This is a genomic window from Bradyrhizobium sp. AZCC 1693 (genome assembly GCF_036924745.1).
In the GTDB taxonomy this organism is placed as follows: Bacteria; Pseudomonadota; Alphaproteobacteria; order Rhizobiales; family Xanthobacteraceae; genus Bradyrhizobium.
Genome location: NZ_JAZHSD010000001.1, coordinates 3,522,439 through 3,579,514 on the forward strand (window position 1 = coordinate 3,522,439; position 57,076 = coordinate 3,579,514).

54 protein-coding genes (1 of these 54 cut by a window edge) are annotated in these 57,076 nt (G+C 62.0%); 31 read left to right on the forward strand and 23 right to left on the reverse strand.

Annotated elements, in window-relative coordinates:
• Positions 1-294: 294 nt before the first annotated feature.
• Positions 295-606 carry a type II toxin-antitoxin system PemK/MazF family toxin gene (locus tag V1293_RS16770; RefSeq protein WP_442894249.1) on the reverse strand — a complete coding sequence of 104 codons (312 nt, stop codon included), beginning with the start codon at positions 604-606 and terminating at the stop codon, positions 295-297.
• A gap of 4 nt (positions 607-610) precedes the next feature.
• On the reverse strand, positions 611-823 hold the full coding sequence (locus tag V1293_RS16775; protein ID WP_334511002.1) for an antitoxin MazE-like protein: 213 nt from the start codon (positions 821-823) through the stop codon (positions 611-613).
• A gap of 688 nt (positions 824-1,511) precedes the next feature.
• Here V1293_RS16775 and V1293_RS16780 point away from each other — a divergent pair.
• Positions 1,512-2,789, forward strand: coding sequence for an adenylate/guanylate cyclase domain-containing protein (locus V1293_RS16780; protein ID WP_334511003.1), 1,278 nt, complete (start codon positions 1,512-1,514; stop codon positions 2,787-2,789).
• A 144-nt stretch (positions 2,790-2,933) separates the two neighbouring features.
• Here V1293_RS16780 and V1293_RS16785 read toward each other — a convergent pair whose 3' ends face one another.
• Both V1293_RS16785 and V1293_RS16790 read right to left on the reverse strand, forming a co-directional pair.
• A complete protein-coding gene (locus V1293_RS16785) occupies positions 2,934-3,848 on the reverse strand; it encodes an NrsF family protein (RefSeq protein ID WP_334511004.1) in 915 nt (304 codons plus the stop codon).
• Positions 3,849-3,888: 40 nt separating this feature from the next.
• Positions 3,889-4,737 (reverse strand): trypsin-like serine peptidase, encoded by an 849-nt coding sequence (locus tag V1293_RS16790; RefSeq protein ID WP_334511005.1) that lies wholly within the window; start codon positions 4,735-4,737, stop codon positions 3,889-3,891.
• A 1,567-nt stretch (positions 4,738-6,304) separates the two neighbouring features.
• On the opposite strand from V1293_RS16790, the gene V1293_RS16795 reads away from it, so the two are divergent.
• The 14 genes from V1293_RS16795 (at position 6,305) to V1293_RS16860 (ending at position 16,654) form a co-directional block, all read left to right on the forward strand.
• A complete protein-coding gene (locus V1293_RS16795; RefSeq protein WP_334511006.1) occupies positions 6,305-7,723 on the forward strand; it encodes a multicopper oxidase family protein in 1,419 nt (472 codons plus the stop codon).
• 38 nt (positions 7,724-7,761) lie between these two features.
• Entirely contained in the window at positions 7,762-8,277 is a 516-nt protein-coding gene (locus tag V1293_RS16800) for a DUF411 domain-containing protein (protein WP_334511007.1), read from the forward strand.
• A 174-nt stretch (positions 8,278-8,451) separates the two neighbouring features.
• Entirely contained in the window at positions 8,452-9,045 is a 594-nt protein-coding gene (locus V1293_RS16805; protein ID WP_334511008.1) for a DsbE family thiol:disulfide interchange protein, read from the forward strand.
• Between the two features lie 44 nt (positions 9,046-9,089).
• Positions 9,090-9,653 (forward strand): TlpA family protein disulfide reductase, encoded by a 564-nt coding sequence (locus tag V1293_RS16810; protein WP_334511009.1) that lies wholly within the window; start codon positions 9,090-9,092, stop codon positions 9,651-9,653.
• 465 nt (positions 9,654-10,118) lie between these two features.
• Positions 10,119-10,391 (forward strand): hypothetical protein, encoded by a 273-nt coding sequence (locus V1293_RS16815; RefSeq protein WP_334511010.1) that lies wholly within the window; start codon positions 10,119-10,121, stop codon positions 10,389-10,391.
• A complete protein-coding gene (locus V1293_RS16820; RefSeq protein WP_334511011.1) occupies positions 10,388-11,353 on the forward strand; it encodes a WD40/YVTN/BNR-like repeat-containing protein in 966 nt (321 codons plus the stop codon). The genes V1293_RS16815 and V1293_RS16820 overlap by 4 nt, the downstream gene beginning before the upstream one ends.
• The gene (locus V1293_RS16825; RefSeq protein ID WP_334516751.1) at positions 11,337-11,768 is read left to right on the forward strand and encodes a c-type cytochrome; all 432 of its coding nucleotides are present in this window, start codon (positions 11,337-11,339) and stop codon (positions 11,766-11,768) included. Before V1293_RS16820 ends, V1293_RS16825 begins: the two co-directional genes overlap by 17 nt.
• Positions 11,769-11,800: 32 nt before the next feature.
• Positions 11,801-12,460 (forward strand): SCO family protein, encoded by a 660-nt coding sequence (locus tag V1293_RS16830; RefSeq protein WP_334511012.1) that lies wholly within the window; start codon positions 11,801-11,803, stop codon positions 12,458-12,460.
• Positions 12,457-12,966: a copper chaperone PCu(A)C gene (locus tag V1293_RS16835; RefSeq protein WP_334511013.1), complete on the forward strand. Its 510-nt coding sequence runs from the start codon at positions 12,457-12,459 to the stop codon at positions 12,964-12,966. Before V1293_RS16830 ends, V1293_RS16835 begins: the two co-directional genes overlap by 4 nt.
• 3 nt (positions 12,967-12,969) lie before the next feature.
• Positions 12,970-13,752, forward strand: a complete 783-nt coding sequence (locus V1293_RS16840) for a DsbA family protein (RefSeq protein ID WP_334511014.1) — start codon at positions 12,970-12,972, stop codon at positions 13,750-13,752.
• 33 nt (positions 13,753-13,785) lie between these two features.
• Complete coding sequence (locus tag V1293_RS16845) at positions 13,786-14,523, forward strand: cytochrome c biogenesis CcdA family protein (protein ID WP_334516753.1); 738 nt, start codon at positions 13,786-13,788, stop codon at positions 14,521-14,523.
• Positions 14,520-14,945 carry a hypothetical protein gene (locus V1293_RS16850; protein WP_334511015.1) on the forward strand — a complete coding sequence of 142 codons (426 nt, stop codon included), beginning with the start codon at positions 14,520-14,522 and terminating at the stop codon, positions 14,943-14,945. Before V1293_RS16845 ends, V1293_RS16850 begins: the two co-directional genes overlap by 4 nt.
• Before the next feature lie 273 nt (positions 14,946-15,218).
• On the forward strand, positions 15,219-15,881 hold the full coding sequence (locus V1293_RS16855; RefSeq protein WP_334511016.1) for a DoxX family protein: 663 nt from the start codon (positions 15,219-15,221) through the stop codon (positions 15,879-15,881).
• Between the two features lie 29 nt (positions 15,882-15,910).
• Positions 15,911-16,654 (forward strand): methyltransferase domain-containing protein, encoded by a 744-nt coding sequence (locus V1293_RS16860; RefSeq protein ID WP_334511017.1) that lies wholly within the window; start codon positions 15,911-15,913, stop codon positions 16,652-16,654.
• 6 nt (positions 16,655-16,660) lie between these two features.
• On the opposite strand, the gene V1293_RS16865 is transcribed toward V1293_RS16860, so the two are convergent.
• The 4 genes from V1293_RS16865 to V1293_RS16880 are packed head-to-tail and all read right to left on the reverse strand — an operon-like array spanning position 16,661 to position 20,533.
• Complete coding sequence (locus V1293_RS16865) at positions 16,661-17,389, reverse strand: glycosyltransferase family 2 protein (RefSeq protein WP_334511018.1); 729 nt, start codon at positions 17,387-17,389, stop codon at positions 16,661-16,663.
• Positions 17,386-18,465: a radical SAM/SPASM domain-containing protein gene (locus V1293_RS16870; protein WP_334511019.1), complete on the reverse strand. Its 1,080-nt coding sequence runs from the start codon at positions 18,463-18,465 to the stop codon at positions 17,386-17,388. The genes V1293_RS16865 and V1293_RS16870 overlap by 4 nt, the downstream gene beginning before the upstream one ends.
• Positions 18,462-19,787: a glycosyltransferase 87 family protein gene (locus tag V1293_RS16875; protein WP_334511020.1), complete on the reverse strand. Its 1,326-nt coding sequence runs from the start codon at positions 19,785-19,787 to the stop codon at positions 18,462-18,464. The genes V1293_RS16870 and V1293_RS16875 overlap by 4 nt, the downstream gene beginning before the upstream one ends.
• Positions 19,788-19,828: 41 nt before the next feature.
• Entirely contained in the window at positions 19,829-20,533 is a 705-nt protein-coding gene (locus tag V1293_RS16880) for a TIGR04282 family arsenosugar biosynthesis glycosyltransferase (RefSeq protein ID WP_334511021.1), read from the reverse strand.
• Between the two features lie 413 nt (positions 20,534-20,946).
• Here V1293_RS16880 and V1293_RS16885 point away from each other — a divergent pair, with 413 nt between their 5' ends.
• Positions 20,947-22,092 (forward strand): acyl-CoA dehydrogenase family protein, encoded by a 1,146-nt coding sequence (locus V1293_RS16885; RefSeq protein WP_334511022.1) that lies wholly within the window; start codon positions 20,947-20,949, stop codon positions 22,090-22,092.
• 77 nt (positions 22,093-22,169) lie between these two features.
• Positions 22,170-23,015 carry a phosphate/phosphite/phosphonate ABC transporter substrate-binding protein gene (locus tag V1293_RS16890; protein ID WP_334511023.1) on the forward strand — a complete coding sequence of 282 codons (846 nt, stop codon included), beginning with the start codon at positions 22,170-22,172 and terminating at the stop codon, positions 23,013-23,015.
• Between the two features lie 53 nt (positions 23,016-23,068).
• On the opposite strand, the gene V1293_RS16895 is transcribed toward V1293_RS16890, so the two are convergent.
• Positions 23,069-24,196 (reverse strand): Rv1681 family radical SAM protein, encoded by a 1,128-nt coding sequence (locus V1293_RS16895; protein ID WP_334511024.1) that lies wholly within the window; start codon positions 24,194-24,196, stop codon positions 23,069-23,071.
• 837 nt (positions 24,197-25,033) lie between these two features.
• On the opposite strand from V1293_RS16895, the gene V1293_RS16900 reads away from it, so the two are divergent.
• The gene (locus V1293_RS16900; protein WP_334511025.1) at positions 25,034-26,035 is read left to right on the forward strand and encodes an SGNH/GDSL hydrolase family protein; all 1,002 of its coding nucleotides are present in this window, start codon (positions 25,034-25,036) and stop codon (positions 26,033-26,035) included.
• A gap of 222 nt (positions 26,036-26,257) precedes the next feature.
• On the opposite strand, the gene V1293_RS16905 is transcribed toward V1293_RS16900, so the two are convergent.
• From V1293_RS16905 to V1293_RS16925, 5 genes are all read right to left on the reverse strand, one after another.
• Positions 26,258-26,398 (reverse strand): hypothetical protein, encoded by a 141-nt coding sequence (locus tag V1293_RS16905; protein ID WP_334517075.1) that lies wholly within the window; start codon positions 26,396-26,398, stop codon positions 26,258-26,260.
• Between the two features lie 116 nt (positions 26,399-26,514).
• On the reverse strand, positions 26,515-26,694 hold the full coding sequence (locus V1293_RS16910; protein WP_141686714.1) for a hypothetical protein: 180 nt from the start codon (positions 26,692-26,694) through the stop codon (positions 26,515-26,517).
• Between the two features lie 133 nt (positions 26,695-26,827).
• Positions 26,828-28,150, reverse strand: a complete 1,323-nt coding sequence (locus V1293_RS16915; protein ID WP_334511026.1) for a M20/M25/M40 family metallo-hydrolase — start codon at positions 28,148-28,150, stop codon at positions 26,828-26,830.
• A 23-nt stretch (positions 28,151-28,173) separates the two neighbouring features.
• Entirely contained in the window at positions 28,174-28,689 is a 516-nt protein-coding gene (locus V1293_RS16920) for a hypothetical protein (RefSeq protein WP_334511027.1), read from the reverse strand.
• A 35-nt stretch (positions 28,690-28,724) separates the two neighbouring features.
• Positions 28,725-30,266, reverse strand: a complete 1,542-nt coding sequence (locus V1293_RS16925) for an acetolactate synthase large subunit (protein ID WP_334511028.1) — start codon at positions 30,264-30,266, stop codon at positions 28,725-28,727.
• 227 nt (positions 30,267-30,493) lie between these two features.
• Between V1293_RS16925 and V1293_RS16930 the strand changes: the two genes are divergently transcribed.
• From V1293_RS16930 to V1293_RS16945, 4 genes are all read left to right on the forward strand, one after another.
• Positions 30,494-31,090 carry a L,D-transpeptidase gene (locus tag V1293_RS16930; RefSeq protein ID WP_334511029.1) on the forward strand — a complete coding sequence of 199 codons (597 nt, stop codon included), beginning with the start codon at positions 30,494-30,496 and terminating at the stop codon, positions 31,088-31,090.
• A gap of 52 nt (positions 31,091-31,142) precedes the next feature.
• Positions 31,143-31,763 carry an HD domain-containing protein gene (locus tag V1293_RS16935; protein WP_334511030.1) on the forward strand — a complete coding sequence of 207 codons (621 nt, stop codon included), beginning with the start codon at positions 31,143-31,145 and terminating at the stop codon, positions 31,761-31,763.
• A gap of 210 nt (positions 31,764-31,973) precedes the next feature.
• The gene (locus V1293_RS16940) at positions 31,974-32,705 is read left to right on the forward strand and encodes a DUF2927 domain-containing protein (RefSeq protein WP_334516755.1); all 732 of its coding nucleotides are present in this window, start codon (positions 31,974-31,976) and stop codon (positions 32,703-32,705) included.
• 188 nt (positions 32,706-32,893) lie between these two features.
• The gene (locus tag V1293_RS16945) at positions 32,894-33,889 is read left to right on the forward strand and encodes a LysR family transcriptional regulator (protein WP_334511031.1); all 996 of its coding nucleotides are present in this window, start codon (positions 32,894-32,896) and stop codon (positions 33,887-33,889) included.
• Between the two features lie 10 nt (positions 33,890-33,899).
• On the opposite strand, the gene V1293_RS16950 is transcribed toward V1293_RS16945, so the two are convergent.
• From V1293_RS16950 to V1293_RS16960, 3 genes are all read right to left on the reverse strand, one after another.
• The gene (locus V1293_RS16950; protein WP_334516757.1) at positions 33,900-35,063 is read right to left on the reverse strand and encodes a M48 family metallopeptidase; all 1,164 of its coding nucleotides are present in this window, start codon (positions 35,061-35,063) and stop codon (positions 33,900-33,902) included.
• A 17-nt stretch (positions 35,064-35,080) separates the two neighbouring features.
• Positions 35,081-36,313 carry a DUF898 family protein gene (locus tag V1293_RS16955; RefSeq protein WP_442894356.1) on the reverse strand — a complete coding sequence of 411 codons (1,233 nt, stop codon included), beginning with the start codon at positions 36,311-36,313 and terminating at the stop codon, positions 35,081-35,083.
• Between the two features lie 155 nt (positions 36,314-36,468).
• Positions 36,469-37,641 (reverse strand): isovaleryl-CoA dehydrogenase, encoded by a 1,173-nt coding sequence (locus tag V1293_RS16960; RefSeq protein WP_334511033.1) that lies wholly within the window; start codon positions 37,639-37,641, stop codon positions 36,469-36,471.
• A gap of 224 nt (positions 37,642-37,865) precedes the next feature.
• On the opposite strand from V1293_RS16960, the gene V1293_RS16965 reads away from it, so the two are divergent.
• A complete protein-coding gene (locus V1293_RS16965) occupies positions 37,866-39,137 on the forward strand; it encodes a cytochrome P450 (RefSeq protein WP_334511034.1) in 1,272 nt (423 codons plus the stop codon).
• Between the two features lie 27 nt (positions 39,138-39,164).
• Positions 39,165-40,439, forward strand: coding sequence for a cytochrome P450 (locus tag V1293_RS16970; protein ID WP_334511035.1), 1,275 nt, complete (start codon positions 39,165-39,167; stop codon positions 40,437-40,439).
• 386 nt (positions 40,440-40,825) lie between these two features.
• Here the strand turns inward: V1293_RS16970 and V1293_RS16975 are convergent, their stop codons facing one another.
• The gene (locus tag V1293_RS16975) at positions 40,826-40,999 is read right to left on the reverse strand and encodes a hypothetical protein (protein WP_334511036.1); all 174 of its coding nucleotides are present in this window, start codon (positions 40,997-40,999) and stop codon (positions 40,826-40,828) included.
• A 577-nt stretch (positions 41,000-41,576) separates the two neighbouring features.
• Here V1293_RS16975 and V1293_RS16980 point away from each other — a divergent pair.
• Together V1293_RS16980 and V1293_RS16985 are read left to right on the forward strand one after the other, a co-directional pair.
• Positions 41,577-43,088 carry an FAD-dependent monooxygenase gene (locus tag V1293_RS16980; RefSeq protein WP_334511037.1) on the forward strand — a complete coding sequence of 504 codons (1,512 nt, stop codon included), beginning with the start codon at positions 41,577-41,579 and terminating at the stop codon, positions 43,086-43,088.
• 162 nt (positions 43,089-43,250) lie between these two features.
• On the forward strand, positions 43,251-44,450 hold the full coding sequence (locus tag V1293_RS16985) for an adenylate/guanylate cyclase domain-containing protein (protein WP_334511038.1): 1,200 nt from the start codon (positions 43,251-43,253) through the stop codon (positions 44,448-44,450).
• 80 nt (positions 44,451-44,530) lie between these two features.
• On the opposite strand, the gene V1293_RS16990 is transcribed toward V1293_RS16985, so the two are convergent.
• The 3 genes from V1293_RS16990 to V1293_RS17000 form a co-directional block, all read right to left on the reverse strand.
• Positions 44,531-45,559 (reverse strand): hypothetical protein, encoded by a 1,029-nt coding sequence (locus tag V1293_RS16990; protein ID WP_334511039.1) that lies wholly within the window; start codon positions 45,557-45,559, stop codon positions 44,531-44,533.
• 44 nt (positions 45,560-45,603) lie between these two features.
• Positions 45,604-47,826, reverse strand: coding sequence for an adenylate/guanylate cyclase domain-containing protein (locus V1293_RS16995; RefSeq protein WP_334516759.1), 2,223 nt, complete (start codon positions 47,824-47,826; stop codon positions 45,604-45,606).
• Between the two features lie 1,300 nt (positions 47,827-49,126).
• Positions 49,127-50,050: a LysR family transcriptional regulator gene (locus V1293_RS17000; protein ID WP_334511040.1), complete on the reverse strand. Its 924-nt coding sequence runs from the start codon at positions 50,048-50,050 to the stop codon at positions 49,127-49,129.
• Positions 50,051-50,178: 128 nt separating this feature from the next.
• Here V1293_RS17000 and V1293_RS17005 point away from each other — a divergent pair, with 128 nt between their 5' ends.
• From V1293_RS17005 to mdlC, 4 genes are all read left to right on the forward strand, one after another.
• A complete protein-coding gene (locus V1293_RS17005) occupies positions 50,179-51,345 on the forward strand; it encodes an acyl-CoA dehydrogenase family protein (RefSeq protein WP_334511041.1) in 1,167 nt (388 codons plus the stop codon).
• A gap of 9 nt (positions 51,346-51,354) precedes the next feature.
• Positions 51,355-52,485: a CaiB/BaiF CoA transferase family protein gene (locus tag V1293_RS17010; protein WP_334511042.1), complete on the forward strand. Its 1,131-nt coding sequence runs from the start codon at positions 51,355-51,357 to the stop codon at positions 52,483-52,485.
• On the forward strand, positions 52,482-53,336 hold the full coding sequence (locus tag V1293_RS17015) for an FAS1-like dehydratase domain-containing protein (protein ID WP_334511043.1): 855 nt from the start codon (positions 52,482-52,484) through the stop codon (positions 53,334-53,336). Before V1293_RS17010 ends, V1293_RS17015 begins: the two co-directional genes overlap by 4 nt.
• Positions 53,337-53,480: 144 nt before the next feature.
• Positions 53,481-55,100, forward strand: a complete 1,620-nt coding sequence (gene mdlC / locus V1293_RS17020) for a benzoylformate decarboxylase (RefSeq protein WP_334511044.1) — start codon at positions 53,481-53,483, stop codon at positions 55,098-55,100.
• Here the strand turns inward: mdlC and V1293_RS17025 are convergent.
• Positions 55,097-55,720: a hypothetical protein gene (locus V1293_RS17025; RefSeq protein ID WP_334511045.1), complete on the reverse strand. Its 624-nt coding sequence runs from the start codon at positions 55,718-55,720 to the stop codon at positions 55,097-55,099. The genes mdlC and V1293_RS17025 overlap by 4 nt on opposite strands.
• A gap of 120 nt (positions 55,721-55,840) precedes the next feature.
• Here V1293_RS17025 and V1293_RS17030 point away from each other — a divergent pair, with 120 nt between their 5' ends.
• Entirely contained in the window at positions 55,841-56,302 is a 462-nt protein-coding gene (locus V1293_RS17030) for a hypothetical protein (protein ID WP_334511046.1), read from the forward strand.
• A gap of 194 nt (positions 56,303-56,496) precedes the next feature.
• Here V1293_RS17030 and V1293_RS17035 read toward each other — a convergent pair whose 3' ends face one another.
• A protein-coding gene (locus tag V1293_RS17035; protein WP_334511047.1) for an SDR family oxidoreductase crosses the window boundary here: on the reverse strand, positions 56,497-57,076 show its 3' portion. Its footprint extends 215 nt past the window's final position; 580 of the gene's 795 nt are visible here — the last part of the coding sequence; the start codon falls outside the window, past its right edge — the gene reads right to left on this strand; it ends in the stop codon at positions 56,497-56,499.

A 57,076-nucleotide genomic window follows, 5' to 3' on the forward strand; every position in this document is an offset into this window, starting at 1 on the left:
CACTTGATTGCTTGACTCCCTTGCCGTGTGCCCCAAAGGGACTTTGGACGGCGCAGTGGAAGAACCGCCGCTCGCAACACCCGATTCTTGCCATTGGTCGAACGGATCATTCCGCGGCTGGCAGCTTGCGTCGACCATTGCCCTCCGAAGGCAAAGGTCACACGTTCGAATCCTGTCGGGTGCGCCATTTTACGATTTCGCGCGATATAGTTTCCGGGCGTCGGAAAATGCCGCATCAAGCCGCCGACAACCGTACATAAATCTTGCTGTCCGTCGCCTGGACCAGAAGCATCGCTAATCCGCGAGCCCCAAGACAAACGCCAAAGCAATTCCGAGCCGAGCCATGTCTTGGTTGCCGAGGTGCCCGATCCTCTGCCCGATCCGTTCGCGTCTCACGGTGACCGGCTTGTCGGCCACCACCTGCGATTTGAGCCGCAATCCGTTTTCGGGGTTAGGTTCGATGGTGACGCGGAAATCCGGAGCATCCGCCAGATCGGAAGTTAACTGGCAGATCACCACTGAAGCATGGCTCTCCGGAAAGGCATCAGTCTGCACGATAACGGCGGGACGGGGCTTGCCATCGTCACCGGCCGCCGCAACGGTCACCAGATCACCGCGTCGCATCTGAATCAAACTCGGAGACCGATTCGATCCACTTCAACACGTCGCGCTCGTGATCCAGGTCGAGGCCGGCGACCTGCTTCGCCACCCGTCGTCGTACCGCCCGCGACCGCGGGTCGGCAACGACGAGACGCAACTCGCGCAGTCCCCGTGCGCGCCGCCGCTGCCGCATCATCTTCATCCTCTCGGCTGGTGCCGCCATGGGCTTTCTCCGTCTGTAACGCGTGACAGTGTAACGCGTTACAGTTCGAAATGCAAGAGTTGGGCGAGAATCCAGGCCCGCTGGGCGCTTCGGGCAAAGCCGATAAAGCGCAGCAAGCTCGGCTATTCTGTCGGACATTGGGCTACGCTGGCGCGCTTAGTCGCATTTGCCCGCAGCGCCACGGCGAACGAATAGTGCCCATCTTCATCGGCCGCGGCGCGCCCGTTATCGCTTATTTCACAGCGTGATGAGTGCACTCGGACTGGAATTCGAGTTCTGCCTTGTTCAAGCGAGTAAGCAATCTCAAGAAGAAGCGTCGCCGAATTCTTGGCAAACCGACGATTTCGATCGTTAGCTTGCCAGTCTAACGCCGTCCGGTCGCCGTGGGGCTCGCTTGTGCCGACGGCAGGGAATGGCAGCGCCATTCGTAACGAAATAGTGCCGCCTCCATCTATGACGGTCGAACCGGTCGCGATTACCCTGGAAGCGCTGTTCTCTTATCGACGGGAAGCCGAGGCCATGAAATCGAGCGGCGTTCAATCTGGCCGCCCTATCTAGCTCTAACGCTCCTTCAGACCAGCCGGCCTGCGAGAGTTCGGGGAGGTGGCGCCGGGCTGGGCGCGCCCTGGAAACGGGGGTAAAATGTCGCACGCCTTCACGGCGGCAATCCGCGGCAGCCGGACACTGAATGCCTATCGACTTGCACGTCAACCGTGCCTTCGCCAAGCACGAGCGGCGCACCGAACGGCTCGTCGCAGCGCTTCGCCTGCTCGCGTTGGGCTCGCTGGCGCTGCTCAACTGGTCGGTGCGGATGGCCGAGCAAAGCCAGACCACGATCGTCCCGCTCGGCGGCCTTGCCGCCAGCACTCTCGCCGCCTTTTTCATCAACCGCACGCGCTTGTTCCGGCCATGGATGCTCTGGGTCGTCGCAACTTTCGATATCGCCCTGCTGTTCCATTGCCTCGAGATGGTCAGTGTCGCGAACCGCAAACCGCTGGACCTGACACTCGACACGCCGGCGGCGCTGCTCATCTTCGTGTTCCTTGCAACGGCGGCGGTGCGATACCGACCGTTCCTGATCGTCTACACCGGTGGGCTTTTTGTGGCGGGTTGGCTGTTGATCTGGCTGGTGTCCTATCTCAACGATGACGGATCGCGGATCGGGGCGAGCCTTCCCAACGATCTCGCCCGCTTGGTCATCATCGGGGTTGCGACCTACGCGCTGTTCGTCACCGTGAAGCGGTCGCAGCGAACCCTGACTTCCTCAATCAGCGAGAGCCATCGGCGAACCAATCTGTCGCGCTATTTCAGCCCGCAGCTCGTCGAAGAAATCGCGGCGACCCAGGACACCACGCAGTCCTTCCGCCTGCAGAAGGCCGCCATCCTGTTCGCGGATCTGCGCGGCTTCACCGGCCTTGCGGAGCGCATGCAGCCTGACCAGCTTGCCGCCTTCCTGAACGACTATCGCCGCCGCATCACGGAGCCGATCGCGCGGCATGGCGGGGTGATCGACAAGTTCATCGGCGACGGCGTGATGGCGATCTTCGGCGTGCCGGAACCCGGCAGCGACGATGCGCGCCACGCCGTGATGGCTGGCCTTGAGCTGGTCTCGGCCATCGGCGACTGGCGTGCCGAGCGGCTGGCCGAAGGACTGCCGCCGGTCGAGATCGGCGTCGGCATCCATTATGGCGACGTGATGGCCGGCATCCTCGGCGAGGAGGAGCGGCTCGAATACACTTGCATCGGCGACGCGGTCAACGCTGCGGCCCGCATCGAGCGGGTGGCCGCCGACATCGGCGCCGCGCTCGTGGTCTCCGCCGACGTGCTCTCGTCGGCCCCTGGGCTCGAGGAGGTCATCAAACTCGACAGCCTTTCCATGCATGCGCTGCGCGGGCGCAGCCAGTCCATCCGGCTCTATCAAGTGAGTGAAGCGGCCGGTGCAGCTACGCCAAGCGCCAACAGATAAGCGCGATCTCCGTCGTATCCAGGAGGTTCGTTGGCTGACAACCATAGGCATGCTCCTTCGGTTGACATGAATTCCAACAAGAAGGACTGCGGAAGCTGACCGTCATCCGCAGCCCCTTGCACGTAGACGTCCTCAACTCCACCGCTACCGGGATTTCGGGCCACCTTGATAGCGCCAGGGCGAACGATCCTGGTTCACACCGGTCGCAGGCAGCCAGGTGGGTGCACCGCGGTCGAACGCAAATGCGGAGCTCACGCGGTCTTGCGCGAAACCCGGGTATTGTGCGCTGCGCCTCGCCTCGTTCGGCCAGTAGCTCTTGTCCGTGATCGTCGAGCCCGCCTGGGCGGTTGCGGACAGCGCTGCCAGCGGCAGCAAGAACGAAATCGTGAGAAGGCTCTTCTTCAACATAGTCCCGGCTCCATCGTTTACAGAAAACGCGTCATGCGCGCGCTTCAAAGATGAGTTCGGGAGCAAGTATCGGTCGGTTACAGTCTCACGCCGATGTGAGGCGGCCGCAAGCCCGTGATCACCAGCGCAACAGCCGAGGAAGACTGCGCCCGCCACTGTGCGGAGCACGGCGGCAAATGACTGGTCGGTCGGGGCCCCGAACCGCAGGGCGCAAACGAGCGCCATAAACGCCGGGATTGCAAGCAAGGGGATCGTAAGGAAACACGTAACCGAATGTTCTTCGAAGATCATATCAGACCACTCAGTCACACGGACCGAAGCCAGTGCTGAGGCCGCGGCTGCGACGATAGCAGTGAAGGGAAGGAAGATGAGTGCTGGCGCATTCCGGATATCTGTGCGAGGGCGAGCCGCTTTTGGCAGAAGGGCTGCCGCCGTCGCGGCGACACCAACGCCAAACAACAGTTTGGTCACAAAGACGTCCGGGTGTGCACGGCTGAGAAAATTGGGAACGGACCCGAACACCACGAACATGACCGAGAGCGCCGCCGCCGCGCCAATCGCCAATGCAATCAGTAGAGCTCGGCTGACGCTGCTTCGGTCGACCGGTTTCAGGTCTGCGGCCAACGATTCGATCAATTGATCTGTGCGCATGGCTGTCATCCTCAAGATCGCGATATCTGGCGGACTGGCATTAGTAATCTCCGGAACTGACCGCTGGGACTGGCTCGGCGTTCAGCTGCCGAGAAGAAGCTAGCGCCGCTTTCATGAACATCCATGAACCGATTGCCTGGCCACCGACGAACCTTGCTATGTGCCCGGTTTGATCACCCTCGAAAATCGAAGCGGCCTGGATGCCGATGATGGCGTAGCCCCGCTCCTCTCGGACCAGCAGTGGCGCTCCGGAGGAACCCCGCCCTCCTGTGCAGTTGTGGATCAGCGTATCCCAAACCAGATCGCGGACCGCACAGGCCGGATCGACGCTGAGAGCCTCCGCGTCGCCGATATCGTCGGAATAGGCGGGCAGCTGGAGCTGCAGTTCAGACAGACCCAAGGTCCCGATCGGGTGACGGCTGAGAGCAAAGGGTTTAACGCCTAATGGCGCCCGATCCAAAACCAGTATCGCCCAATCTCTCGCTGCATCGCGGACAGTTTCGTGCTCCGCGCTTTGCCTCGATCCGACCGCCCAAACGGTCGCATCAAACTTGGCATTATGGTTTGCCGACCGGTAGCCAGGTTGAAATGAGAAACTTGACTCTCTGATCGTACCATCTCTCTCCATGATGCAGTGAGCAGCGGTCACGATGATCCGCGGATCAAGGATCATCGCGGCCGTACATGTCATCGTGCCCTTGAATTTTCCGACCGCCGAGTACGGCGAGAACCGCGCATCGACAATCTGACGATGACCCCCGTCGAATAACGAAACGGACGCTTTGTCGGCCCGAGCCGCGAGCTGCGGGGTCACGCCTGAGGACAGCTCCAGCCATATGACTGGGAGCGAGATGACGAAACATCCGAGCAAACTTTTTGCGATAACCATTTCTTCCTCCCGCGCTCCGGTCGCGCCGTCCCAACGATTGGTGTCGGAGGTTCGGCTTCAATTGCCAATCTGCGGCGCGCTTCGGGGAAGCCTGCTGGTCAGCTGCCGTGAATGCGTGGCAACCTGATATGTCGCCCACGGCGAGCACGTGCCGGCGGCAAACGACCGGCCTGACACGCACGGATCGGCGACGGCCGCAACGGCGGCCGTTCAGCTGAGCGAGATGCGCTTGGGAGGATGTGGATCCGACGGAATGCCGTGATCCCGTAGGGCGTGGAAAACCGGTGCGTCTACTGATGGGCAAGGAAGAGGAACTGTAACGGATGCGAGAGGTCCGAGAATGCTGCTCCCAGCACAATATGCACTGCACGCGACGCCGACGGCGCTACAGACTTTCCAGGAACAGCGGTGGCACTTTGCCATCACGCGCTGTGTATCCTTCAAGACTGCTGACCGTACCGAGGCAGTTGCTGCTTCGAGCGGATCGCCTATGCGTTCACTCGGCCGCGCGAATCCCGGCAACGAAAATGCCAACGTCAACAACAGCACCGGGATCAGTCGTGCGATGACCTGCATGGGATCACAACATCAACCTACTGCGCCACAATATCAGAGAGAGCCGGCAAAGTACCATCGGCTTGTGTTCAGGCCTGAGCACGCTGCAGTGCACTGCGTCCGGCGAGGGAATACAGCGACAATAGCCCTGCCCTATCCAATCCTTGATAGCTGCGGAACCGTCCCGAGCAGCCATGACGGGATCGACGAAAGCCGGCCCGTCATTACAGCCCTATGCCAGGGACCGGCAGGACTCGTCCGATGCGGCTGATCGACTTGAGCCGCGCGAGAAGGCTATTCGTAGGCAGAGCCACGGGCAGAAATGGTAGGCCGAGTTAAAGCGCATGATGAGAACCAGGCCAGGGTGGGATCCCGCGCGACGTTGATCGACAAGGGCACGGAACCGGTCCCGTCCCCGAACCACCCGAACCATATGTCTCAACCGCAATTGATCCTCGACAGCTGGCGCGGGATATGATCCCGCGCTAGCATTTTGCCCGGCAGATCATTATTTCGGTGTCATGGTGATCGCTACTGTTCGCCGTATTTCTGCAGTGATCTTGGCGCTGGTCCTCGTGCTTGGTCCGGCGGGCGGAGGCGTGTACGCGTCCTTGGCCGGGGCAAAAGCGGCGGTCATGACGGTATCTGGCAATAGCCACTCACCGGGCACTTGCGACCATTGCGATGCCAAGGGAGGGCTTCCGGCTGGACTATGTGCTTTGGGGGCATTTTGCAGCAGCCCTGCAATTGCCCCAGAGGACCAATTCGTACCTGAGCAGCCGTCGGCCGCTCACGCCGTATTCTCCAAACCCAATCAGCTGACGGGGCGCGCCCAAGCGCCCGACCCCTACCCTCCTAGATCCACCATCCTGAGCTGAGGCACGTCGCCGGCGAGCGGCGTGTACTGGACATGCGCCTGGCGCAGTGAGGCGTCGCGCGCGGACCCAAGGTGCAAGTTCATGCGGAATTCCGACTGCGTGTGCTTCGCTCCTAACCCACAGGATGGCTGCGAATGGCCACTATTTCCGGGATGACATTAGATCGTCGATCATTCCTTGTCGGCAGCGCGAGCTTGGCTGCGGCACTATCGTTGCCGCATGAAAGCGCCGGCGCCGTTGCACCGCCGAAACAATTCACGTTGTCAGCTGCACCGGTTCGCGTGCCGCTGGTCGGCCCTCCGTATCCCGAGACCGATGTGTGGTCATACAATAGCGGTGTTCCGGGGCCGGAGATCCGGGTCCGTCAAGGCGAACGTTTGCGGATTGCCGTCAATAATCGGCTATCGCAGGGAACCACCATTCACTGGCACGGGGTGCGGGTGCCGAATGCCATGGATGGCGTACCGCACCTGACCCAGGAGCCTATCCCGGCCGGCGACAGCTTCGTCTACGAATTCGATGTGCCTGATGCCGGCACCTACTGGTATCACCCGCATCATCATAGCGCTGAGCAGGTCGGCCGCGGTTTGTCGGGCGCGCTCATCGTCGAAGAGATCGAACCTATCCCGGTCGACCGGGACTTGGTCTGGGTGTTGGGCGACTGGCGACTGGCGCGCGACGCATCGATCGTCGACGATTTCGGCAATCGCATGGAAACGACCATGGCGGGGCGGATCGGCAACACCGTCACGATCAACGGTCGCGTTCCAGAGAGCATCCGGGTCCGTTCCGGGGAGCGACTGCGGCTGCGTCTCATCAATGCCGCGCCCGCGCGCATTTTCGGGCTCGAGTTTCCATCCCATCGACCACTGATCGTTGCACTCGACGGTCAGCCAATCGGGCCACACGAGCCGCCAGGCGGACGTGTTGTCTTGGGGCCTGCAATGCGCGCTGACCTCGTACTCGACATGACCGGGAAGCCGGGCGCGACCACGGCGGTGGTCGATTCCTTCTACCGGGACCGCGCCTACAGGCTGGTCGACTTCGCTTACACCGACGAACCGCGTCTACGGGATCATCCGCTCGATGCGCCGTCTCGCATGCGCGCGAACACGATTCCAGAGCCGGATCCGGACAATGCCGACAGGCACACCGCCACGCTGGAGGGCGGCATGATGAGTGGTCGCGGCATGATGATGGGGATGGGAATGATGGGCATGGGCGGGATGGGATGGTCGATCAACGGGGTTTCTGCGATTGGCCACAACATGAGACCGATGCTGAGCCTTGCCCGCGGGCGCTCGTATATTCTCTCCGTCCGCAACGAAACCGCTTGGCACCATCCCGTCCACCTCCATGGTCATTCGTTTCGCGTGATTGCCCGCAACGGCAAGCCTACTCGCCATCGCGAGTGGCTGGACACCGTGCTCGTGCCGCCGCGCGAACAAGCCGACATTGCGTTCGTCGCCGACAACCCGGGCGACTGGATGTTCCACTGCCACATCCTCGACCATCAGGACGGGGGAATGATGGCAGTAATTCGTGTGGCCTGAGTAGAGGGACTGAAAATGGTCCGATGGGAGATGACGAAATGAACCGTCGAAACGTACTTGCAGCTATGTTCGCAATCACTGCGTCGGGCGCGGGCGGGGTCGTGGTCAAGACCTTTGGTGCTGACCGAGCCGGCCTCCCTGGCTCCGAGGCTTTGTTCGGCACGCCTGCTTCGGCACAGGACAAGCCCAAGGCAACTCTCTACCGGAATCCGAACTGCGACTGCTGCCTGGAGTTTGCCAAGTACCTTCGCACCAACGGATTCGACGTCGCGATCGACTCGAAGCAAGATCTTGCAGCGCTCAGAAAGCAGTTGCGCGTCCCCGACAATTTGGCGGGCTGTCACGTAATGGTCATGGGCCGTTACGCGGTGGAAGGCCATGTTCCGGTGAACGTGCTCAACAAGCTACTGGCTGAGCATCCCGACATTATCGGCGTTTCGCTTCCGGGCATGCCGACCGGCACTCCGGGTATGACCGGCCCAAAGAGCGGGCCCTTCACAATCTACGAAATCGCCAGCAATGCCGCGTCGCCCAAGGTCTTCGCGGTCGAATAACGGAGGCGCGATGGCCATGCTGTTATCGCCGACTGAGTTTGAACTGGTCCCCCAGCTCGTGCTGTGTGTCGTGACACTAGCCGGCATACTCGTCGTCTTCGCTGTCGTCAGCGGAATCTTTTTACTCGGCCGATATCTCTTCGAGAGCGGCCGTCATTGGCGATCGAGAAAGCTATGAGCGCTGAACAGATCATCACAACAAGCGGGCGTGAAGCGGAACACCCGCCGCTGCGGAGCAGGCGTCTCGCTTATCTCGTCCCACTCGCGGCCTTTATGGCACTTGCCATCATTCTCGCGTGGGGAATGTCGCGAAATCCCGGCGCGATTCCATCGGCCCTCATCGATAAACCGGTGCCGCAATTCAATCTGCCACCGGTCAAAGCGCGCTCGCTGGGTCTGTCCAGCAACGACCTCTCCGGCGAGGTGTCGCTCGTGAACGTATTCGCTTCATGGTGCGTCGCCTGCAGGGAAGAGCACCCGGTGTTCATGCAGATGAAGTCTGATGCCATCGTGCCAATTCATGGCCTCAACTACAAAGATCAGCCCGACAACGCCGCACGATGGCTCAACGCCATGGGCGATCCCTATACCCGCACCGGCGCAGATATTAGCGGCCGAGTGGCGATCGATTGGGGAGTCTACGGTGTGCCCGAAACCCTTGTGATCACGAAGGACGGCCGTATTGCATACAAGCACATCGGAGCCGTGACGCCGAAGGTCGTCGACGAAACGCTCCTTCCGCTCATACGGAGGCTGCGGGAGCAATGACGCGTGTAACAAACATCGTGGCGCAATGCGTTCGCTTCTGCCTCGTGGCGGGGCTTGTTGCTGCTGCCTCGGCAGCAGGTGCTGCGCAGGAAACCTCGAAAAAGTTCATCATGCATTCGGCTCCCAAGCCTGTCGCAAGGATCCAGTTCGAGGATAGCAAAGGACAGTCGCGGAGCCTGGCTGACTTCCGCGGCAAGATCGTGCTCCTCAACATCTGGGCGACGTGGTGCGTCCCATGCCGCAAAGAGATGCCAGCGCTCGATCATCTGCAGAAGACGCTCGGAGGCGATGACTTCGAAGTAGTTCCCCTGTCCATCGATCGCGGCGGCATGGATGGGGTGCGCAAGTTTTATGCCGAGGTCGGAATCCTGAAGCTTGGCATGTATCGAGACAATTCTGGCAGCGCCACACGCGAGCTCGGCGCCGTCGGTATTCCGACGACACTGCTGATCGATCGCGAGGGTCGCGAGATCGGCCGGCTGATCGGGCCGGCTGAGTGGGATTCACCCGAGATGATTGAGTTCATCAGGTGCGTGATTGCCGGGCACCGTGCGGCACCGTTCTCGGCGGAAGCAACGCAGGCCGTGACACCGACTTGCCGAGGTTGACCTTACAGCAGATGGAACGATTCACGACAGTTGACGACGGAGCAAACCCGATGACTCTACCACAATCCAGTACGACCGAGCGGCCGCTCCGGCGCGATCTGGCTTACGCAGCGCGCTACTACCTTCGAACTCGATGGACGCTGGTGGCGCTGGCGAGCCTCGCTGTCGTCCTTGGCCTGTACTTCGGTGGCTGGGCATGGCTGGTGGCCGCCGGGCTCGCGCCGATCCTCCTGAGCACGCTGCCTTGCCTCATCATGTGCGGACTCGGCGTGTGCATGATGTGCCGCGGCCAAAACCAGCCAGCGGCCTCTCGTGACGCGGTGGACACGCCGACCTCAACCGCTCTCGACGGGCCCAGGACAAGCAGTTCGTCAGTGAGTGCAGCAAGCTGCTGTCACGACGGAGTCGTTGACGCTCAACCTGCGCACTCGAACCCGGATCGATCAGAAAAAAGGAGCAACTCCCATGCGTAAACTCACCCTATTGGCCGCGTTCGCATCAATCCTTCTCGCGAGCGTCATGGTCGCATCAGCCCTTTATGCGGAAGCCGGGCATGATTCGCCCGACTCGATGATGGGCAACAATGGCACAAGGAATGGCGAAGGAATGATGGGCATGATGAAGGGGATGAAGCAAATGGATCGGATGATGGATCACTGCAACAGCATGATGAGTGACAGTCGTCCGAACGATCAATGGCGCAAGAATGCTCCCGCCGAACCGGAGAAGAAGGAATGACAGGGTATGGAAACGCCGGGTCTGCCGGCTATCGGTTCAGGCAATGCATCACATCCGTGAGGAAAAGAATAAGAGACTTCGCCAGGGTTGGCTCGGTCGCACTGGTGATCGCGTTGCTTTTCGGCGCCGGAACGGTCACCAGCATTTGGGCCAATCAGCAGAATGGCAGGGTGGTCGGTCTCGCCTATGATCCCGGTACAGATGCGCTCCTGAAGGCTTACGGCCACGTGCTTTATCGAAGCACCGATCAGGGCAAGAGTTGGCAGACGATTGCAATTGCACCACTGAAAGACCGGCAAATTTCCAGCTTGGCCGTATCTCCGGCCGGCAAAGGCATCCTGTATGTCGCCGGCGCCGGAGTTGGCGTGCTGCGGAGTGATGATGGCGGCAAGACGTGGGTCGAGCGCGACGAGGGGCTGGCAAGCCGGGATGTGATCGCAGTGGCCGCGCATACGACGCAGCCGGAGACCGCGTATGCGGTGCTTAAGGATAAGGGCGTCTACCGCAGCCAGGACGGCGGACACTCGTGGCGCCTCATGGACCGGACCTCTCAACAGGGTCTGCGCCAGCTGATCCACTCGAATATGCCCGGCAGCATGCAGACCGGCTGGCTGTTCGCTGCAGCCTCCAAGGGAGTTCATCGCGCGATGGACTGCTTCTGCCTTTGGCAGACGGCTGGCAAGCTTGACGGACAGGCCTACGCCGTAACTTACGACCCAGGAGAGCCAAAACACCTTTATGCGGCAACTGAAAGGGGGCTGTTCAGCAGTCCGGACGGCGGCGAGAACTGGGTCCCGATCAAGTCTCCGACCTCAGAGATAATCGCGCTTGCTTTTGCGCGTTCCGGCGTCCTGTTCGCCATCAATGCGGACAGCGATCTATACAACAGCACGGATGGGGGCGTTACATGGATAAAGGCCAATGCGCAAGCCTCTGGTGGCGATCATGATCGGCGTGGCTAGTTCAGCGGCAGTCGCCCGTGCGGCCACCGGGCCGCCACCGCTTGATCCAGATCTCGTGAAGAGCGGTCATGAAATATACCGGCAGCATTGCGCGTCGTGCCATGGCGCCAATGCTCAGGGTGCACCGAATTGGCAGGAGCGCGATGAGCACGGGGAACTGCCGGCGCCTCCGCACAATGCGGAAGGCCACACCTGGCGGCATTCGGACGCCGAACTCTACATGATGGTGAGCAAGGGCTGGCGAGACCCGTTCAACAAGACCGAACGGCTGACGATGCCCGCCTTTGGCGACACGCTGTCGCCGGACCAGATTCGTGCGGCGATCGCTTATCTGAAGACGCTGTGGACGCCGGAGGAAATTCAATTTCAGTCGGAGGAAAGTCGCGGGCACCCGTTTCCATCAGCCGGAAAATGACGTCGCGTGATCCCGCAGTCAGGAGCTCGACAATGAAACTGACATCCAAACTGATCCTGGTCCTTTCGCTGATTGCCGCTACCGTCGTTGCGCTTGTCGTCGTCTGGTACGCAACGAGTCTCCCTCGAGCAGTTACATCGCAATCAGCCGTCCTCGGCAAGGCGACCCGAACGGGTACTCCTGCAATTGGCGGGCCGTTCACGCTGGTATCCACCAATGGTGAAAGCGTCACTGATCAAACCTTCCGCGGAAAGTGGCTGCTGATTTTCTTTGGTTACACCTCATGTCCCGACCTGTGTCCGACAGCGCTTGCCAACGTCAGCGTAGCTCTCGAGAAATTCGGTCCGGACACGGGTCGGCTTCAACCGCTGTTCATTACGGTCGATCCGCAACGCGACACGCGTGAAGTCATGGCAAATTACCTGAAGTCTTTTGATGCGCGGATCGTTGGCCTGACAGGAACGCAGGCGCAGATCGACCAAGTGACCAAAGAATACCGCGTGTACGTTGCTCTGGATAAATCAGAGAAGAGTGGCGACGACTATCCCGTGTCGCACAGCGGGTACCTCTATCTGATGGACCCCAAGGGGACGTTCGTAAACGTTATCGAGGGCAAGGAGGATGGCGACGCCATTGCAACATGGCTGCGGCAGCAAATGACCAGCTCGACGCGGTGGAGGAACAGCTCATGAAACCGAGAGGCTATCTGATATCGATTCTGCCGCTGCTATTGCTTTCCGGCGGCTTCGCGCATTCACAAACAGCAGGTCAAAATTCGATCGCCATCGAGCGCGCCTGGTCACGCGCAACGCCGGCCGGAGCGAAAAACGGAGCCGTCTATGGAACGGTGATCAACAAGGGGAATGTGGGCGACAGCCTTGTGGGCGCCGCAACGCCTGTAGGAGATCAGGTTCAATTCCACAGCGTTGCCGAAGAAAATGGCGTATCTCGCATGCGCGAAATGCCTACCGTTGACGTTCGACCTGGAGCAAAGGTCACGTTCAGTCCAGGAGGCATGCACATCATGATCGTCGGATTGAAAGAGCCTCTCAAGGAGGGGCAGAGCTTTCCCATGACGATGACTTTCGAAAAGGTGGGCAAGATCGACGTGATGGTTCCTGTCGCGAAGGTAGGCGCCATGCAAGGCCCCGCCATGGATTCCATGACGCATGGGGTTGGCGAACCAATGAAGAAGTGAGCGATGACTGAAGAGCAGAACATCCCGTCGAGAAATCTCACGCGCCGTCGAAACCTGCGCGTCGTCCTGCCGTCTGTCGCCGTCATCGGCATCGCGCTTGGGCTTGTCGCATATTCACTGTCCGAGACATCTCAGGATAAATTCGACCAGCGTGTGCATGACTATTTGATGGCTCATCCCGAGGTTATCATGGAGTCTGTCAATCGGCTTGAGGCTCGTGCACGCGAGAAAGCAGAAACAGACATCCAGAAGGTCCTCCAGGCTCGCGCAGACGAGGTCTTTCGTGACCCTGACAGTCCAGCCAGTGGCAATCTCAATGGCGATGTCACTCTTGTCGAGTTCTTCGATTACAACTGCCCATACTGCCGCCAAGTGGCGCCAGTGGTGGCGAAGGCACAGCAAGCCGATTCTCAGCTGCGTGTCGTCTACAAGGAATTCCCCATCCTTGGGCCAAATTCCACGGTCGCTGCGAAGGCCGCCCTCGCCGCCCATAAGCAAGGCAAATACGTCGAATTCCACCGGGCACTTTATCAGCTGCGGGGTGCCGTCGATGAAAGCAAGGTGATGGAGGTGGCCGCCGCAATTGGCTTGGATGTCGAGCGCCTCAAGGCGGACATGCAAGATTCCAAGATCCAGGCGTCCATCCAAAAAAATCTCGCGCTCGCCCAGGCCCTTCGCATCAACGGCACGCCGGGTTTTGTAATCGGTGACCAAATCTTTCGCGGGGCGACCGACTTGAACACCTTGCAGACATGGGTTCGTACGGCCCGGGAGCATCGGCAATAAGTCCTGGACAATTTAGGACAAGCATCGGACATGATGGAAATCTCAACGAGCGCGATCACGGCCGCCTTTGCTGCGGGAGCCATTTCGTTCCTGTCGCCCTGCGTATTGCCGCTGGTGCCGGCTTACGTTTCGTACGTTGCAGGACAATCGATTGCGCATCCAGGGGCGCCAAGGGCGATGATCGTCCGGCTTCAAGCCATCGCACTGAGCGCCTGTTTCGTTCTGGGTTTTACAACGATTTTCGTCATCCTGGGTGCCAGCGCGACCGCTCTTGGCGAAGCACTCATATCCTACAAACATGAATTGGGCATTGTGAGCGGGGCGATTGTCATTGGTTTCGGCCTATTCACGATCGGGCTGATGCGGCCTTCGTGGCTCCATCGCGATATTCGGTCCCCCCTGACACTTCCAGGTGGGCACCCAATCGCCGCCTATGCACTAGGCATGGCCTTCGCTTTCGGCTGGACGCCCTGTATCGGACCGATGTTGGGGACGATCCTCACGGTTAGTGCAGCGTCAACTACAGTGGCCAGAGGGATAGCGTTCTTGGCCATCTATTCACTGGGACTCGGCGTGCCATTCCTGCTGGCGGCGGCGCTTACCGACGGCTTTCTAGCAAGGCTTAAATCGATCGGCCGGGTCGGTCGTATCCTGCAGCCGCTCGCCGGCGGAGTTATGGTTCTCATAGGCGTTACCATGGTCACGGGCTATCTCACCGCATTTTCGTTCTGGCTGTTGGAGATGTTTCCGGTGCTGGCGACCTTCGGATGAGTATGGACCAGGAGATCGTAGGCGGCGGAGCGCCCCAACAGAGCCCGAAGACCGACAGGGTGTCCTACGAGGGGAAAGACAAGGAAGGCAATCCGGTCAAGGTGACCTATCAGCGCTCGCAGCTCCCCAGCCAAAGCGATGTCGTCAAGAAGGAAGTCGATCCAGCATTCGCCAACGATCAGTACTGGCTGCTCCTCCCGCCCCACTTGGCGTGGGACGGCGCGACTGCCACCGACGAGGGCCAGCAGAAACGACCGACAGGCGATGCGTCCGCTCAGCGGGTCGTGATGAAATACCCGTCGGAGCGCGGCTACCAGCCCGGCGACACCTGGGAGCTCTACGTTGGCGCCGACAAGCGAATCGAGAAGATCGTCCGCCGCCAACCCGCCTCACCTCGTGACCGCGACATATGCGGACTATAAGAAGGCTGGCCCGCTCCTGATCTCCACGAATCATCCCGGGGGTGGTGGACAGAAAACCCTTCCGGATTGCCGTTATAGATGTGTCAGTTAAACTGACGGGCTCGAACAACTGGATCGACGCCAAATGAACCTCGGCGTCTGATTGCGAAGGCCGAGGCGCACCTCCCGATAGCCCTCGGTGCGGTCGCCTAGCCAGTTCATCGGTACGAAGCGTAACGATTCAGCCAACCGAGGCGTAAGACCTAACTATTGAAATCCTTGGAGCACGCGCCTATGCCCAAAAATCCCTTCACCGATGTCTGGCAGTTCCTGACCGCGGCTACCGGCGACTATCTCAGTCTGGGAAACTGGCGCTATCTCATCCTGGCGCTGTTCTGGGCGCTGCTGCTCGCCAGCATCGCCGTGGCCTTCCAGAACTGGCGGGAGGATCCGGCGCAACGGACCGGCCGACATCTCGGAGTCTGGCTGGTCCGAGTCCTGATCGGCTGCATGTGGTTTGAGGGCATGTTGTGGAAACTTCCGCTTCCCGTGTCCGGTGGTCTGCAATACTGGACCGAACAGGAAACGACCCGCGCTGCGTTCGAGTTTCACAGCACCTTCCTGAAGGAGGTCGTGCTACCCAACATGAAGGTCTTTGGGCCAATTGTTTTTCTTGCCGAACTGGCGTTCGCAGCTTCGATGATCCTCGGACTTGCGGTGCGCTTAGTGGGCGTGCTGGCGCTCGCTTATGTGGTGCAACTCTGGCTCGGAATCTATCGGCCGGGCGATCCGGCCGAGTGGCCGTGGTCGTATATGTTCCTGGCCTTTCTGATGTTCCTGTTTGTGGTCGAGGGCGCTGGCCGCAGTCTCGGCCTTGATGCCCGGTTGCGTCGCGAAGTGCCCGCCGTGCGCGACGGCAGGGGCCTTATCGGCTGGTTCTTCAACATCGCCGGTTAGTCATCATCGCTTTGTGCGGGGACAAGCACATGTTGGCACTGGCCCGCGCAGTAACGCTTCTTGTGGCGCTGGGCGCAACTTGCGCGTACACCGCTGACACTGGTTATCTGGCTCCGCCAGGAGTTCCCGCAAAGGAGTTTCCCTCTCCTCGGCGTCCGGTTGCACAGATCGTCAGCCCAACCCGCTCCAACGAAGCGCACCGCGACTCCCTGAATGAGGCCGGCGAGATCGCCCGTTTTCTTGAGCTGAAGTCAGGTATGACGGTCGGCGACATCGGTGCAGGCAGTGGCTACCACACGGTCCGGCTTTCACGCCTCGTCGGCCCCACCGGCTCGGTCGTCGCCGAGGACGTCAGGCGCGATTACCTCACCAAGCTCGCCAGGCGAACGGAACGCCTGAGACTGACAAACGTCATATTTGCGTTGGGCGAGCCACACGACCCGCGCCTGCCCGCTTCCTCGCTCGACGTCGCTATCCTCGTGCACATGTATCACGAGATAACGCAGCCCTATGCGTTCCTCTACAATCTCGCGCCCGCCTTGAAGCCGGGCGCGCGGATCGGAATTGTCGACCAGGAGCGCCCGACGACGGAGCACGGCACGCCAATCGAGCTCCTGCGTTGCGAATTGTCCGCCGTTGGCTATCGCGAGATAGCCACGCATCAACTTGCAGGCGATGGTGGATATCTGGCGGTGTTTTCGCCGCCAGGAGAAGCAAATCGAAAATCTCCCGGCGAAATCATCGCCTGCGGGAATCGTGCCGGCGCTCGCTGATCGCCGCTACGACGATCCTTTGCGTGGAGCATCGCCCCGCAGCTCGAGCGCCAGGCGAACGAATGTCGCCGAGATGGACCATGCTGCCTTGATGCCGGCGACAACATTGCCGGAGACCTTCGATACCCCGCCGATCCGACGCCGCTGTCCGACAGCGATCTCCATGGCCGGCAAATGCGTGGCGGCGACGCGCATCAGCATTTCCAGGTTCCAGCCATAGGTCTCTTCCTTCATGCCGAGACGTCCAAGCTCTTCTCGACGGATGGCGCGAAACGGCGACAGGTCGGTGAAGCTTGCGCCATAGACGAGGCGCAGCAGCAGCCCGCCGACATGGGCCGCGATGACCTGCTGCGGCGCCAGGCTGCCGGGCTCGCGCGGACCGTGAACGCGAGAGCCGAGCACGAAGACGGCCTGCCCCGCGACGATCGGCGACACCAGATCGGAAATCAACTCGGCGGGATCACTGCCGTCACCATCGAGGAAGACGATAATGTCGGCGTCATCGCGCACGCTGGCGATGCCCGCCTGGACCGCACGACCATAACCGCGCCGCGGCTCGACGACGACGCGAGCCCCCGCGGCCTTGGCCCGCTCGGCGGTACGGTCCCGCGAGCCGCCATCGACAACGATGACCTCGCTCACACTCTGCGCGAGCACCGCGGCCACGACCTGCCCGATCGCCGTTTCCTCGTCGAGACAGGGAATGATTGCCGAGACGACGGCCACCTCGTTCACAGGCTCCAGCGCAGACCGCAATTCGCGCAGCAGTCCGGCGGCTTGTCGGAAAGCAGCGCCGCGCGAAAGTCCCGATATGCCGGCCCGTTCCAGATCTCCCGCAGGGACTGATGCCTTGCGTGGCCAAGGGTATAGTTGTCGTAGCCGTGCTGCGAAAACGGCGCGATGCAGCACGGCAAGGCGCGGCCGTTGGCTGTGAAATACATCAGCGACCACGGCCGGCGGCAGAGCGACCACGGCGAGCCGTCACCAGAGCCCTTCAAACTTAACCCCGGCTCGCTCGCTCCGCCCGACGCGCTGAAGGTCATGCCAAGGGAGCGCGCCAGCTCCTCGGCCTGTTTCAGATGAGCTGCTTCGCCTTCGGTCAGGCGTTCGAACAACGCCTGATCCGGGCGCGCCTTGCCGATGACGTTCTCGTCGAAGAACACGAGTCGCTGCAGATAGACCTCCTTGACGCCGACGTCGGCGGCAACTTTCACGAACGCCGGAAGCTCATCGACGGTCTCTTTGAGGCCAGTAAGCCAGATCGAGACCTGCGGCTTGAGCCGTCCCTCCCGCTCCTGCAGCTCACGAAACGCGCGCACGTTGCGGAGGATGCGCCAAAAATAGTCTCTGCCGCGGATCGCCTTGAAGCTCTCGCGGTTCGCTGCGTCGAGTGACACACGCAGCTCATCGAGCCCAGCGTCGATCAGCGCACGGCCATTGCGTTCGCTGAGGACCGTCCCATTGGTGTTGAACAGGACGTAGACGTCGCGGTCCTTGAGGTATTTGACCATCCGCGGCAGATTCGCGACCAGCATCGGCTCGCCGACGCCGTGCAGAACGGCACGCGCGAGATCAGGAACCTGGTCGACAATCGACGTGAACAACTCCCAGTCCATGTCCGCCGGCGGCTCAAGTTCTTCGTAGGTGCGCGGACAGGTCGTACACAGGAGATTGCAACGATTGGTCACTTCCAGATAGAGGCAGACCGGCGGACGCGGTGCCGCCTCGGTGCGTTCGCCGGTGACCGACTCATGATAGCGGCGCGGATCGACTGAAGCGTGAGCGCCTGGTGTCTCGCCGGAAAGGGTCATTGCGATACCCTCGCATCTGCGGCCTGCTGCAAGCTGCTTCTCCAGGCCTCGATGGCCCAGGCCAGCAAAAGACCACCGAACAGAACTGACTTGGTTACCATTCTTGGAATGTAGAAATCCCAGTCGAGTTGCTCCGACAGAAAGAGCGCCGCGATCGAAACGACCCATGTCGGCAGCGAGCCGCACAGTGCGGTAAACGGCGTAATGACCAGAAAGTACCAGGGACGGTTGGGCGACGCGAACAGGAGCGCGAGGAGTAACAGCATGTTGATGCTGGCAAGCGTGGGCCCGATGGTGCGATCGGACCGGCGGGCCACGGAGACCCCCTTGACCAGGAGGACCAGCGCGGCCAGCCCGACGTAGGCAACAACATCGCCCTGGTGTTCGCCAAACACTACCCGCCAGAGCGACAATAGCCAGAGGTCGTTGCCGTCACGGACCCCCTCTTCTGTCAGATAGCCTTGGGTCAGGAATCCGAAAACCTCCCAGCCGACCGACGCATAGGGAAGATAACAAAGCACTACAACGCCTATCACCACGAGCGGCATCTTAATGTCCCACGGGCGCCAAATCCCGGCGAAAGCCGGCGCCGCAAACGGCTTGACCAGCATCGAAAGGGCGATCAGGACCGCTCCGCGAAGAGCATGGCCGGTTAGCGCGATCCAAAGGCCCAGCAGCATCAGCGCAACCATCAGCGCGTCGACATGGCCGCTGTTGGCGATCTCCCATAGTGGGAGCGGGTGCCAGAGATAGGCGACCATGCGCGTCAGCGGGCGTTCCATCCGCCGCAGCAGCAGCATGATCAGTACCACGGTTAATGACTCGCACCCCAGTAATGCAAGCCGCATCATGGTCACGCTCTCACTAACTCGCGTAACGATAAGAAAGAAAAACTGCGCCACCGGAGGGTAGATCGTGACGGCGAAATCGGCTCGATTGATGTGAGGAAAGATCGCATCGCGCAGAGACGCCAACGCCTCGTGGGCCGGGAAATAGCGGTACGGGTTGATGCCGGCGGCCTGAACCCTGCCATCCCAGACATAGCGGTAGATGTCACTGGACAAGAGCGGCTCGAACAGCAGCGCATACACTCTCAGCGCGATCCCAAGTCCAAGAATGAGCCACAGCGCGGTATTTTGAGGTGCTCGATCGGCCAGATTGGTTGCTGCGATCGTCAGCAAGCCGGCTGCGATCGCCAGGGCAATGAAGGCATTGTCGCCATAGCTCTCGAACGCAAAGGGAATCGCCGCAGACAGGCCTGCCAGGAGAGCACCAACACCGGCCAATCCGGAAAGTGGGGGCACGCGTTCGACGAAGCGCATTAGTCGACCGGATTGACTGGCGACCGCTCCCGGCATCGGATTCAAAGTCCTATCTGCGGGCCGGCCTCGAGAAAGGCCCGGCTTGCCGCTGCACGTCCGCCGTCACGAAAGCGGGTTGAACGGCCGGCCAACTCGTCCTGCAGCCAACGCAACGTCTGGACGTCGTCGACATCGTACCATTCGGGAAGCATGGCGGTAGCAAGCCCGATTTCGGCTGCACGCTCGCATGTACTGCGAGCCACGGTTCCGGTACCCCATGCGATCCCAGTGAACAGGTGCGGGTGCGGTCGCTTAAGGCCAATCAGGTAGTACCCGCCGTCGCTTGCTGGCCCGAGCACCATCCGGTCTCCGGGTTCGCGCAGGGTCTCAACGGCTTGCGTAAGCAAGCCGGGTGGCAGGGTTGGGCTATCGCCATTGACGAGCAGGACCGCGTCATGTCCGGTATCGAGGAAAGCGCACGTGGCACCATGCAGAACGGGCCCTAAATCATCGCCAGCCTGTAGCAACAGTCCGAAACTTGCCGGTAAGAGCTGCCGCATGATGTGTTCGGCTCCCGCCGGAGCATAGACGCCGTAGCCGCGCTTGCCGAGCGTGTCAGGCACGGCCTCGATACTTGCTGCGACGTCGCGCAGAAAGCAGGCAGAGAGCTCGGACGCAGCGACTTCGCCAATGGCCGCCGCAAGCCGCGTCTTCGAGCGGCCGGGCTGCGGCGCCTTGCAAATGATCCCGATTGCCGCGACGCTCACGGCAGCAGCCAAGGCCGCGGGCGACCAGCGGTGATCGCAAATGCGAACGGCCGCGCGTCATGCTTTTGCGCACGGATGGGTATCACCTCACCGTCAGTGGCCGCCATCACCAGACAAGCCTCGTTGCGCCGTGGCCGATCATTGGTAGCGTTCTCCCTGCCAGTGGGCAAGCACCGCGCCGGTTGCGGCTCCAAGGAGCGCAGCCGCAGAGACTAGGCGCCCCGCGCCATCCTGAAAAAAATGTGTCGCGTGACGAAACAACCGGCCCTTCGCCATCGTATCCTTGTGGGGAGATGTTGCCTGCTGCTGGTGCGGCGTGCGCTTTGATGCGCCCGGCGTTCGTCTTGTTTGATCCCATCAAATGGATCGCTTAGCATCGTAAAAGCAACCGAGGTCGACATTGCGAGGGTCACATGAATCACGAGACCGCAGTTTCGAATGCCAACGACATCGCCGATCGCATCCTTGCCCCGGCCGCCAAGCAGAACGACAAGGAAGCCCGATTTTCATCCGAGGCAATCGCGGCGCTCGGTCCGTCCGGATTGCTGGGGATCATGCTCCCCGCCGAGGTCGGCGGCTCGGCGCTCGGGCCGAGGACACTCGCTGCGGCGGTCGCAACGCTTGCCGAGGCCGACGCATCCGCCGCGATGGTTTATTTGATGCACCTGTGCGCAACCGCGACGATCGCTGCGGCCCGCCCGGGCGCCGCCATAGCACAGACCCTGAAGGACATTGCGACCGGCCGGCACCTCACGACGCTCGCTTTCAGTGAAGCTGGATCACGCAGCCACTTCTGGGCGCCCGTCTCGCGAGCCAAACGCAATGGCGTGGCCGTACACCTCACGGCCAAGAAATCCTGGGTGACGAGCGCGGGTTACGCACAGAGCTATGTCGTCTCAGCCCTGGCTCCTGAAGGCACGGGCCCAACCGATTCAACCCTCTACCTTTTCGCCAGTGGCACACCTGGGCTGTCGGTCGCAGGCCCATGGGACGGCCTCGGGATGCGCGCCAACGCTTCCGCGCCGATGATCCTCGAGGATTGCAAAGTCGACCCCAGTCAACAGCTCACGGACGACGGCGCCGGTTTCAAGGCGATGCTGGAGATCGTGCTTCCCCTGTTCAACCTCGGAACATCGGCAGTCGCGCTGGGTCTTTGCCGGGCCGCGGTGGCGGGGACCACGGCCCATCTCAAGAGCGCCCGCTTCGAGCATCTGGGCCAGAGTCTTGGAGAGAGCCTGCCGACGCTTCGCGCGCAGCTTGCGAGGATGCAGATCGACACGGATGGGCTTGCCGCGCGCGTCGACGATCTGATCGATCACCTTGAGCGCCCTCGCGATACCACCATGCTGCGCGTGCTTGAGTGCAAGGCATCGGCAGGGGAAGTTGCCATAGCCGTCACCTCGACGGCGATGCGGGTGTGCGGAGGCGCCGCATTTTCCAAGCACATGGCGATCGAGCGAGTGTTCCGCGACGCGCATGCGGGAGCCGTGATGGCGCCGACCAGCGATGTGCTGCTCGAATTCATCGGCAAGGCAGTGTTGGGAATACCGCTGTTCTGAGCACGGGAGCGCGCCACCGAGCAACGCTCTGCCGTGATTGGCAACATTTGATTTAGCCCGAGAAGGGAGAGGCAATCATGAGCCGGACGATCTGGGTAGGGGCTGTCGCGTACGATCCGAAGGTGGTCGGTATCTGGGAAGGCATGCGACGCTATTTTCACGAGGAAGCGCATCTCCCCGTCGAAGTGGTGTTGTTTCAGAGCTACGAGGCGCAGGTCGCCGCCCTCCTGGCCCAGCCCGGTGATCTGCTGCCGCGCATCGACATCGGATGGAACACGAATCTCGCCTACCTGCAGGCCGACGCCTGGAGCGACAAGCGTTGCCGGCCCATCGCGATGCGCGACAGTGATATAGGCTGGATGACCAAGATCGTCGCGGTCACGGGCGGGCCGATCGCCAGCCTTGCAGATATCAGGAACCGGACGCTGGCCCTTGGCAGCCGCGATAGCGGGCACGCGGCAATTCTCCCGGTCCATTTCCTGCAGCACGAAGGTCTGGTTGAGGCGAAGGACTACCAGACGCTGCGCTTCAACACCGACCTCGGCAAGCACGGGGACACCGGTACGAGCGAGTCCGATGTGGTTCGCGCGGTGCTGGATGGCCGCGCCGATGCCGGCGCGATCGGCAGCCCGTTCTGGAACGCGGTGCGGAGCGAGCGCCTGGTGCCGGAAGGCGCGCTTACCGAAATCTGGACCTCGCGGCCCTACAATCACTGCATGTTCACGGCCCGACCCGATCTGGACCCCGCGCTGGAGCAGCAGTTTGCCACGGCATTGTTCGGCATGAGCTACGACAACCCGGTGCATCGACCTGTGCTCGAGGCGGAAGGCTTGCGTCAATGGATAGCGCCGCAGCTCGAGGCGTACGCAGAATTAAGGGAAGCCTCCACACAGCAAGGATTCTTGAAACGGCCGCCGGCCTAATATCGGTGCAATCAAAATCCGGATTCAGCTCTAAGCACACGCTGCGCCCGCTGTCAGGCGCAATTGAAAATCCTGGCCAACCGGCGCTGATGCTCAAATTCGCGATCGAAGGCGCGACGCACGGCCGCGAAGGATTCGGCGAGCGGAAAAATCTCGCGGCTGACCAGGAGGTCGTTGTCCTCGGCCCCGACAGGATGCCAGAACACGCCGTCCGCCGTGATGGTCACCTCGGGAACAAGGTCGGCCCTGGCCAGAGCGATGCCCTCTGCGGCCGAGCCTCGCAAAGCAATCCGCCGGATCACCCGGTTCTCTTCGCTGACGTGATGGGCGTCCAGGAAGTTGCGGAATTCCTCGGCCTCTGCGTCAGTCGACACCGTCGCCGCCAATCGCACCCGGAATCCTTCGGCACGTGCTTGCTCGATGCCCTTCCAGGCGCGTACCCATGTCCCCTTGCCACGGTGGCTGTCGTGTCGCTCCGGCGTCGGACTGTCGAGACTGATCTGAAATGTAATGCGACCGCGCGGCAACGAGCGCAGCGTTGCGAGCCCGCGCCCGGCAAACAGCATTCCGTTGGTGAGGACCGTGGTCGGCGCCGTTGCAGCGCAGGCGGCAAGAATTTCGCCAATGTCCGGCAGCATGAACGGCTCACCCCCGGTAACAAATATCTCCCTTACGCCGAGCCCTGCGGCTTCGATCGCGATCCGTCGCACCCGCTCGATGCCAAGCGCCCGCCGCGGAGCCTTGGGCGACGAGCGCACACAACAATAGTCACAGCTCAAATTGCAGTCGAAATTGGTGTAAAGCCATAGGCGAGAGCCGACGGGCCGGTCTTCCGCTACATTCTCGGCAGCCTCGCCGTACCGGAGCACCCACCGGGTGCGGCCTTCTTCAACTGCTGTGTGGACAAGACTGTTGCGGGTAAATCGACACCACGCTTCGAGCTCGGGGCCGATGCTGGGATTGCGGCTGATCACGGCCACGAGGTCCCCGTGTCTGCAGCCGCGCAGCGCAGCTATCAAATCCAGCAGCAGGCCCGAGGCAAATGTCTTGCTGCCAGCGTCGAGTTCAACGCCCGTCTTCATGCGCGAACCTAAGAGCCCTGATGACGTTCCACGTAAATCGTACCAGGTTTGCACCAAAAACGATCTCGCCGGAGCGTAATAAACGGGATCAGTGTTCAACAAAAACGCTGCGAAATCAACGAGGCTGATCGATGTCCTCCGTCCTTCTAGAGAATGCGCCAGCCCGGGCCTGCTATGAAACGGGACCCAGCTACTATGTGTGTCGAGCCGTACGCGGACGGGACGAGCGCATCAGCGCGACGAGCGCGGCCTCGACTTCCTTCTGGTTGCGCTCGGACTTCAGCCGCGTCAGCTTGTCTATCTGGAGCCGGCGGACGTTGGTGTTGTCTGCTCTTTCTCCTTCCTGGGACACGTCGATGGAAGACCCAAGAAACGATCACAGCCCCTACCCTCCACTTTCCCAGCCCTGTTGTGCCTGAAGGGAAAATTGACGGAGGGCACAGCAGGGGCATACAAAATATGGCGAGGCCAGCTATGGCCCATTATGGCCGCATATGGCAACAAAGGCCTGCAATGCAGGGACTTTTACAACTTTACTATGGCTTGATTAGGTTGGCTAAGGTCTACGGATTGTGGTTCACACGGGAGAGGTCCAAGGTTCGATCCCTTGTGCGTCCACCACTAAGCCCGTGCAGCACCCCGCGAGCAGGAACGGTTCACCGTTCACGCCCACACTCCGTCCGCTTTCTGAAAACCTTTCGAGACTCGATACGTTCGTCATGGATGTGGCGCGCACATTTCCGGGCAAGCTTTTCATTGCTTCGGAGAGCGAAAGCTCAAGAGGGACCAATGACTGTCGATGTAAGTCAGTGAGGTCCGCGCATCGCAACGCAGTTCAGCGAAATGGATGCACTGCAACATGTGATTGAGCAGTTGACACACCTCTCGCGACACAGTGCTATGCCGAACCGTTTTAGTAAAAGAGTAGGTAACTTCATGAAATACGCGTTCAGCAGATTATTGCCGTTAGTTGCCGTCACAGCTTTTTCGTTAGCGGCCCTGCCAGCCTCAGCCAGCATTTATAACTCGCTCGTTGTCTTTGGCGACAGTCTATCGGACAATGGTAACAACGCCGTCGTGATCGGCACCAATGCCGGACAGACCATTACAGGCAACACCTACGTTCCCAGTCAGCCCTACGGCTCCGGAGTTTACAGCAATGGACCGGTTTGGGCATCGGACGCCGCATCGAAACTCGGCGTAACGCTGCAACCTTCGCTGCTTGGCGGAACGGACTACGCGTATGGGGGCGCGACCACGGGTCCAGCCGGCAACGGCTTTCCTTTCAGCCTGCTCACCCAGGCCAACCAGTACTTGGCCACCAACACCGTCTCCGCCAATGCGCTTTACGTCATCGCCGGCGGTGGCAATGATGCCCGAGCTGCGCTTGGCACGATCGCAGGGTGCCCGGCGTGCCTGGGGCCAACCGTGGCGGCAACGGCGATTCAGTACGCGGCCAATGTCGGCGCGATTGTTGACGCGCTTCAAGCTGCCGGCGCGAAGAACATCGTGGTATGGAACACGCCCAATCTCGGGTTGGCGCCGGCGGTTGCGGCGGCAGGCGCTTCCGGATTGGGGACTTTCCTGGCTGCCAATATGAACGCGGCGCTCGCTGCGCGGCTGGCGGGCGAGTCCGGCGTAACGACCTTTGACATTTTCGGCCTGGGAACGTCGATCGCACTTAATCCAGGAGCGTTTGGTTTTACCGACGTGACCAATGCCTGCGGAGCAGTTGTTGGCGCCAACTGTAACACCTACGCGTATTGGGACGGGATTCATCCGACAGCGGCGGCTCACGCTGTTATCGCCGACGCCTTCCTCGTGGTCGCCGGCGTTCCCGAACCCTCCACCTGGGTCATGATGTTCGTAGGGTTTGCTTGCGTTGGCTTCATGGCCTACCGCCGGCAACAACAGCCAACAGCGCTTGGCGCAGCCTGATCGATCGTCAGCCAGATCAGCGTGCAGAGACCGCCTTCGGGCGGTCTTTTTGTTTGAAGTTCACTTTTGGACGCCGGTCGGATTTGGATAGCAAGATTTGGATGCCAAGTCGGACCACTGAATCTGTCGCATCAGCATCCGTCCGTGGCGTTTGCTGATCGGGCGCAGAGCATGACTGCGCGTGACCGGCGGCAAGGGGGTCGCGCAGAGAAAAAGCTTAAGTCAAATCCCCAGCAGCCAGATCGCGACAATGGTGCCCAATGTCACCAGGCCGCTGATGGTCCATCCGGTTGCGTAGGAGATTTCGTTATCGCCGGTGCCGCGCATTGCGTCGGGGCCGGTGCTTGCTGACCGCCACTGCATGGCATTGCTCCAGAAAGCCTGCCGAGAGGGATAACGTCAGTCCGGGTTCCCGGTTCCGTTCTATTTTTGGCGGCCAGTCAGCGGCGGCCGCCAGATCGGCCTTTACACGCCGGTCGTCACACGAAGGAAAGCCGGCGCGCGTCGGCCGGTGCGATTTCGTTTTCGTCGCCGACGATGATGGTGACTTTCCACCCCTCGCTGGCCCAGACCCGCGCTTTGGCGACCGCTACCAGCATGCTGCTTCGGTCCATCCTGACGGTCTCGTCCTTGCGTTCCGCCACGATCCTGTACGCCATGCCACACCCCCTACGCACGTAGAACTACTGGGGAACGATGTTCGGTTACCGCTTTGTCGGCAATTGGCCGATAATTTGTCCAATCGGCGGCATGGTTAACGGTGGATTAAGGGCTTCGGCGCCCTTTTGGTCCCTATTTGGCGGCTTTTCGCTCAATAAGCGCCGGTTTGGTGACGCCGTCGAGCCCGGTCAGGATCAGGACGGTCAACAGCGCGTTCTGCGGGCCGTACCAGGCGTTAACCGGCTTGTACCATTCGTTGCGGGAGTGCCAGTTGCCGCCCTCCCCGCCGCCGCCGATGGTGACGGCCGGAATGCCGAGCGACATCGCGATGTTGGAATCGGTGCTGGCGCCGCCGAACGTCGCGCGCGAACCGCGGCTGATCGCTCCGACCGCGCGCTGGGTCGCCAGCACGATCGGGGAATCCATCGGAACGATGCCCGCCGGCCGGTCGCCGATCAGCCTGGCCTCGACGGTCATCTTGTCCGATTTCCAGCGCGCGTTTTCATCCGCCACCGCTTCCTTGACGAGTTCGAGCAACCGCGCCTCGAGCTTGAGCAGTTCGTCGGTCGAGTTCGAGCGCATGTCGACGGCCATCCGCGCCTCGGCGGCGATGGCATTGACCGAGGTGCCGCCGGTCACGGTGCCGACGGTGAACGTGGTCTTGGGATCGGAGGGCGGCTGCAGCTCCGAGATCTTTGCAATCGCCCGGCCCATCGCATGGATCGCGCTCGGCAATCCGAACTCCTGGAACGAGTGCCCGCCGGGGCCCTTGAAGGTGAACTCGTAGCGATGGCTGCCGGTCGCCTGGTTGACGACGCGGGTGATGCCGAGCCCGTCGATCGAGATGAAGCCGTCGATATCGGTGTGATCGCGGAACAGAGCCTTGACGCCGCGGAGATTGCCGAGTTCTTCCTCGCCGACCGTGCCGACGAACATGATGTCGCCGACGGTCGCGATCTGGTTTTCGTTCATCGCGTTGATCAGCGACAGCATCGCCGCAAGCCCGCGTGAATCGTCGCCGATGCCGGGCGCGACAATGGCGCCGTCCTTTTCCTTCACGGTGACGTCGGTGCCTTCGGGAAACACCGTGTCGAGATGTGCCGACACCACGAGCTTCGGCCTGCCGCCGCCAGTCCCCTTGCGTAGCGCGATCACATTACCCTCGGCATCGATGGCAGCATCCTTGAAGCCGAGCTCCTGCATCCGCTTCTGATAATATTCGGCGCGGATTTTTTCCTTGAACGGCGGCGCCGGAATTTCGGTGATGCGCTTCTGTTCCGCAAAAGCCCGCTCGTCGTCGGCCTTGATGTCGTCGAGCGACTTGACGATTTTGGGATGGGCGAGAATGGCCTCAAGGTCGGGCGCGGCAGCGGCTTGCGCCCTAACCTCTCGCACCAGCGCGTTCTGCGCGAGGGCGACAAGGGCGATGGCCAGGATCGATCGCGTGAGTGTCATCAAAAATCTCCGTATCACAGGTTTCATCCTGCGCTTAAGCCCGCATCCTTCAGCCGTCCGGCGAACCAGGCGGACAGTGCGTGGTCGAGAACGCCGCTGGTATAGATTTCCGTCACCGTGACCTGCTTCTTGTCCAGCGTCAGCAGCACGCCGACCCAGTAGGCGAACCACAGATGCGGATCGGTCAGCGCCCGCAGCTTGTGCTGGTCATGCTCGAGCGGCTGATGATTGGCCGATTTCCGCACCTCGACCGCGAGCAGATTGTTGGGAATGGCGCGCTGGTGCACCACGATGTCGGGATAGATCGATTTTGCGAGGTGGTCGTCGGTCGAGACGATCGTTCCGTGCGGCAGCCGCAGCGTGCGGTCGCCCAGCCGGTCGAATTCGCAGTCGATCTCCCAGCCCTGGAACTGCTTTTCGAGATGCACCGCCAGCCGGTGCGTCAGCGCGCGCTCGCCGGCCTCCTTTTCGAGCAGAAAGGCTTCGTGCGCATAGAACTCGTGAAGTGCGGTGATGACCTTGTTCAGTTCGGTCTGCATGACGCCTCCCACGAAGGCGAGCGGTAACCGTCGCCTTACATTTGCACTTCGATCAGCCGCGGTCCCGGTTCGGCGATGGCTTCCGCCAGCGCCTTGACGAAATCGTCAACATTGGCGACCGCGCGGCCGGGCACGCCCATGCCCTTGGCGAGCGAAACAAAATCGATGGTCGGGCGGTCGATCTTGAGCATGTCGATCGCCCGCTGGCCCGGCTCGCCGGCGCCGACGCCGTCGAGCTCGCCACGCAATATCTGGTAGATCCGATTGGCAAATACAATCGTGACGACGTTAAGGCCCTCGCGCGCCTGCGTCCACAGCGATTGCAGCGTGTACATCGCGCTGCCGTCGCCGACCATGCAGATCACCTTGCGGTCCGGGCACGCTACCGCAGCACCGGTCGCGACCGGGGTCGAGAAGCCGATCGAGCCGCCCATGTTCTGCAGCCAGTCATGCGGGGCGGCGGCCGCCGTCGGCGGAAAGAAGCCGCGGCCGGTGGTGACGGATTCATCGACCACGATGGCGTTCTCCGGGATCGCCATCGCAATCGCCTGCGCGATCGAGGCATGCGTCAGCGCGCCGGTCGGCTTTGCCAGTTCGACCAGCTTCTGCGGCTGCCGGTCGGACGGCTGCGCGTGAAGCGCGCCGGCCAGCGCCTCCAGGGCAGCAACGGAATTTTCCGCGCCCGAGGTCATGCGGTGCACCTCGCAGCCCTGGGGCTTGAGCATGCTCGGCTTGTTCGGATAGGCGAAGAACGCCACGGGGTCGTTGGCCTCGACCAGCACGATATTCTTGAAGTCTTTCAGGATCGGCAGCGCCTGCTCGATCACGTAAGGGATGCGGTCGATCGCGAACCGGCCCTTGCCGCGCGCCATCCGCGGATTGTAGGTCTGGCCCATCACCTTGCAGCCGGTCTTGCCCGCGATCTGGGCGGCCAGCGCCAGCCCGTGCTCGGTGAGCGCGCTGCCGGTCATCAACAGCAGCGTCGACGCGCCGCCGTTGCGCAGCACCTTGGCGGCATGGTCGACCGCCCGCGCGGAATAATTGGCGCGCTGGCTTTCCACCGGCACCTGGGCGATGCCGTCGGCCTCGTTCCAGGCGGTATCGGCCGGCAAAATCAGGGTGGCGATCTGCGCGCCCTTGGCCGCGGCGATCGCGGCGGCACCGTCGGCGGCTACGGAATTCGCATCCGGCGAAGTCCGCACCCATGATGACATCGGCCGCGCCAGCCCCTCGATATCAGAGGTCAGCGGGGCGTTGTAACCGATGTGATAGGTCGCGTGCTGGCCGACGATGTTGACGATGCCGGAATTGGCCTTCTTGGCGTTGTGCAGATTTGCGAGGCCGTTGGCGAGACCGGGGCCGAGATGCAGCAGGGTCGAAGCCGGCGTGCCCTTCATGCGGTAATAGCCGTCGGCGGCGCCCGTCACCACGCCCTCGAACAGGCCGAGCACGCAACGCATCCCCTCGACCCGATCCAGTGCGGCGACGAAGTGCATCTCCGAGGTGCCGGGATTGGTGAAGCAGACGTCCACGCCGCCTGCGACCAACGTCCGCACCAGACTTTCCGCACCGTTCATGGTCCCGTTTCCCTTCGCGCTTCGTTTCGTGAGCCGCTGACGATCAATCATTGTTCACACGTTTCGTCAAAGGTTTAGCGGAACAATGCAGCCATCGCCTGGAGCATGTTGCCTTTTTTAACCGCCGCATTCGAAAATGGCTGGGGTCACGGCCTCGTTGCTTGCACGATCGCCGCAATTATGGCCTGTGTTCTGCATATTCAGATTTTTTCGCGAGGAAGAGAAAGATGACCCGGGCTTTTGCTTTGCTGTTTGCGGCGCTGACGATGCTGGCGGGGGCCGGCCAGGCGCAAGCCCAAGGTTTTTTTCAATTCGAAGACTCGCGTGACATCATGGGCGGCGGCCCCGGTTTCTTCCGACCCGGCATGCCCAGCGGATCGAGCCCGATCCCGCGCACCACCGTGAACTTTGCCGGCGGGTACACGCCCGGCACGATCTACATCAACACCGCCGAGCGCAGGCTCTATCTCGTGCTCGGTAACGGCCAGGCGATCCGCTACGGCATCGGCGTCGGCCGCGACGGCTTCCGCTGGGGTGGAACCCACCGCATTTCCGCGAAGAAGGAATGGCCGAGCTGGACGCCGCCGGCCCAAATGCTGCGGCGGCGGCCCGACCTGCCGCGCCACATGTCGGGCGGCATCGATAACCCACTCGGCGCGCGGGCGATGTATCTGGGATCGACGCTCTATCGCATCCACGGCTCAAACGAGCCCGAGACAATCGGACAGGCGGTATCGTCCGGATGCTTCCGCATGACCAATGAGGACGTGACCGATCTCTACAGCCGCGTGTCCATCGGCACACCGGTCATCGTGAAGAATTAGGCAGCACCGACATCTCGGCTGCCTTACCGGCTGGCCCTGAACAGGTGATTGGATGGAAAACGAAGCTCGTCGAATCCTGGAATTCCTGGGTCTGTCCGAGCGACTGAAGCGCGAGCTGCGGCATAGCTGGCTATCGGATGGGCGGCGCGAGAGTGTCGCCGAGCATACGTGGCAGATGGCGCTGGTCGCGCTGCTTGCATACCGTCATCTTGAGCATCCCGTCGATATTGGACGCGTGCTCAAGATTATCCTGGTGCACGACCTGGTAGAGGCGTTGGCCGGGGATATCCCCTATTTCGAAGTGGGCGAGCGAAAACAGCTCAAGGCCGAACGCGAACGTGCGGCCATCGAGGAGATCCGAATCCGTGTCGCCGGCGACACTGGACAGGAAATCTTCGAGCTGTGGCACGAATTCGAAGCACATGCGACGGCTGAAGCCAGGTTCGCCACCGCGCTGGATAATCTTGAAGTGCAAATTCAGCACAATCTCGCGGACTTCGGAACGTGGGAGCCGATCGAGTATGATCTGGTCTACACGAAGATGGACGCGCGATGCTCGCACGATGCCTTCCTGACCGCGCTTTGCAATGCCGTAAAGGCGCAGGCCGAGGCCAAGATGGTCGGCGCAGGAATCGACGTGGCCTCGATCAGGGCAAGGGTTGCCGGCAGATAGGACCCCGGCTCCGGCGCACACCTCCTGACTGGCACTGGCGCGAAGGAACTCGCACCGCGCCGCCGGCAATCGCCTGAACAACCCTTTGAACAACCCTTGCACGCACGCGCCGATTGCTGCAGCGTCGTTTGAATGCGCACGCCTCGCCGATTCCTGTACTTGCGGACGCTCGCGGCGGCCCTGAGCGCTGTTGCGCTTGGCGAAATCTTCATGCCGTGCGTGGCTTTCGCCGACATTCCCGCCATCGCGCAGCGCCAGCGCACCGAGAAAAAGACCTTCACGGACAGCGAGATCGTCGAGGGCTTTCTGAAAACCGCGTTCGGCGCCGAATATCATCTCGCCGGCCGCGTCGACCGCATCCGCAAATATGACGGGCCGGTGCGGGTGTTTGCCGATGGCACCCGGACCGACCGCAAGGCGCAGCTTTCGAAAATCGTGGCCGACATCGCCGCGCGCGTTCAGCACCTCGACATCGCCATGGCCGGCAGCCTCGAAGACGCCAATGTGCAGGTCAAGCTGGTGCGCGACCGCGATCTCCAGCGCACCATCGCAACTTTCTACGGCAGCGAACGGGCAAAAGAGATTCGCTCCTCGCTCGACCCGCAATGCCTGTCGGGCTTTCGCAAGAACGAGAAGTTCGAAATCGAGCATTCCGACGTGATCCTCACCGTCGACAATGGCGACTTCGTCTTCTTCGACTGCGCTTATGAGGAATTGCTGCAATCGCTGGGACCGATCAACGATACGGCGAGCGTGCCCTGGACCATGTTCAACGACAATGTGTCGATGGGGTATTTCGACGTCTACGACCAGTATCTCCTGAACCTTCTCTATGATCCCCGGATCAAGGCCGGCATGACCGTGCAGGAGGTCAAGGAGGTGCTGCCGGATGTGCTGGCCGACGTGCGCGCATGGGTACGCAAGGTCAACAACCTGCCGTAGGTGACGGGCCGCCCGAAATTCTTCGTTACGCGCTGCGAGTTCCCCTGGAGCGGCAGTTGAAGGTCCGGCGCCCCCGCAATTCACCTTTTTTTCAATGACAACGCAAAGTTTTATTTACGAAAGATTGTGACTTCCAAGAGCAAATCCTGTCTAATGGGATTCATGGGCGCTTTCTATAAGTTTTTCAAATGAACGACCTGCCACGTATTCAAGCCTTGCGCTGCTTCATCACCGTGGCCCGCGAAGGCACGGTTTCGCGCGCGGCCACCTTGCTGCATCTGACCCAGCCCGCCGTCAGCCTTCAGCTGAAGGGGCTGGAAGAGAGCACCGGCTTGCAGCTTTTCAACCGTACGCCGGGCGGCTTTACCCTGACCGAAGCGGGCGCCACCTTGCTGCCGCTGGCGCACCGGACGGTATCGGCGTCGGCGGATTTCAGGACGGCGGCAGATTCCCTGCGCGAATCGCTGCGGGAAACACTGCGCGTCGGCACGATCCTGGATCCGGAGTCGATCCGGCTGGGCCCGTTCGTGCGAAGCCTCGCCACTTCCTCGAAGAAGACCGAAGTCTTCCTCCGCTACGGCTTGAGCGACGACGTGCTGGCGCAGATCGGAAAAGGCGAGCTCGACGTCGGATACTATGTCGATGCCACGCCTCCCGAACGCCTCGCGTCGGGGATGATGCTGCCCGAACGCACCATCGACGATGGCAAGTTCCAGCTCATGCCGCTGACGCGTTACGACTACCGCGTGATCGCCCCTCGCGAGTGGAGCGACAAGGTGCTGGGAAAGGACTGGGCGGACCTCGCCGATCTGCCCTGGGTTGCAACGCCGCACACCTCGGCGCATCGGAGGCTGATCGACGACGTCTTCCGGGCAGTGGGGGCATTGCCGAAACGCGTCGCCTTCGCCGAACAGGAAGAGGCCATGATCGAGTTCGTCGAAGCCGGCACCTGCCTCAGCCTCGCCCGCGACTGCGTGCTCGACCGCATCACGCGCAACCGGAATTTCGTGATTGCCGACAAGTTGGCGCTGACCTGCGACCTCAGTTTCGCCTGCCTGACGTCGCGGCGTCGCGAGCCGATGATCTCGCAAGCCTTCGCGGCAATGCAGGCGGTATGGGAGCTGAACCCGGGCGGCGCCGCGCCGATCGAAGCGGCGCGATCGCGGAAAAGCGCCCGGCGATAGCCTGATCGGCTCAGATTTTGGCCGGATCAGATTTGGCCGGGCCAGGCTTGGCCGGGCCAGACTTGCCTCCGTCAAATTTGCCATCGCAGATCGATTTCAGCGATCGCCATTCCTCTGATGTCAGCAGCGGCGGCCCGCTTGCTGACCGGTCTTCCCGGCTCATCCGGGCCAGCCGGTCCTCGCTCAGGGGATGGGTGGAGATGATGGAGAGCCCCTTGCTCTCCTTGCCGGTGACCCGGAGCAGCAATTCCCCGGTCGGCTTCGCCGGCCGGCCCAGCCGGTGCATGACGTCGATGGCAAAATCGTCGGCATTGGTCTCGGCCTCGCGCGAATGCGACGACGTCACCAGCGTGCGCGAGCCGAAGATCAGCGCGCTGGAGCCGGTGATGTCGCCGAACAGCAATCCGATCAGGAATGACGTGCTGCCGTCGCGGATCAGTCCGCGCATGCTGTCGCGATGCTTGAGATGGCCGAGTTCATGGGCCAGCACGCCCGCGATTTCGTCGGCGTTGTCGGCCTTCGCCAGCAATCCGTCGAACAGATAGACCTTGCCGCCCGGCAGTGCGAAGGCATTGGGAATCGGACTCGACAGCACGCCCGACTGCACCGAGGTATCGAGGCCGGCGGATTCGCGAATTGAAGTGACGAGCTTGACGAAAGCCCTCTGCCCGGCGGCATTGTCGCAAACCTTGGCATTGAACATCGTCTTGATCTGGCTGTCGGCGACATCGCCGAGCCGCCGCTCGAACGCTTCGGGCACCAGCGGCGTGAGGCGATCGGCGATCAGCGGAAGTCCGAACAGCACCACGGCAACGATAGAAATCGCGGCCGCGAGCGACCAACCGACAATGACGGCAACGCCGCGGCGGCCGGGCGTGTTCTCATCCAGTTTGGCGCAGCGTGAGACGAACTCGGCCGCAAGCGCGTTGTCGCGAACCTCCAGCCGCGCCAACGCAGGTGCGCTCAGGCAGCCGAGGCGCAGCATGCCTGAAGGGCTGTCGGCGCGGCGGATGTCGGCATAGTCCCACGCCGCAAGCGTCTGCTCACCTTCGATGATTTCGAGCCGGTCGGAGAATTGCAGCGCAACCGCGCGGCGCCGGCTCGACGTCCCGTCGAAATAGATCGCTGCGTTGGCCGATGGTGTTTTCGAAATCTCTGGCGCGTCGCTATCCATGATCATCCACGCTTTCGCTAGAATCCGCCGACATCGAGACCGTCAGCAAACCCTTCACCGAGCGCGTTGGCGAGGTCGCCCCGCGCCGCAACGTTGGCGGCGGCCTCGAGACCGCTGATGTTGACCGAGCCCAGCACAATCACCCAGAGATCGCGGGTCAGATAGACCCGGATCACGACATTGAACGCAAGCGCCAGCGTCAAATAGCCCAGCCCTAGCAGCACCAGCAGTGGAATGCTCCTCATCGATTCCGGCGTCTTGAAAAACTCCGTCAATCCCTCACCGCCGATGCTGGCGACCATCACCGTGCACAGGGCCAGATAGGCCGCGAAGACCAGCCCGAGCACGACGATCCAGCCGATCACTTTCCAGTACAGCCCGATCAAGGCGCTCTTCGGCAATGACGATTCCAGACGCACACCGCCGAACCGGATGCCCGAGAGCCACCAGCGCCATTCGATGGCTTTGAAAATCCCATAAAGAAAGGGCGTAACGATCGGTATGAGGAGTGCAGCGCCAAAAACAACCTTGGCCAGCGGCAGAAGGGCCGGATACCATTTGGCGAGTGGAACTGTAACAAACAGCACAATCAGCGTAACCATGGCGACCAGCCACAGCCACCAGCCGCGCTTGAAAAATCCCCAGCCGCGGCCCTCAAAACTCCCCTGCAGATCGCCGTAGTAGGAGTGCCGCATCTTGTAGCGCTCGAGCGCGGCCGCGCGCCACGGCAGCGCCAGCCCAAGGGTTACCGTCGACAACAGGCCCCACAGGGACGCCTGCAACGCATATATCCATCCCGAACCGCTCATCCAGAAGCGCACGCCGCGCCATACCGTGCGCGTCAGGCGATAGCGCCGCGCGCGGTAGATCGCGAACTGCCCGAACAGATAGAAGAAGGCAATCAGCGGGATGCTGGCGAACGCCTTCAGGCGCTCGGCCTCCAGGCCGATCAGAAAATAGCCGAGGTAGATCGGCATCAGGATCGCGAGCGCGACCAGAAATCCGATCAGCAATTCCTTGCCGCGGCCGGTGTACTCCGCAGCGTCGCCATCGACCACGGTGTTGGCCCAGAGATGGCGGCGGATATCGGTGAGCAGCCAGAATCTATAGAATCCGAGGGTGACGAATTCCAGTCCGGCACCGCGCCTGGCGAGACGGAAAAATTCGCCGCGGCTGCCGGAAAACGCCACCGGCGGCGGAGGCACGGGTAAAGGCGGCGGTATCGGCGGCCCCAGCGGGGTCCAGCTCATCTGGTTCACGGTTCAACTCCAGCGCGAGGGTGGCCGATCAAACCACAAATTTGTCGGCCGTAGTGTGACCCAGGTCCCACACGTGAAGCGTTTTCGGACGAAGTGGATAACAAAGAATCCAGAGCTTCGATTCTGATTTAATCAGAACCGGAGCTCTACGCCGTTTTTTCAAACAGCTCCCGCCCGATCAGCATGCGGCGGATTTCGCTGGTGCCGGCGCCGATCTCGTAAAGTTTGGCGTCGCGCAGCAGCCGCCCGGTCGGGTAGTCGTTGATATAGCCGTTGCCGCCCAAAAGCTGGATGGCGTCGAGCGCGCATTGGGTGGCCTTTTCCGCCGCATAGAGAATGGCGCCGGCAGCGTCCTCGCGCGTGGTCTCGCCGCGGTCGCAAGCCTTTGCCACCGCATACACATAGGCGCGCGAGGCGTTCATCGTGGTGTACATGTCGGCGATCTTGCCCTGCACCAGTTGGAAGCTGCCGATCGGCTCGCCGAACTGCTTGCGCTCGTGCACGTAGGGCAGCACCACGTCCATGCAGGCCTGCATGATGCCGATCGGGCCCGCCGCCAGCACCGCGCGCTCATAATCGAGGCCGCTCATCAGCACATTGACGCCGCGGCCGACCTCGCTCAGCACGTTCTCCTCGGGCACCTCGCAATCCTCGAACACCAGTTCGCAGGTGTCGGAGCCGCGCATGCCGAGCTTGTCGAGCTTCTGCGCGGTGGAAAATCCTTTCATGCCCTTTTCGATGATGAAGGCGGTCATGCCGCGCGGGCCGGCGTTGGCGTCGGTTTTGGCATAGACCACCAGCGTATCGGCCTCCGGGCCGTTGGTGATCCACATCTTGTTGCCGTTGAGCACGAAGCGGTCGCCCTTCTTGTCGGCGCGGGTCTTCATCGAGACCACGTCGCTTCCAGCGCCGGGTTCGGACATCGCCAGCGAACCGACATGCTCGCCGGAGATCAGCTTTGGCAGGTATTTCCGCTTCTGCGCCTCGTTGCCGTTGCGGCGGATCTGGTTGACGCAGAGGTTGGAATGCGCGCCGTAGGACAGGCCGACCGCGGCCGAGGCCCGCGACATTTCTTCCAGTGCGATGCAGTGCTCGAGATAGCCGAGGCCAGACCCGCCATATTCCTCCTCGACGGTGATGCCGTGCAGGCCGAGCGCGCCGATCCTGGGCCAGAGATCCCTGGGGAACTGGTTGCTGCGGTCGATTTCGGCGGCGCGCGGCGCGATTTCGTTCTGCGAAAACGCATGTACCGTCTCGCGGATAGCATCCGCGGTCTCGCCGAGATCGAAGTTGAGCATCCGATGGGCGTTGGGGATCATGGTCGCCTCCCGGCGGAATTAAACGTTGTTTCAAACAGCCTTAGTCCCCGGAAATGTCCTTGTCACGAGGCGAAATGCGCTCGCTTGGCCCCGAGGCGGCCACCGTGCCGATGCGGCCAAATGCACTCAACTCGTCCTTGCGCCGGCGCACGGCTCGGGATGTAATAGGGTAAAACATCGCCCCTCCGGCATGCTTCGGCGGAGGAACAGCCAGGGAGAGGCCCATGCACGGAACCATCGATCTCGCCGGAGATTCCCATCTGCGCGCCGCGCGCGAGCGGGCTCAGTCGATTCCGCTCGCTGATTTCGACGTCAGCCATCCCGAGTTGTTCAAGACCGACTCGTTCTGGCCGTATTTCGATCGGCTGCGCCGGGAAGACCCGGTGCATTATTGCAAGGACAGCATGTTCGGGCCGTATTGGTCGGTGACCAAGTACAACGACATCATGGACATCGAGACCAACCACGCGGTGTTCTCGTCCGCGGCGTCGCTCGGCGGCATCACCATCCGCGACATCGCGCCCGACCTGCGCCGCGAGAGTTTCATCGCCATGGACCAGCCGCGCCACTCCGCGCAGCGCAAGACGGTGGCGCCGATGTTCACGCCCACCCATCTCGACCAGCTTGCGATCAACATCCGCAAGCGCTCCGCCGAATGCCTCGACAACCTTCCGAAGAACGAGGTGTTCGACTGGGTCGACCAGGTCTCGATCGAGCTCACCACGCAGATGCTCGCGGTGCTGTTCGACTTCCCCTGGGAGGACCGCCGCAAGCTGACGCGCTGGTCCGACGTCGCGACCACCCTTCCCGGCCCCGGCGGCCTCGTCGCTACCGAGGAGGAACGCCAGGCCGAGTTGATGGAATGCGCGACCTATTTCGCAAAACTCTGGAAGGAGCGTATCAGCCAGCCGCCGAAGAGCGACTTGCTGTCGATGATGGCGCACAGCGACGCCACTCGCGACATGGACCCGAAGAATTTTCTCGGCAATCTGATCCTGCTGATCGTCGGCGGCAACGACACCACCCGCAACACGCTGTCGGGCAGCGTCTATGCACTGAACAAGAATCCCGACCAGTACCGCAAGCTGCGCGACAATCCCGAGCTGATCGACAGTTTCGTGCCTGAGGTGATCCGCTGGCAGACGCCGCTGGCGCATATGCGCCGCACCGCGCTCGAAGACGTCGAGTTCCGCAGCCGGCAGATCAAAAAGGGCGACAAGGTCGTGATGTGGTACGTCTCCGGCAACCGCGACGAGGACGTGATCGAACGTCCCTACGAATTTATCATTGATCGCGCCCGGCCGCGCACCCACGTTTCCTTCGGCTTCGGCATCCACCGCTGCGTCGGAATCCGGCTGGCCGAGCTACAACTAAAGATTATATGGGAGGAAATTCTCAAGCGCTTCGAGAATATTGAGATGGTCGGAGAACCCAAGCGGGTGTATTCGAGTTTTGTCAAAGGCTACGAGACCCTGCCGGTCCGGATCGCCGGCTAAAGCCCTATCACCCGGGATGATCGAAAAATGAACGTCCAGACATCAATCAGAGCCGACAGGAAAGAGCTTCTGCGCGCCGCGCGCGAGGAAGCCTATTCGACGCCGCTGAAGGATTTTCATCCCGGTGCGCCAAAGCTGTTCCAGAACGACACCCTGTGGCCGTGGTTCGAGCGGCTGCGCAAGGAAGAGCCGGTGCATTACTGCACCAACTCGCCGATCGAGCCCTATTGGTCGGTGACAAAATACAACGACATCATGCATGTCGATACCAACCACGGCATGTTCTCTTCCGACTCGACACTCGGCGGCATCTCGATCCGTGACGTGCCGCCCGGCTACGACTATCCGAGCTTCATCGCGATGGATCAGCCGCGGCATTCGGCGCAGCGCAAGACGGTGTCGCCGATGTTCACGCCGACGCATCTGGATGAGCTGGCGAAACTGATCCGCGAGCGCTCGCAAAAGGTGCTGGACAATCTGCCGCGCAACGAGACTTTCAACTTCGTCGAGCGCGTCTCGATCGAACTGACCACGCAGATGCTGGCGACACTGTTCGATTTCCCCTGGGAGGAGCGGCGCAAGCTGACACGCTGGTCCGACGTCTCGACCGCGCTGCCCAAGAGCGGCGTCGTGGAATCGCCCGAGCAGCGGCGCCAGGAGATGGATGAATGCTACGCCTATTTCTCAAAGCTCTGGAACGAGCGCGTCAATGCGCCGCCGAAGAACGACCTGCTGTCGATGATGGCGCATAGCGACGCGACGCGGCACATGGACCCGGACAATCTGATGGGCAACATCATCCTGTTGATCGTCGGCGGCAACGACACCACCCGCAACACCATGAGCGGCTCGGTGCTGGCGCTGAACGAGCACCCGGACCAGTACCAGAAGCTGCGCGAAAACCCGGCGCTGATCGATTCCATGGTGCCGGAAGTGATCCGCTGGCAGACGCCGCTCGCCCATATGCGCCGCACCGCTCTGGTCGACACCGAGATCGGCGGCAAGAAGATCAAGAAGGGCGACCGCGTCGTGATGTGGTACGTCTCGGGCAACCGCGACGAGGAGGGCATCGAGCGTCCCGACGAGTTCATCATCGACCGCGCCCGGCCCCGCACCCATCTGTCGTTCGGCTTCGGCATTCACCGCTGCGTCGGCATGCGGCTCGCCGAACTGCAATTGAAGATCGTGTGGCAGGAAATGCTCAAGCGCTTCGACCGCATCGAGGTGGTCGGCGAGCCGAAGCGGGTCTATTCGAGCTTCGTGCGCGGCATCGAGCAACTGCCGGTGCGCATTCCCGGCTGATGGGTACCGAGCTAAATCCGCCCGAGCTTGCGGAGGCGATCAACGCCAAGGTCTTCAAGGCGCGGCGGGTTTCCGCATCGTGGCCGTGAAGCCGGGGTATGCTTGCGCGGGCGATGAGTTCGATGCCGGCGGGGCTGAGGAAGTTGACCTTGATCTCGACGGTGACGCCGATCTTGCCTTTGCGGGCCGCGCTGAGGCTCTTTCTTGTAACGGTGCGGGAAGCCTCGTTGGTCCACCGCTTTCCGAAACACAGGCGTGAGAGGGCTCCAATATCCGGCCTAGCTTGCGAAGCCGATGAGTGACGGCGGCTCACTTCCGATCAACGGAATGGTGATCAGCACAATAGGCGACGTGGGGGGAATTTTCTTTGCGCGTGCGTTGGCACGTCAGGTGTTGGAGCCGCGCGACTTCACAAGCCACACCAGGGCAATAGCCAGCAAACCTGTGCCGATTACAAGCCAAAGTGAGGCCTGTCTGCCGGCGAGCGTATAGGCCAGCAGGAAGCACACAAACCACATTGCGCCGACAGCTGGAGCGATGGTGCGGAGATGCGTTGGCATTGGGACGCTCGAACCACTTTTGATTGTACTTCAGGCTTCACATACAGCGCCTCCATGACAGGTGAAAAAGCGGCATATCACAATTTTTGGTTGAAACGGGCCATTGACAACAATTTATATTCGCGAGTCCCGATAGTGGGTCAGGTGTTCGAAGTCTGCTTCGCCTCAATGATCCGAGATCGCCGGACCGCTTGGCAGGTCCGCTGAGCGTTGGTGTCGGCCCGAGTCTGGCATGCGCTATCGGGATAGCTCTCTGGCTCCTGATCGGGGCAGCCACGGCATACGCGATCCGGGGTTAAGACAAGCAAGATGTCTGCGTCGGGTCATTCGTCTCGGTGGGGCCGCGCATAGCCGAGGTCCGCTCTGCCCCATCGACTGCATCGTCAGATCGGCCCGGCAGGTCGGTTTCGCGCCAGAGGGCCAAAACCATTTTCGCAACTTTCCGCTCGACCGCGGAAATAACCGGAAAGCAGAATATCAGTCTCCCCACATTGATATGTAGCCCGCGAGGGGCTTGCTTCAAGCCCCCGGGCATCCCGTAAAAGCCTGCCGAAGCCAATTGCAACGGAGGGACGAAATGGGTGCGGCAAAGACCGAGCACGCGGTGGTGATCGTCGGCGGAGGTCCGACAGGACTGATGTTGGCAGGCGAGTTGGCGTTGGCGGGCATCGAAATTGCGATTGTCGAGCGGCGCGCCAGCCAGGAGTTCGCTGGCTCGCGCGCGGGCGGTCTGCACGCGCGCACGATCGAGGTGCTCGATCAGCGAGGCATCGCCGATCGGTTCCTCTCGGAGGGACAGGTGGCGCAGGTGGCGGCGTTCGCCGGAGTCTCTTTGGACATCAGCGACTTTCCCACCAGGCACAATTACGGGCTCGGGCTGTGGCAGAACCACATCGAACGCATCCTGGCCGGCTGGGTCGGGGAGCTGGCGGTCACGATCCATCGCGGAATTGAGGTGACCGGTATCGCGCAGGACGATAGCGGCGTGGAGATCGCGCTGTCCGACGGCGGATCGCTGCGGGCGGAGTATGTCGTCGGCTGCGATGGAGGACGCAGCCTGATCCGTAAAGCCGCTGGCATCGCGTTTCCGGGATGGGATCCGACCGTCAGCAACCTGATCGCAGAAGTCGAGGTGGCCGAGGAGCCGAAATGGGGCATCCACCGTGATGCCTTAGGCGTCCATGGCTTCGGAAAGTTGAAGTACGAGATCCGCGATGGCGAGGTGGTCTACATGGATGGGGGACCGGCACGGGTCATGGTGACCGAACGGCACGTCGGGGCCGCCGGCGAACCCACCTTGCGCGATCTCAGCGAGGCGCTCATCGCCGTCTACGGGACCGATTACGGGATCCACAGTCCGACCTGGATTTCGCGATTCACCGATATGGCCCGGCAGGCAGCTTCCTATCGCAAGGGACGGGTGCTGCTGGCCGGCGACGCCGCGCACGTGCATTACCCGACGGGCGGACAGGGCCTCAACCTCGGTGTGCAGGATGCGGTGAACCTCGGATGGAAGCTGGCCCAGGTCGTCAGGAAGACGTCGCCGGAAAGCCTCCTCGATACCTACCATGCCGAGCGGCACCCGATCGCCGCCACCGTGTTGCGCAACACGATGGCGCAAGTCGCGCTGCTCCGCACCGATGATCGCACCAACGCCTTGCGCGAGACCATCTCCGAGCTGCTGGGCATTGACGAGCCTCGCAAGCGGGTCGCCGCTATGATGTCTGGTCTCGGCATTCATTACGACCTCGGCGAGGGACACAAGCTGCTCGGACGCCGCATGCCCGATCTCGACCTGGTCACCGCCAGCGGCCCGCTGCGGGTCTTCACGCTGCTGCACGAGGCGCGGCCGGTGTTGCTCAACCTCGGTGAGCCCGGCGGCTTCGACATCACGCCATGGGCGGATCGGGTTTGGCTTGTCGACGCCAAATGCGTTGGTCCGTGGGAGCTTCCGGTGCTTGGCGCGGTCACGGCCCCCGACGCCGTGCTAATTCGGCCCGACGGATATGTAGCCTGGGTGGGGGATTCAACCCGGTCGGGGCCCGCTGACGCGCTAACCACCTGGTTCGGACCGCCTGCCGCGGCGTAGCCGACAGGTTTCGCGGAAGCGTCCCGGGCAGTCGTTGTTTGAGATCTGCGCCTCGTCGTTTGCAGAGGATGGCAGAAGCTGCGGCGGACTCCATTGACGGCGTCGACCAGGCACACGACATATCCCGTACCGTCGATCCGGGTCACTGCTCGGGAGCAAGATATGAACGCGCCGCCAAACATCGATCCCGTCCCCGCACATTCTGACGACGACGTTGTGCACTGGCTGACAAACGGTACGCGCGATGAGCGCTTCCTTGACAATATTTTTGCTGAACTGTGTGTCCGGCTCCAGCGAGCGGGCATTCCCGTCAAGCGGGCGACGCTTCATCTCCTGATCTACCATCCGCAGTGGCTTGGCGCCCGGATCATGTGGGCCGACGGGATGCGCGAGGCCGAGCTTGCGAGGGTCGACTACGATGTCAGGGAGCGATCCGAATACATCGGTAGTCCCGCCAACGAAATCCATGACGGCGCCACCGAGGTGCGCGAGAATCTCGAACGCGACCCGTCGCTGGGCCGCAAGCACGCCATCTATGGCGAGATGCGGGCGAAAGGCCTGACCGACTATGTGGCGTGGCCGCTGTACCATACGCTCGGCAAGCGGCATATCGTGACCTTTGCAACCGATCGGCCAGGTGGTTTCGACGACGCGCATATCGCCCGCCTGTTGAAGCTGTTGCCGGTTCTCGCGCTGGTCAGCGAAATCCGCATGAAAAACCGGCTGGCGCGAACGCTGCTCGAAACCTATGTCGGGACACATGCCGGCGAACTCATTCTGGCCGGCGCCACCAGGCGCGGCAGCGGGACGACGGTGCGCGCCGCGATCATGATCTGCGATCTGCGTGATTTCACCCGGATTTCCGACAACTGGCCGCGCGATGACGTCATCGATCTTCTCAACGGCTATTTCGACGCGATGTCGGAGCCGATTGCGCGACATGGCGGGGAAATTCTGAAATTCATCGGCGACGGCCTGCTCGCCATTTTTCCGCTCAGCCAGCCCCAAGCCTGCGCAAATCTGCTGCATGCCGTGGCCGAAGCCCGCAAGGCCATGGTTGCCCTGAACGAAAAGAACGGCGAAACCGGTCGTGCGCCGCTGAATTACGGCATCGGCGTCCACGTCGGAGACGTCATGTACGGCAATATCGGGTCGCGTACCCGGCTCGACTTCACCGTCATCGGTCCCGCGGTCAACATGGCTTCGCGTCTCGAAACCCTCACCAAACAATTGGGCAGAACGGTGCTGCTGTCCCGCGCGTTCGCCGACTTCGTCGAACGCGATTTCGATCTCGAACACGTCGGCGAACATCCGGTCCGCGGCTTCAACGACCCAATCGAGCTGTTTGCGTATCACGGCTGAAACCCGCTTCCGTAGCGGACGCGCGTTGAGCATTTCTCCAGCCGGGCTCCATGGATCGCGAGCTCGGCTGGATGGCCTTATCAATGAAGCTCGCCGAGCAACGCCTTGGCCTTTCGAAGGTCGCTTGTGTCAAAACCTTCGGTGAACCAATCATAGATCGGGGCGAGGAGGTCACGTGCCGTTTGCCGCTTTCCCTGATCGCGCAAGAGCCGCGCCAGGCTCATGGCCGCGCGCAATTCCCACGACTTTGCCTGCTGTGCTCGCGCAAGGGTCAGGGAATGCTCGAAATACGCTTGCGCCTTCGCCTCGTCCCGCTGCGGCGACTTGAGCACGATTTCACCGGCAACGCGATGCGCCTCAGCCTCGCACCATCTCTCCTTCGTGGAGTGCATCGCCGTCATTGCCTTGTCGATGCAGCGCCAGGCTTCATCGAATTGGCCCGAATTGGCATGGGCGATTGCCAGCATGAACTCCTGCTCCGGCGTAAATATCGTCGATCCGGCCGACCGCCATAAATCAATACCCGCCGTGACGATCTCGACTGCTTTCGCGGCTCCCGTCAGGGTCAGGATATAGCCCCGCCGTAACACGCCTTCGGCCTTTCGGAACGGGGCGCCTTTCTCCTCGGCCAGCACGACAAGCTCTTTGAGATGGTCGTTTGCCGCGTGGTAATTCCCGCAATAGGTATTCACAAGAATCGGGAAATTCAGCGTAAACATCAAAGTGGCGGCATGTTCAATCTGGCGCGCTTCCACTAGCGCGCAGTCTGCATCTTTGAGCGCAGCCTCGGGATAACCGAGCAGCCACAAGGCCATTGACCGGAACGCCAGGCACGTTACCCGGAGGTCCTGGCCAAATCGCGTCATCAATCGCCGGTGCTCGGCGGGGCGGTAAAGGGCGAGGGCTTCATTGTAGTGCGCTTTGGCCTCGACGAGATCCCCCATAAGCGCGAGCGTACTCGCCATGGTGCGGTGTCCAATCATGCGCGGCGCCGCCGTTTCCTCCTTCTCGCCAAGCACCAGAAACCGCGCTGCGAGCTCTCGCGCAACGTCACCATTGAAGTTTATGAAATTGACGATCCACTGGCCAAACAGGGCCGACAGCAGCAACGAAGGGTCATCGGGAGGTTCTCCGAGTCGTTCCGCTTGCTCGATCAACGCCCGGCCTTGGTTTCGGGCGCGCCATATCCTTTGACATGCATGAGCGTGTTCAAGAGCGCGACGTGCAAAATGATCTGCTCGCGCCGCAGGTCGGACGTAGAGGGCAAGGTCGCGATTTGCGCCAGAGCCTGGCTAAGTTGTTCTGCGGCTTCGACCAGCGCCGAACGCTCCTGTGAACGTTGTCCCGCCTTGCCCCACAGGCGCGCTGACTTCTCAATCAGGTCGGCCTTTGTGTAGTGACGCGCCAGCAGCTCGGGCTGGCTCTCGGCGATTTCTGCGAACTGGCTTTCGAGGGTTTCGGCGATGCGCGCATGCAGCACGCGCCTGGGCTCCCGCAGCAGCGTACTGTAGGCGATGTCCTGCACCAGCGCATGCTTGAACAGGTAGCTCGCATGCGGCGGGGTGCCGTGTCGAAACAACAAACCGGCCGCGATGAGCCGGTCGAGGTCGGAGTCCAGTTCTTCCTTCGGCTTTCGCACGAGCGCTGCCAGCAACATGTGGGGAAATGTCCGGCCGATCGCCGCGCCGACCTGCGCCACGTCCTTCGCCGGGCCGAGTCGATCGAGCCGCGACATCAGCGAGGCCTGCAGGCTTGCCGGAACCGCTACAAGAGGCGCAGGCGCTCCTGCGAATGCATCACTCTCATCCTCCGCGTCCAGCACCGCCTTGGTCATCTCCTCGGCGAACAGCGGAATGCCGTCGGTGCGCGCGATGATGTCCTGGCGGATACCCGCCGGCAACGATCGGTTGCCGACGACTCGCTCGATCAGGAAATCGATGTCGCGCGGCGCCAGCCGATGGAGGGTCAGCTCAGTCACGTGCGGCCGTCCAATCACGGGCGGGCTGAATTCCGGCCTGAAAGTAACCAGTATCAAGAGCCGGTGGCTCACGGCCAGGTCCACCGTCCGGGCGAACAATTCGAGGCTGGTTGGATCGGCCCAATGCGCATCTTCGAAAATCACCAGCACGGGATTGATCCGCGCCAGCGCCTCGATTTGCCAACCAAGAGCTTTCAGCGTTTTCTGACGACGGAGCTGCGGCTCAACTTCAACCGGCGGGTAGCGTCCATCGTTGGGCAGCGACAGCATTTCGGCAAACAGCGCTGCATCCTGGGGCGGCGTCGCGCTTTGCGCCAGCAGCGCGTCAAGCTTGTCCATTTTCACTTGCTGGCTGTCATCGTGAGCAAAGCGAGCGGCGCGCAACATCTCGCCGATCACCGGATAGAGCATGCTGTCGGTATGCTGCGGCGAGCAGAAGCAACGCAGGCGTATGTGCGGCTCGCGCGCAAGCTGTTCCAGCAGCGCGACGGTGAGCCGTGATTTGCCGATCCCCGCTTCACCCGAAAGCAGCACCACCTGACCTTCGCCGCTCTTGGCCCGCTTCCATCGACTCAGAATTAGCTCCATTTCTTCATCACGACCGATCAGCGGCAGTAAATCGGAACTTTGGAGAGCGTGCGATCGGCTGGTCACGGTTGTCTTGCCCGCGACTTGCCAGGCAGCGACTGGTTTTACGAATCCGCTGATCTCGACTTTGCCGAGATCGAGATATTCGAATTGCGGTCCCGCGATCGTCTTTGTGCGACCCGAGATAATAACGCCGCCGGGTTGTGCGAGCGATTGCAGCCGGGCGGCAAGATTCGGGGTGTCGCCGAGGATGCCATGCTCCTCGGAAATCGCGCTGTCCGACATATCGCCGACCAGCGCGACGCCCGTTGCAACGCCGACGCGTGCGCTCAATTTTTCTTTCGCGGGCAAGGCGGCGACCGCCTGCACTAATGCGAGGCTGGCGTGAACGGCGCGCTCCGCGTCGTCTTCGTGCGCATGAGGATAGCCAAAATATACCACCGCACCGTCGCCATGATGTCGCGCGACAAAGCCGTCGAAGCCGGCAACGGTTTCAGTAATGCAGCGCCGGTAGCCGGCGATGATTGCGCTGAAGTCTTCGGGATCGAGCCCCGCGGACAGCGCGGTTGATCCGACCAGGTCACAAAACAGTACCGTAAGCTGGCGGCGTTCGATCGGGCGCGCGTCCCGTGCCGTCGGTGCGACCGCGGAAAAATTCAGAAGAAATTTGGTCCCGCAGTCGCCGCAAAACTTGTTCAGGGCCGGGTTTGTCACGCCGCAGGCCGGACAGCGCCGCACTGCCGCCGCTCCGCACCGCCCACAGAATTTCCTTTGCTCCGGGACTTCCGCTGCGCAATTCGTGCAGTGCATCCGGACCTCAACGAATATCAATAACGCCACTACAATGCGCCAGAAGTCGAGCGATCCATGTGAAGTTGGTCACAACTTCGGGTTCCGTTACGGGTCGTTCGCGACCCAGATCGAACCTCGCAGCCGATGTCCGGGTTACTGGTGGCGACGTGAGGGGGGACCACGTCGTTCCTCGGAAAAACGACCACGGACCTGCGTAGCGGCGTGATGGCGCTTCGCAACGTTACGGCTCTCTGAAAATCACCTGTCGCGAGAATTTTCGGGGGCGTTCGATTTTCGACTTGCAACAAAATCTGCCAAGAGCAGCCTTCGACAGACCACCAACGGAAGCGAGCCCAACTTGTCGCCAGATCAGTCGCTCAGTTTGCCAAGAACCCACGTTCGGTTGAAGAACGGCTCGGCTCGGCCCGTACAGACGGAGATAGGCACCGGGATTTGCCCGGGATCATGAGCACCAAATCGCGCGAGGTTGGCCGCAGCTCGCGGCCAGCGCTACAGGTCAACGCTAACCGATCCGCAGGGCTTGAAGGTTTGGAGCGAGCGCCCGTGCAAGCACCCCTCATGTTTCTGGGCGTAGGCAAGCACGCCCATGATGATCAAAGCCACCACGACCAATCCGACTACTAGGTTCTGCACCATGGCTGTCACTCCAGGTGAACTCATGAACAAGGCGACCGCCGCGAATCGTGGGGATCAACGCCGGGGCAGCGCTCCCTCTCGAAGCCGACCATGGGGCTGGGGCTGAAATGATCAGCGAGAGGTCGCGCAGCCAAAGAGAGCACAACCGTCGACCTGATGGCAGTGCAAACTTGTTGCCGCGCTGCGCAAATTCGATGCGCGATCAGAAGCCGCGTCTTCGAAAATTCGCCCGTTTGGCCGCCATTGCCGCGATGCTGGCGCTTTAGGGGCGGCGGCCGAAAGGGACCTTGATGATCTGCTGCTCGTGCGCCTGCCGGCGCCGCCCGAAGGATGCCCCGCTCCAGGTGATGGACGGCAATTACCCGAGGCTAAGCGGCGCTTGTCCGTGGTGAAACGCCATGGTCGCCCGGCAATGACCTGAATTCGATTCCCGCGAAAACCAACAACGGGCCGATTTCTGCTCCGGGTCAATCGCGTCACCCCATAGTGGACCGTCGCCGTTACCGCTGCCCCGTCTGGTTGTGTGAAGGTTTTCGGACGCCGCCACCGTTCCGGCAAGCCTGCGCCGCCCCTATACAATTGCGGCATGACTGCTGTAGCCAGATGAGAATGCCCGGCTGGACCGTTTTGTTCTAAGCCAATCCCGGGCCCTCACATCGGGTCAGGCGAGCTTGATGTCCCAGAGGCCTTCTTCGCGGCAGGCGGTGAGTTCGCTGCGAAGCAACTCGCTCACGAGCGTGATCGCAGTCGAGCCGGGATGATCGATGGGAGACGCAAGGGTCAGTTCGCGCATCGGCGACGGTTTTGCGATTGCAGCCGTTTCCAGCCGGCCGCTGGCAACCTCGTGGCGCACCGAGGAAGGCGGCAACAGTGTGTACCCCAACCCTTCCTCGACCAGACTTGTCAGCACCCGAAACGAATCCGCTTCCAGCTTGACGTCGAGCTTCAGTTTCTTCTTTGCCGCCGCCTGCTCGATCAGCGCGCGGAGCCCGTGCGAATGACTGGGCAGCACCAGCCGCTGTTTCAACAGCCAGCCGATATCGACCAGCTTCCTCTGCGACAGCCCGCTGCCGCGCGGCCCCACCGCGACGATGGGGTCGCGGCCGAGGCTCTGCACGGTCAGATGCAGGTCGCTCGACGGCCCGTAGATCAGCGCCAGATCCATTTCGCCGCGGTGCAGCCATTCCATCAGATGGCCGCTGTAGCTTTCGACGATGCAGAGCGAAATGCCGGGATATCTGTCGACCGTGCGCCGGGCGAGCCGCGCCGAAATCACGCAGCTCACGGTCGGCACCAGTCCGAGCACCACCCGGCCCGACGGCGGCCCGCCCGCGGACTGGATTTCGTCGCGCACCTGGTCGATCTGCCGGACGATGCCCGCCGTCCTCGCCAGCAGAAGCCGGCCGGCATCGGTCAGCACCATGCCGCGGCCGTTCCGGGTAAACAGCTCGGCCCTCAATTCATGCTCGAGCAGCTTGATCTGGCGGCTCAGTGCCGGCTGCGCCACCCGCAGCGTGTCGGAGGCTTTGCTGAGGCTGCCGAGCTCCGCCACGCAACTGAACGTCCTGAGCTGCCTGATATCCATCGCTTGCCAATCTTCGAAGGCAGGTTCATACGCTATAACAATTCAGCATAGGAGACCGGCCGCGATTTCACAACGGCCCCGCCACCTCGGCAATTGACATCAACCCTTATCCATCGCCAGAAAATCAAATGACCGCACAAGAACAACAAGACGAATTCCATGACATCCGCGACGCCGTCGCCAAACTCTGCGCCCAGTTCCCCGGCGAATACTGGCGCAAGCTCGACCGCCAGATGGCGTACCCGAAGGAATTCGTCGACGCGCTGACGGAAGCCGGCTACCTCTCGGTCTTGATCCCCGAGGAATATGGCGGCTCCGGGCTGAAGCTTTCGGCGGCGGCGGCGATCCTGGAAGAGATCCAGCGCGCCGGCTGCAACGGCGGCGGCTGTCACGCCCAGATGTACACGATGGGCACCGTGCTGCGGCACGGCAACGACGCACAGAAAGCGAAATACCTGCCCGGGATCGCCAGCGGCAAGTTGCGGCTGCAGGCGTTCGGCGTCACCGAGCCGACCAGCGGCACCGACACTTCCTCGCTGAAGACTGTCGCCAAGCGCGACGGCGACCACTACATCGTCAACGGCCAGAAGATCTGGACCAGCCGCGCCGAACATTCCGACCTGATGATCCTCTTGGCGCGCACCACGCCGAAGGAACAGGCCAGGAAGCGCACCGACGGACTTTCGGTTTTCATCGTCGACATGCGCGACGTGAAGGACAAGGGCCTCGAGATCCGCCCGATCCGCACCATGATGAACCACGCCACCACGGAGGTATTCTTCACGGACATGCGGGTGCCGGCCGAAAACCTGATCGGCGACGAAGGCAAGGGTTTTCGCTACATCCTCTCCGGCATGAACGCCGAGCGCATTTTAATTGCCGCCGAATGCATCGGCGACGCCAAATGGTTCATTGCGAAAGCCACCGCCTACGCCAAGGAGCGCGCCGTGTTCGGCCGTCCGATCGGCATGAATCAAGGCATCCAGTTTCCGATCGCGAAAGCCTACGCCGCGATGCGCGCGGCCGAATTGATGGTGAAGGAAGCCACCCGCAAATATGAGGCCGGGCTCGATTGCGGCGCAGAAGCCAACATGGCCAAGATGCTGGCGGCGGACGCCTCCTGGGAAGCGGCCAATGCCTGCGTGCAGACCCATGGCGGGTTCGGTTTTGCCGAAGAATACGACGTCGAGCGCAAGTTCCGCGAAACGCGGCTGTATCAAGTCGCGCCGATTTCGACCAATCTGATCCTGTCCTACGTCGCCGAGCACGTGCTCGGCCTGCCCCGCTCCTACTGAGAACATCAAATGTTGCCGTTAGAGGGTTTGATCGTCGTCTCCGTCGAACAGGCGGTCGCCGCGCCGTTCTGCAGCTCCAGGCTGGCGGATGCCGGCGCGCATGTCGTCAAGGTCGAGCGGCCCGAGGGCGATTTTGCTCGCGGTTATGATGCCGCCGCAAAAGGCCAGAGCAGCTATTTCGTCTGGCTCAACCGCGGCAAGAATTCCGTGGTGATCGATCTCGCCACCAAGGAGGGCCGCGCCGCGCTCGAAGAGCTGATCGCAAGCGCTGATGTCTTGCTGCAGAACCTCAAGCCGGGCTCGATGGACAAGCTCGGCTTCTCGCTGGAGCGGCTGCGAAAAGATTATCCGGCGCTGATCTGCTGCACCATCTCGGGCTATGGCGACGACGGCCCCTATGCCGACCGCAAGGCCTACGATCTCCTGATCCAGGCCGAGAGCGGGCTAGCCTCGATCACCGGCGGCCCCGAAGGGCCGTCGCGGGTCGGGATCTCCGTCGTCGATATCGCAACCGGCGCCACCGCGCATGCCTCGATCCTCGAGGCGCTGATCGCACGCGGTCGCACCGGCAAGGGCGCGGATATCCGGATCTCGATGTTCGACGTGATGGCCGACTGGATGGCGGTGCCGCTGATCAATTCGGAGGCCGGCAATCCGCCGAAGCGGATGGCGCTGGCCCATCCCTCGATCGCGCCCTATGGCGTGTTCAATTCAAAAGACGGCAAGGGCATCTTGATCTCGATCCAGAGCGAGCGCGAGTGGAAGAAGCTTTGCGCCGAAGTGCTGGATCAGCCCGATCTGCCCAATGATCCCAGATTCGCCAACATGGTCGAGCGCGTGCGCAACCGTCAGCTTACCGACAAGACGGTGGCCGACAGTTTTGCCACGATGACGCGCGTCGATTTGCTCAAGCGCCTCGCGGACGCCGACATTGCGTTTGCCGAGGTCAACACGATGGCCGACCTCGCCGTGCATCCGCATCTTCGTAGAATCGAGGTCGATACGCCGAACGGCAAGGTGAGCTATGCTGCGCCCGCCGCGATCTTCGTCGGCGAGGAGCGGCACTACGGCGCGGTGCCCGCCATTGGCGACCACGTTGAACTTCCCAAAGCTCCTCGTGCCCGGAGCATCAAGTCATGACCAATACCCTCGATCTCGACCATCTGCGCCAATGGATCGGCAACACCACCGAAGCGACCGACATCGTCACGGCCCAACTGGTGAAGGCCCTGCGCGCAACCCTGTTTCAGAACATCGGCGAACCCACCACGGGCGACCCTGCGCCGTGGACGACGCATTGGTGTCTGGCGCAGCCGGTGTTTCCGATGTCGCAGCTCGGCCCCGACGGCCACCCGGCCCGCGGCGGCTTCCTGCCGCCGGTGCCGCTGCCGCGCCGGATGTGGGCCGGCGGCGAAATCCAATTCCTCAGACCCCTGCGCGTCGGCGATGAAGCGACGCGGACGTCGCGGATATCGGACGTAACGATGAAGACCGGTTCCACCGGCGTGCTGTGTTTCGTCTCCGTCGAACACACCGTCACGACGCTGCGCGGCGCGGCGATCCGCGAACGGCAGGACATCGTCTATCGCGACATGGGAGGCGCGGCCCCGGCCTCACCACCCAAAACGCCTCCACCGCCGCCGGTGGCAAAGCACCGCGAAAGCCATGTCAGCGATCCCGTGCTGTTGTTCCGCTACTCCGCACTGACTTTCAACGGCCATCGCATCCACTACGACCGTGACTACGTCACCAAGGTCGAGGGCTATCCGGGCCTGATCTTCCACGGCCCGCTGCAGGCGGCACTGATCGTCGAATTCGCGGCAAAGCTTCATGGCGACTCGGCGCCGAAAAAGTTCAGCTATCGCGGCGTTCAGCCGCTGTTCGAGGGCGGCGAGTTCTCGATCAACGCCAACGAGACCAGCGCCGGCATGGAGCTGTGGATCGCGAATGCCGAGGGCCAGCCGACCATGAAGGGCACGGCGACGTGGTGAGGCGCTCACCGTCATTCCGGGCTGGTGCGCTAGCACCAGACCTCAGGTGCGCAATTGCGCACCGGGGAATCTCGAGATTCCGGGTTCGATGCTTCGCATCGCCCCGGAATGACGGAGTAAGCAGTTAGCTTTCGGAGTCATCTGATGTCGTCCCGCAAACCCGCCACCACCTCGCACACCGTCAAGGACGCCACCTTCAGCCTGCTCCGCGCGTTCGGCATCAAGCGCGTGTTCGGCAATCCCGGCTCGACCGAACTGCCGTTCCTCAGCGACTGGCCCGACGACATCGATTACGTACTCGGCCTGCAGGAGGCCAGCGTCGTTGGCATGGCCGACGGTTACGCCCAGGCGACCCGCAATGCCGGCTTCGTCAACCTTCATTCCGGCGCCGGCGTCGGCAATGCGCTCGGCAATATCTATACCGCCCACCGCAACCAGACACCGCTCGTCATCACCGCGGGCCAGCAGGCCCGCTCGATCCTGCCGCTGCAGGCCTTTCTCTACGCCGAGCGCGCTTCCGAATTTCCGCGGCCCTATGTCAAATACAGCATCGAGCCGGCGCGCGCCGAAGACGTGCCGGCCGCAATCGCGCGCGCCTATTACGTCGCGATGCAGCCGCCCTGCGGACCGACCTTCGTCTCGATCCCGATCGACGACTGGACGCGCCCGACGCAGCCGATCGAGGCGCGCAAGGTTAGCCGCGAACTCGGCCCCGATCCGGAGGCGATGAAGGCCTTGGTCGCCGCGCTCGCGGCGACCAAGCGCCCTGCCCTCGTCGTCGGCCCCGGCATCGACCGCGCCGGGGCCGTCGACCTGATGGTGCGGGTGGCGGAGAAGACAAAAGCCGCCGTCTGGGTCAGCCCGTTCTCGGCGCGCTGCTCGTTCCCGGAAAGGCATCCGCAATTCGCAGGTTTCCTGCATGCCTCGCCGGGACAATTGTCGGATGCGCTGCGCGATCATGACCTCGTGGTGGTGATCGGCGCGCCGGTGTTCACCTTCCATGTCGAGGGCCATGCCGCGATCTTCGACGGCGCCACCACGATCTTCCAGATCACCGACGACCCGGACGCGGCCGCCGTCACGCCGTCGGGCGTCAGCATCATCGCGACCATGAAGCCGGCGCTCGCAATGCTGCTCGACCTGCTTCCGGAATCCAAACGCGCGATGCCGAAAGGCCGCACGCTGCCGCCGGCGCCGTCAGCCGCCGACCCGCTGCCGGTCGAGTTCCTGCTGCACGCGCTGTCGGAAGCCATGCCCGCCAATGCGGCGCTGGTGGAGGAAGCGCCCTCGCATCGCCCGGCGATGCAAAAGTTCATGCCGATGCGCGGCCAGGACAGCTTTTACACCATGTCGAGCGGCGGCCTCGGCTACAGCCTGCCCGCCGCCGTCGGCATGGCGCTGGGCCGCCCGGGCGTTCGCACCGTCTGCCTGATCGGCGACGGCTCGGCGATGTATTCGATCCAGGCGCTGTGGACCGCGGCACGCCGCAAGCTGCCGCTCACGGTCGTCGTCATCAACAATGCCGGCTACGGCGCGATGCGTTCGTTCAGCCAGGTGATGCAGGTGCGCAACGTGCCGGGCCTCGAGCTGCCCGGCATCGATTTCGTCAAGCTCGCCGAAGGCATGGGCTGCCATGCCGTGCGGGTGACGAAATCATCCGAGCTCGCGGGCGCGCTCAAGGACGGACTCGGGCATGACGGCACCAGCCTGATCGAGGTGATGGTGGATTCGGCCGTGCCGCTGCTCTACGCGCAGAAGAGCTAAGCCCGACGCGAGGACTGCGCCGCGGCGATTTCCTCGGCAAGGCGGGTGTAATCCGCCCAGACCAGATACAGAAACAGCGGCGGCTCCTGCTGCGCCTGCAACAGTTGCGCGTAGCGCTCCCCGGCGCCCTTCATCTCCCACCATTTCTGCGCCGACATCGCAACCTTTCGGAAATGGTTGAGCGTCCCCGAAAATGTCCTGCGGTCGGCCCCGGCCAGGCCGGCGCAATGGGTGAGCCAGTTGAATCCGGCAATGACGGCAATCGCCAGATCGCTCATCGTGTTGCCGGTGAATTCGATCACCGTTTGATCGTGCGGCAGCTGGCGAAGATACGCGTCCAGTATCGCCGGTTGCGAGCCGGGCTCGGCGAGCAGCCTGAATTCGCCCCTCGGCACCGTCAGCAGATAGCGCATGGCTTCCAGCCGCGTATGGTTGCAGATGGCGTCCTTGTCGACGCCGGCATCCGACGACGCCCGTGTGCAGGCCGGATAGATCCATTTTCCGTTGTCGACCGCATCGAGATATTGCCTGCCCTGCCTCTCGATATCCGCCAGCAGCGCATGCGGCGCATCGAGCGGCGGCGCCGAAACTTTTCCAAATGGCCAGCCACGCCAGCTCATGAAACCTCTTCTTGATTCAAAGGCCCGACAATTCGTCTGCAAGTTCCGTACGCGGCCCTACTTGACGGCCCTCTACGCTCGCACGAGAATTCGGCATGGGGCAACCCTGGAGTGAAAATCATGAAACAGCCAAGCCTTGAAAAAGCTGCCCTGGCAAAAGCTGCCCTCGCCGTCTCCGTCTTCACATGCGCGACCGTGCTCTCGTTTGACTGGAGCGAACAGAAGGGTGCTTCGCTGTCGATCGAGCGCGCGCAGGCACAGGCGGGTGATCCATATGCCCCGACCCAGGGCGTTGCCCGGCGGCAGGCGCGGCGGGCCGCGGCCGGTGCGGCCGCAGTGGGCGCCGGTGCCGTCGCAGCCGGAACGACGGCGGCTTACTATGCCGGCGGCGGTCCCTACGCCTATTACGGCGGCGGCGCCTATGCCGGCGGCGGCGCCCCCTATGCCAGCAGCAGCGTCTCCCAAGCCTATTACGGCGGCCCGGGCGTATGGAGCCAGGACTATGCCGCACGCAACGGCATCATCTGCCAGCCCGGCACAATGGTCCGGCTGGAAGACGGCCTAATGCACAGGTGCCAGTAAGAGAGTTGGTCGGGAAAGGCGGCCGAAGGGCCGCCCTTCTCGTTCGCAACTGCATTGAGAAAATTCGTACCCCCGATGCAGTGTAGCGCAATCCGGGATAGATCTATTCACGGATGGGATTGTCCCGGATTTCGCGGAGCCTGTCATCGGGCGCGCGTTCGCGCGACCCATTGGCTGCATCCCGAGCTACGTTCTCACTTCCCGTAGGCTTCCCGCATCTTCGCCTGGATCTTCGCCATGCCTGATATCCAGCGGTCGTAATTCTCGGTCTTCTTGCGCATGTAGCCCAGCACCTGCGGGTGCGGCAGGATCACAAAGGTTTCCTCATCCAGTCCCTTCAGCACGTCCTGCGCCACCTGCTCAGGCGACAGGTCGCCGTCGCCGGATTGCGGGCCTTTGGGGATCGAGCGCAGCATGTTGGTGTCGACGCCCTGCGGGCACAGGATCGACACCTTGATATTGTCGGCCTTGTGCGAGATCGCGAGGTTTTCGGCAAAGCCGACCGCGGCATGCTTGGTGGTCGAATAGGCCGGGCTGCCAACCTGCGACAGCAAGCCTGCCGCCGAAATCGTATTGAGGAAATAGCCGCCGCCGCGCGCCTTCATGCGCGGGATCAGGTGCCGCGCCGCATAGACATGCGCCATGACATGAACGGCCCAGCTTCGCTGCCACGGTTCGTCGGAGTTTCCGCCGGCGTTGACCGACAGTGGATCGAAACCGCCGCCGATGCCGGCATTGGAGCAGAACAGCGCGATCGGGCCGAATTGATGCTCA

Coding starts and splice junctions, on each gene's coding strand:
- V1293_RS16775 (WP_334511002.1), bottom strand. CDS start 823: ATGGCGGCACCAGCCGAGAGGATGAAGATGATGCGGCAGCGGCGGCGC.
- V1293_RS16780 (WP_334511003.1), top strand. CDS start 1,512: ATGCCTATCGACTTGCACGTCAACCGTGCCTTCGCCAAGCACGAGCGG.
- V1293_RS16785 (WP_334511004.1), bottom strand. CDS start 3,848: ATGCGCACAGATCAATTGATCGAATCGTTGGCCGCAGACCTGAAACCG.
- V1293_RS16790 (WP_334511005.1), bottom strand. CDS start 4,737: ATGGTTATCGCAAAAAGTTTGCTCGGATGTTTCGTCATCTCGCTCCCA.
- V1293_RS16795 (WP_334511006.1), top strand. CDS start 6,305: ATGGCCACTATTTCCGGGATGACATTAGATCGTCGATCATTCCTTGTC.
- V1293_RS16800 (WP_334511007.1), top strand. CDS start 7,762: ATGAACCGTCGAAACGTACTTGCAGCTATGTTCGCAATCACTGCGTCG.
- V1293_RS16805 (WP_334511008.1), top strand. CDS start 8,452: ATGAGCGCTGAACAGATCATCACAACAAGCGGGCGTGAAGCGGAACAC.
- V1293_RS16815 (WP_334511010.1), top strand. CDS start 10,119: ATGCGTAAACTCACCCTATTGGCCGCGTTCGCATCAATCCTTCTCGCG.
- V1293_RS16820 (WP_334511011.1), top strand. CDS start 10,388: ATGACAGGGTATGGAAACGCCGGGTCTGCCGGCTATCGGTTCAGGCAA.
- V1293_RS16825 (WP_334516751.1), top strand. CDS start 11,337: ATGATCGGCGTGGCTAGTTCAGCGGCAGTCGCCCGTGCGGCCACCGGG.
- V1293_RS16830 (WP_334511012.1), top strand. CDS start 11,801: ATGAAACTGACATCCAAACTGATCCTGGTCCTTTCGCTGATTGCCGCT.
- V1293_RS16835 (WP_334511013.1), top strand. CDS start 12,457: ATGAAACCGAGAGGCTATCTGATATCGATTCTGCCGCTGCTATTGCTT.
- V1293_RS16840 (WP_334511014.1), top strand. CDS start 12,970: ATGACTGAAGAGCAGAACATCCCGTCGAGAAATCTCACGCGCCGTCGA.
- V1293_RS16845 (WP_334516753.1), top strand. CDS start 13,786: ATGGAAATCTCAACGAGCGCGATCACGGCCGCCTTTGCTGCGGGAGCC.
- V1293_RS16850 (WP_334511015.1), top strand. CDS start 14,520: ATGAGTATGGACCAGGAGATCGTAGGCGGCGGAGCGCCCCAACAGAGC.
- V1293_RS16855 (WP_334511016.1), top strand. CDS start 15,219: ATGCCCAAAAATCCCTTCACCGATGTCTGGCAGTTCCTGACCGCGGCT.
- V1293_RS16860 (WP_334511017.1), top strand. CDS start 15,911: ATGTTGGCACTGGCCCGCGCAGTAACGCTTCTTGTGGCGCTGGGCGCA.
- V1293_RS16870 (WP_334511019.1), bottom strand. CDS start 18,465: ATGACCCTTTCCGGCGAGACACCAGGCGCTCACGCTTCAGTCGATCCG.
- V1293_RS16875 (WP_334511020.1), bottom strand. CDS start 19,787: ATGCGCTTCGTCGAACGCGTGCCCCCACTTTCCGGATTGGCCGGTGTT.
- V1293_RS16885 (WP_334511022.1), top strand. CDS start 20,947: ATGAATCACGAGACCGCAGTTTCGAATGCCAACGACATCGCCGATCGC.
- V1293_RS16890 (WP_334511023.1), top strand. CDS start 22,170: ATGAGCCGGACGATCTGGGTAGGGGCTGTCGCGTACGATCCGAAGGTG.
- V1293_RS16900 (WP_334511025.1), top strand. CDS start 25,034: ATGAAATACGCGTTCAGCAGATTATTGCCGTTAGTTGCCGTCACAGCT.
- V1293_RS16905 (WP_334517075.1), bottom strand. CDS start 26,398: ATGCAGTGGCGGTCAGCAAGCACCGGCCCCGACGCAATGCGCGGCACC.
- V1293_RS16910 (WP_141686714.1), bottom strand. CDS start 26,694: ATGGCGTACAGGATCGTGGCGGAACGCAAGGACGAGACCGTCAGGATG.
- V1293_RS16915 (WP_334511026.1), bottom strand. CDS start 28,150: ATGACACTCACGCGATCGATCCTGGCCATCGCCCTTGTCGCCCTCGCG.
- V1293_RS16920 (WP_334511027.1), bottom strand. CDS start 28,689: ATGCAGACCGAACTGAACAAGGTCATCACCGCACTTCACGAGTTCTAT.
- V1293_RS16925 (WP_334511028.1), bottom strand. CDS start 30,266: ATGAACGGTGCGGAAAGTCTGGTGCGGACGTTGGTCGCAGGCGGCGTG.
- V1293_RS16930 (WP_334511029.1), top strand. CDS start 30,494: ATGACCCGGGCTTTTGCTTTGCTGTTTGCGGCGCTGACGATGCTGGCG.
- V1293_RS16935 (WP_334511030.1), top strand. CDS start 31,143: ATGGAAAACGAAGCTCGTCGAATCCTGGAATTCCTGGGTCTGTCCGAG.
- V1293_RS16940 (WP_334516755.1), top strand. CDS start 31,974: ATGCCGTGCGTGGCTTTCGCCGACATTCCCGCCATCGCGCAGCGCCAG.
- V1293_RS16945 (WP_334511031.1), top strand. CDS start 32,894: ATGAACGACCTGCCACGTATTCAAGCCTTGCGCTGCTTCATCACCGTG.
- V1293_RS16950 (WP_334516757.1), bottom strand. CDS start 35,063: ATGGATAGCGACGCGCCAGAGATTTCGAAAACACCATCGGCCAACGCA.
- V1293_RS16955 (WP_442894356.1), bottom strand. CDS start 36,313: ATGAGCTGGACCCCGCTGGGGCCGCCGATACCGCCGCCTTTACCCGTG.
- V1293_RS16960 (WP_334511033.1), bottom strand. CDS start 37,641: ATGATCCCCAACGCCCATCGGATGCTCAACTTCGATCTCGGCGAGACC.
- V1293_RS16965 (WP_334511034.1), top strand. CDS start 37,866: ATGCACGGAACCATCGATCTCGCCGGAGATTCCCATCTGCGCGCCGCG.
- V1293_RS16970 (WP_334511035.1), top strand. CDS start 39,165: ATGAACGTCCAGACATCAATCAGAGCCGACAGGAAAGAGCTTCTGCGC.
- V1293_RS16975 (WP_334511036.1), bottom strand. CDS start 40,999: ATGCCAACGCATCTCCGCACCATCGCTCCAGCTGTCGGCGCAATGTGG.
- V1293_RS16980 (WP_334511037.1), top strand. CDS start 41,577: ATGGGTGCGGCAAAGACCGAGCACGCGGTGGTGATCGTCGGCGGAGGT.
- V1293_RS16985 (WP_334511038.1), top strand. CDS start 43,251: ATGAACGCGCCGCCAAACATCGATCCCGTCCCCGCACATTCTGACGAC.
- V1293_RS16995 (WP_334516759.1), bottom strand. CDS start 47,826: ATGCACTGCACGAATTGCGCAGCGGAAGTCCCGGAGCAAAGGAAATTC.
- V1293_RS17000 (WP_334511040.1), bottom strand. CDS start 50,050: ATGGATATCAGGCAGCTCAGGACGTTCAGTTGCGTGGCGGAGCTCGGC.
- V1293_RS17005 (WP_334511041.1), top strand. CDS start 50,179: ATGACCGCACAAGAACAACAAGACGAATTCCATGACATCCGCGACGCC.
- V1293_RS17010 (WP_334511042.1), top strand. CDS start 51,355: ATGTTGCCGTTAGAGGGTTTGATCGTCGTCTCCGTCGAACAGGCGGTC.
- V1293_RS17015 (WP_334511043.1), top strand. CDS start 52,482: ATGACCAATACCCTCGATCTCGACCATCTGCGCCAATGGATCGGCAAC.
- mdlC (WP_334511044.1), top strand. CDS start 53,481: ATGTCGTCCCGCAAACCCGCCACCACCTCGCACACCGTCAAGGACGCC.
- V1293_RS17025 (WP_334511045.1), bottom strand. CDS start 55,720: ATGAGCTGGCGTGGCTGGCCATTTGGAAAAGTTTCGGCGCCGCCGCTC.
- V1293_RS17030 (WP_334511046.1), top strand. CDS start 55,841: ATGAAACAGCCAAGCCTTGAAAAAGCTGCCCTGGCAAAAGCTGCCCTC.